Source organism: Butyrivibrio sp. AE2005 (assembly GCF_000686965.1).
GTDB lineage: Bacteria > Bacillota > Clostridia > Lachnospirales > Lachnospiraceae > Butyrivibrio > Butyrivibrio hungatei_A.
On sequence record NZ_KK366043.1, the window covers coordinates 1 to 57,671 of the forward strand.

At 39.7% G+C, this 57,671-nt stretch carries 55 protein-coding genes, 2 tRNA genes and 1 riboswitch (1 of these 58 running past the window's edge); of the genes, 46 read left to right on the top strand and 11 right to left on the bottom strand.

Translation table 11 applies throughout. The features are described from left to right. Window positions 1–21: 21 nt before the first annotated feature. From DL92_RS0115785 to DL92_RS0115875, 18 genes are all read left to right on the top strand, one after another. A tRNA-Glu gene (locus tag DL92_RS0115785) sits at window positions 22–93 on the top strand. Between the two features lie 27 nt (window positions 94–120). Continuing rightward, a tRNA-Cys gene (locus DL92_RS0115790) sits at window positions 121–191 on the top strand. A gap of 78 nt (window positions 192–269) precedes the next feature. After that, window positions 270–1,178, top strand: coding sequence for a S1 RNA-binding domain-containing protein (locus tag DL92_RS0115795; RefSeq protein ID WP_026668265.1), 909 nt, complete (start codon window positions 270–272; stop codon window positions 1,176–1,178). Window positions 1,179–1,206: 28 nt separating this feature from the next. After that, a complete protein-coding gene (locus tag DL92_RS0115800; protein ID WP_026656497.1) occupies window positions 1,207–1,923 on the top strand; it encodes an NAD-dependent protein deacylase in 717 nt (238 codons plus the stop codon). Next, window positions 1,923–2,096 carry a DUF951 domain-containing protein gene (locus DL92_RS20870; protein WP_074461860.1) on the top strand — a complete coding sequence of 58 codons (174 nt, stop codon included), beginning with the start codon at window positions 1,923–1,925 and terminating at the stop codon, window positions 2,094–2,096. The genes DL92_RS0115800 and DL92_RS20870 overlap by 1 nt, the downstream gene beginning before the upstream one ends. A gap of 107 nt (window positions 2,097–2,203) precedes the next feature. Further along, window positions 2,204–2,491, top strand: a complete 288-nt coding sequence (gene rpsF, locus DL92_RS0115810) for a 30S ribosomal protein S6 (protein ID WP_026514351.1) — start codon at window positions 2,204–2,206, stop codon at window positions 2,489–2,491. An 18-nt stretch (window positions 2,492–2,509) separates the two neighbouring features. Further along, on the top strand, window positions 2,510–2,965 hold the full coding sequence (locus DL92_RS0115815; protein ID WP_026656499.1) for a single-stranded DNA-binding protein: 456 nt from the start codon (window positions 2,510–2,512) through the stop codon (window positions 2,963–2,965). Between the two features lie 19 nt (window positions 2,966–2,984). After that, complete coding sequence (gene rpsR, locus DL92_RS0115820; RefSeq protein WP_026489979.1) at window positions 2,985–3,248, top strand: 30S ribosomal protein S18; 264 nt, start codon at window positions 2,985–2,987, stop codon at window positions 3,246–3,248. Window positions 3,249–3,413: 165 nt separating this feature from the next. Then, the gene (locus DL92_RS19730; protein ID WP_197027273.1) at window positions 3,414–4,301 is read left to right on the top strand and encodes an ABC transporter ATP-binding protein; all 888 of its coding nucleotides are present in this window, start codon (window positions 3,414–3,416) and stop codon (window positions 4,299–4,301) included. Next, entirely contained in the window at window positions 4,267–5,064 is a 798-nt protein-coding gene (locus DL92_RS0115830; protein ID WP_026668266.1) for an ABC transporter permease, read from the top strand. Before DL92_RS19730 ends, DL92_RS0115830 begins: the two co-directional genes overlap by 35 nt. After that, on the top strand, window positions 5,045–5,794 hold the full coding sequence (locus DL92_RS0115835) for a LytR/AlgR family response regulator transcription factor (protein ID WP_026668267.1): 750 nt from the start codon (window positions 5,045–5,047) through the stop codon (window positions 5,792–5,794). Before DL92_RS0115830 ends, DL92_RS0115835 begins: the two co-directional genes overlap by 20 nt. Continuing rightward, the gene (locus DL92_RS0115840; RefSeq protein WP_026668268.1) at window positions 5,791–7,068 is read left to right on the top strand and encodes a sensor histidine kinase; all 1,278 of its coding nucleotides are present in this window, start codon (window positions 5,791–5,793) and stop codon (window positions 7,066–7,068) included. The genes DL92_RS0115835 and DL92_RS0115840 overlap by 4 nt, the downstream gene beginning before the upstream one ends. A gap of 108 nt (window positions 7,069–7,176) precedes the next feature. Beyond that, window positions 7,177–7,260: riboswitch (cyclic di-GMP riboswitch) on the top strand. 122 nt (window positions 7,261–7,382) lie between these two features. Continuing rightward, on the top strand, window positions 7,383–8,687 hold the full coding sequence (locus DL92_RS0115845; protein WP_026668269.1) for a protein kinase family protein: 1,305 nt from the start codon (window positions 7,383–7,385) through the stop codon (window positions 8,685–8,687). Then, window positions 8,680–9,591 carry a serine/threonine protein kinase gene (locus DL92_RS0115850; protein WP_026668270.1) on the top strand — a complete coding sequence of 304 codons (912 nt, stop codon included), beginning with the start codon at window positions 8,680–8,682 and terminating at the stop codon, window positions 9,589–9,591. The genes DL92_RS0115845 and DL92_RS0115850 overlap by 8 nt, the downstream gene beginning before the upstream one ends. Window positions 9,592–9,701: 110 nt before the next feature. After that, on the top strand, window positions 9,702–12,827 hold the full coding sequence (locus DL92_RS0115860; RefSeq protein ID WP_026668271.1) for a DEAD/DEAH box helicase: 3,126 nt from the start codon (window positions 9,702–9,704) through the stop codon (window positions 12,825–12,827). Further along, on the top strand, window positions 12,820–13,794 hold the full coding sequence (locus DL92_RS0115865) for a hypothetical protein (RefSeq protein ID WP_026656507.1): 975 nt from the start codon (window positions 12,820–12,822) through the stop codon (window positions 13,792–13,794). Before DL92_RS0115860 ends, DL92_RS0115865 begins: the two co-directional genes overlap by 8 nt. Continuing rightward, window positions 13,787–14,371, top strand: a complete 585-nt coding sequence (locus DL92_RS0115870) for a hypothetical protein (protein WP_026668272.1) — start codon at window positions 13,787–13,789, stop codon at window positions 14,369–14,371. The genes DL92_RS0115865 and DL92_RS0115870 overlap by 8 nt, the downstream gene beginning before the upstream one ends. Beyond that, window positions 14,355–14,747, top strand: coding sequence for a hypothetical protein (locus tag DL92_RS0115875; protein WP_026656509.1), 393 nt, complete (start codon window positions 14,355–14,357; stop codon window positions 14,745–14,747). The genes DL92_RS0115870 and DL92_RS0115875 overlap by 17 nt, the downstream gene beginning before the upstream one ends. 67 nt (window positions 14,748–14,814) lie before the next feature. Here the strand turns inward: DL92_RS0115875 and DL92_RS0115880 are convergent, their stop codons facing one another. Further along, window positions 14,815–15,459 (bottom strand): DUF4867 family protein, encoded by a 645-nt coding sequence (locus DL92_RS0115880; protein ID WP_026656510.1) that lies wholly within the window; start codon window positions 15,457–15,459, stop codon window positions 14,815–14,817. Window positions 15,460–15,642: 183 nt separating this feature from the next. Between DL92_RS0115880 and DL92_RS0115885 the strand changes: the two genes are divergently transcribed. From DL92_RS0115885 to dnaB, 12 genes are all read left to right on the top strand, one after another. Next, window positions 15,643–16,284 carry an HAD-IA family hydrolase gene (locus DL92_RS0115885; protein ID WP_034469542.1) on the top strand — a complete coding sequence of 214 codons (642 nt, stop codon included), beginning with the start codon at window positions 15,643–15,645 and terminating at the stop codon, window positions 16,282–16,284. A gap of 68 nt (window positions 16,285–16,352) precedes the next feature. After that, complete coding sequence (locus DL92_RS0115890) at window positions 16,353–16,526, top strand: hypothetical protein (protein WP_026668274.1); 174 nt, start codon at window positions 16,353–16,355, stop codon at window positions 16,524–16,526. A 151-nt stretch (window positions 16,527–16,677) separates the two neighbouring features. Beyond that, the gene (locus DL92_RS0115895; protein WP_026656513.1) at window positions 16,678–16,893 is read left to right on the top strand and encodes a hypothetical protein; all 216 of its coding nucleotides are present in this window, start codon (window positions 16,678–16,680) and stop codon (window positions 16,891–16,893) included. 189 nt (window positions 16,894–17,082) lie between these two features. Next, the gene (locus DL92_RS21165; RefSeq protein WP_155841205.1) at window positions 17,083–17,382 is read left to right on the top strand and encodes a hypothetical protein; all 300 of its coding nucleotides are present in this window, start codon (window positions 17,083–17,085) and stop codon (window positions 17,380–17,382) included. A 239-nt stretch (window positions 17,383–17,621) separates the two neighbouring features. Continuing rightward, window positions 17,622–19,046, top strand: coding sequence for an MBOAT family O-acyltransferase (locus tag DL92_RS19735; protein ID WP_026668276.1), 1,425 nt, complete (start codon window positions 17,622–17,624; stop codon window positions 19,044–19,046). Window positions 19,047–19,081: 35 nt separating this feature from the next. Continuing rightward, window positions 19,082–20,089, top strand: coding sequence for a hypothetical protein (locus tag DL92_RS0115910; RefSeq protein WP_026656517.1), 1,008 nt, complete (start codon window positions 19,082–19,084; stop codon window positions 20,087–20,089). A 16-nt stretch (window positions 20,090–20,105) separates the two neighbouring features. Continuing rightward, window positions 20,106–21,332 carry a M48 family metallopeptidase gene (locus DL92_RS0115915; protein WP_026668277.1) on the top strand — a complete coding sequence of 409 codons (1,227 nt, stop codon included), beginning with the start codon at window positions 20,106–20,108 and terminating at the stop codon, window positions 21,330–21,332. Window positions 21,333–21,393: 61 nt separating this feature from the next. After that, window positions 21,394–21,579, top strand: a complete 186-nt coding sequence (locus tag DL92_RS0115920) for a hypothetical protein (RefSeq protein ID WP_155833805.1) — start codon at window positions 21,394–21,396, stop codon at window positions 21,577–21,579. A 420-nt stretch (window positions 21,580–21,999) separates the two neighbouring features. After that, window positions 22,000–24,366: a phosphoketolase family protein gene (locus tag DL92_RS0115925; RefSeq protein ID WP_026656520.1), complete on the top strand. Its 2,367-nt coding sequence runs from the start codon at window positions 22,000–22,002 to the stop codon at window positions 24,364–24,366. A 125-nt stretch (window positions 24,367–24,491) separates the two neighbouring features. Continuing rightward, window positions 24,492–26,549, top strand: a complete 2,058-nt coding sequence (locus DL92_RS0115930; RefSeq protein ID WP_026656521.1) for a DHH family phosphoesterase — start codon at window positions 24,492–24,494, stop codon at window positions 26,547–26,549. Then, window positions 26,550–26,996, top strand: coding sequence for a 50S ribosomal protein L9 (rplI, locus tag DL92_RS0115935; protein ID WP_026656522.1), 447 nt, complete (start codon window positions 26,550–26,552; stop codon window positions 26,994–26,996). Between the two features lie 3 nt (window positions 26,997–26,999). Next, entirely contained in the window at window positions 27,000–28,343 is a 1,344-nt protein-coding gene (gene dnaB / locus DL92_RS0115940) for a replicative DNA helicase (protein ID WP_026656524.1), read from the top strand. A 116-nt stretch (window positions 28,344–28,459) separates the two neighbouring features. Here the strand turns inward: dnaB and DL92_RS0115945 are convergent, their stop codons facing one another. Then, on the bottom strand, window positions 28,460–28,630 hold the full coding sequence (locus DL92_RS0115945) for a DUF362 domain-containing protein (RefSeq protein WP_026656525.1): 171 nt from the start codon (window positions 28,628–28,630) through the stop codon (window positions 28,460–28,462). 423 nt (window positions 28,631–29,053) lie between these two features. Between DL92_RS0115945 and nifJ the strand changes: the two genes are divergently transcribed. Next, on the top strand, window positions 29,054–32,584 hold the full coding sequence (gene nifJ / locus DL92_RS0115950; RefSeq protein ID WP_026668279.1) for a pyruvate:ferredoxin (flavodoxin) oxidoreductase: 3,531 nt from the start codon (window positions 29,054–29,056) through the stop codon (window positions 32,582–32,584). A gap of 79 nt (window positions 32,585–32,663) precedes the next feature. Here the strand turns inward: nifJ and DL92_RS0115955 are convergent, their stop codons facing one another. After that, window positions 32,664–33,461 (bottom strand): adaptor protein MecA, encoded by a 798-nt coding sequence (locus DL92_RS0115955; RefSeq protein ID WP_026656527.1) that lies wholly within the window; start codon window positions 33,459–33,461, stop codon window positions 32,664–32,666. Between the two features lie 675 nt (window positions 33,462–34,136). Between DL92_RS0115955 and DL92_RS0115960 the strand changes: the two genes are divergently transcribed. From DL92_RS0115960 to DL92_RS0115985, 6 genes are all read left to right on the top strand, one after another. Continuing rightward, entirely contained in the window at window positions 34,137–35,954 is a 1,818-nt protein-coding gene (locus DL92_RS0115960) for a glycosyl hydrolase family 18 protein (protein ID WP_051199181.1), read from the top strand. Window position 35,955: 1 nt separating this feature from the next. After that, window positions 35,956–37,014 carry an L-threonylcarbamoyladenylate synthase gene (locus DL92_RS0115965; RefSeq protein WP_026656528.1) on the top strand — a complete coding sequence of 353 codons (1,059 nt, stop codon included), beginning with the start codon at window positions 35,956–35,958 and terminating at the stop codon, window positions 37,012–37,014. Between the two features lie 87 nt (window positions 37,015–37,101). Then, window positions 37,102–37,530, top strand: coding sequence for a ribose 5-phosphate isomerase B (rpiB, locus tag DL92_RS0115970; protein ID WP_026656529.1), 429 nt, complete (start codon window positions 37,102–37,104; stop codon window positions 37,528–37,530). A 33-nt stretch (window positions 37,531–37,563) separates the two neighbouring features. Then, complete coding sequence (gene upp / locus DL92_RS0115975) at window positions 37,564–38,193, top strand: uracil phosphoribosyltransferase (protein WP_026656531.1); 630 nt, start codon at window positions 37,564–37,566, stop codon at window positions 38,191–38,193. 9 nt (window positions 38,194–38,202) lie between these two features. After that, on the top strand, window positions 38,203–38,685 hold the full coding sequence (locus DL92_RS0115980; RefSeq protein WP_026656532.1) for a deoxycytidylate deaminase: 483 nt from the start codon (window positions 38,203–38,205) through the stop codon (window positions 38,683–38,685). A 13-nt stretch (window positions 38,686–38,698) separates the two neighbouring features. After that, complete coding sequence (locus tag DL92_RS0115985; protein ID WP_242845877.1) at window positions 38,699–39,895, top strand: cell wall hydrolase; 1,197 nt, start codon at window positions 38,699–38,701, stop codon at window positions 39,893–39,895. Here the strand turns inward: DL92_RS0115985 and DL92_RS0115990 are convergent. Next, window positions 39,889–40,380, bottom strand: a complete 492-nt coding sequence (locus DL92_RS0115990) for a ribonuclease FAU-1 family protein (protein WP_026656534.1) — start codon at window positions 40,378–40,380, stop codon at window positions 39,889–39,891. The genes DL92_RS0115985 and DL92_RS0115990 overlap by 7 nt on opposite strands. Before the next feature lie 67 nt (window positions 40,381–40,447). On the opposite strand from DL92_RS0115990, the gene DL92_RS0115995 reads away from it, so the two are divergent. Further along, a complete protein-coding gene (locus DL92_RS0115995; protein WP_026656535.1) occupies window positions 40,448–43,171 on the top strand; it encodes a hypothetical protein in 2,724 nt (907 codons plus the stop codon). Between the two features lie 68 nt (window positions 43,172–43,239). Further along, window positions 43,240–43,974, top strand: a complete 735-nt coding sequence (locus tag DL92_RS0116000) for a DNA/RNA non-specific endonuclease (protein WP_034462149.1) — start codon at window positions 43,240–43,242, stop codon at window positions 43,972–43,974. 109 nt (window positions 43,975–44,083) lie between these two features. On the opposite strand, the gene DL92_RS0116005 is transcribed toward DL92_RS0116000, so the two are convergent. Beyond that, window positions 44,084–44,713, bottom strand: coding sequence for a lactate utilization protein (locus DL92_RS0116005; protein ID WP_026656537.1), 630 nt, complete (start codon window positions 44,711–44,713; stop codon window positions 44,084–44,086). Window positions 44,714–44,856: 143 nt separating this feature from the next. Here DL92_RS0116005 and DL92_RS0116010 point away from each other — a divergent pair, with 143 nt between their 5' ends. Then, a complete protein-coding gene (locus DL92_RS0116010) occupies window positions 44,857–45,510 on the top strand; it encodes an HAD family hydrolase (RefSeq protein ID WP_026656539.1) in 654 nt (217 codons plus the stop codon). A 36-nt stretch (window positions 45,511–45,546) separates the two neighbouring features. Here the strand turns inward: DL92_RS0116010 and DL92_RS0116015 are convergent, their stop codons facing one another. The 4 genes from DL92_RS0116015 to murC form a co-directional block, all read right to left on the bottom strand. Further along, window positions 45,547–46,761 carry a ribose-phosphate pyrophosphokinase gene (locus tag DL92_RS0116015; protein WP_026656540.1) on the bottom strand — a complete coding sequence of 405 codons (1,215 nt, stop codon included), beginning with the start codon at window positions 46,759–46,761 and terminating at the stop codon, window positions 45,547–45,549. Further along, on the bottom strand, window positions 46,761–47,744 hold the full coding sequence (locus DL92_RS0116020) for an ATP-binding protein (RefSeq protein ID WP_026656541.1): 984 nt from the start codon (window positions 47,742–47,744) through the stop codon (window positions 46,761–46,763). Before DL92_RS0116020 ends, DL92_RS0116015 begins: the two co-directional genes overlap by 1 nt. Window positions 47,745–47,903: 159 nt before the next feature. Continuing rightward, the gene (locus DL92_RS0116025; protein ID WP_051625394.1) at window positions 47,904–48,995 is read right to left on the bottom strand and encodes a DnaD domain protein; all 1,092 of its coding nucleotides are present in this window, start codon (window positions 48,993–48,995) and stop codon (window positions 47,904–47,906) included. A gap of 287 nt (window positions 48,996–49,282) precedes the next feature. After that, on the bottom strand, window positions 49,283–50,677 hold the full coding sequence (gene murC, locus DL92_RS0116030) for a UDP-N-acetylmuramate--L-alanine ligase (protein WP_026656543.1): 1,395 nt from the start codon (window positions 50,675–50,677) through the stop codon (window positions 49,283–49,285). 249 nt (window positions 50,678–50,926) lie between these two features. On the opposite strand from murC, the gene DL92_RS0116035 reads away from it, so the two are divergent. The 3 genes from DL92_RS0116035 to spoVG are packed head-to-tail and all read left to right on the top strand — an operon-like array spanning window position 50,927 to window position 53,649. After that, complete coding sequence (locus DL92_RS0116035; RefSeq protein WP_026656544.1) at window positions 50,927–52,195, top strand: glucose-1-phosphate adenylyltransferase; 1,269 nt, start codon at window positions 50,927–50,929, stop codon at window positions 52,193–52,195. Between the two features lies 1 nt (window position 52,196). After that, window positions 52,197–53,315, top strand: coding sequence for a glucose-1-phosphate adenylyltransferase subunit GlgD (gene glgD / locus DL92_RS0116040; RefSeq protein ID WP_026656545.1), 1,119 nt, complete (start codon window positions 52,197–52,199; stop codon window positions 53,313–53,315). 55 nt (window positions 53,316–53,370) lie between these two features. Continuing rightward, on the top strand, window positions 53,371–53,649 hold the full coding sequence (gene spoVG, locus DL92_RS0116045; protein WP_026514385.1) for a septation regulator SpoVG: 279 nt from the start codon (window positions 53,371–53,373) through the stop codon (window positions 53,647–53,649). Between the two features lie 80 nt (window positions 53,650–53,729). On the opposite strand, the gene DL92_RS0116050 is transcribed toward spoVG, so the two are convergent. Beyond that, on the bottom strand, window positions 53,730–54,284 hold the full coding sequence (locus DL92_RS0116050) for a hypothetical protein (RefSeq protein ID WP_026668283.1): 555 nt from the start codon (window positions 54,282–54,284) through the stop codon (window positions 53,730–53,732). A gap of 161 nt (window positions 54,285–54,445) precedes the next feature. Then, a complete protein-coding gene (locus DL92_RS0116055; protein ID WP_026668284.1) occupies window positions 54,446–54,727 on the bottom strand; it encodes a hypothetical protein in 282 nt (93 codons plus the stop codon). A gap of 200 nt (window positions 54,728–54,927) precedes the next feature. Between DL92_RS0116055 and DL92_RS20520 the strand changes: the two genes are divergently transcribed. The 3 genes from DL92_RS20520 to mfd all read left to right on the top strand — a co-directional run. Continuing rightward, a complete protein-coding gene (locus DL92_RS20520; protein WP_051625395.1) occupies window positions 54,928–56,040 on the top strand; it encodes an Ig-like domain-containing protein in 1,113 nt (370 codons plus the stop codon). 194 nt (window positions 56,041–56,234) lie between these two features. After that, on the top strand, window positions 56,235–56,804 hold the full coding sequence (gene pth / locus DL92_RS0116065; RefSeq protein WP_026656548.1) for an aminoacyl-tRNA hydrolase: 570 nt from the start codon (window positions 56,235–56,237) through the stop codon (window positions 56,802–56,804). After that, on the top strand, window positions 56,805–57,671 hold the 5' end (the start) of the coding sequence (gene mfd, locus DL92_RS0116070; RefSeq protein WP_026656549.1) for a transcription-repair coupling factor. The gene runs 2,688 nt beyond the window's last position; only the first 867 of its 3,555 coding nucleotides appear in the window; the start codon lies at window positions 56,805–56,807; its stop codon lies beyond the right edge, outside the window.

A 57,671-nucleotide genomic window follows, 5' to 3' on the forward strand; every position in this document is an offset into this window, starting at 1 on the left:
TGTAACTACGGTCTGTAATATGGCTCCGTGGTCAAGCGGTCAAGACATCGCCCTTTCACGGCGGTAACACGAGTTCGATTCTCGTCGGAGTCACTAAGATTCATTATCAATTACATATTTGGTGACATAGCCAAGCGGTAAGGCATAGGTCTGCAACACCTTGAGCGGCGGTTCAAATCCGCCTGTCACCTCTAAAAACTGTGAGTATTAAATATTCACAGTTTTTTTGTGCTATAATCTTTTTATCTGATTTATTTGGAGGTTAGTTTATGGCAGAAGAAACGATGAAAGATTTTAGCAAGGAGATTGAGAGCTCCTTCAGAAAGATAAAGGAAGGAGATATAATTGACGGAACTGTTATCGGTGTAAATGATACAGAAGTAATTTTGGATATAAAATATTATACTCAGGGAATAATAAGGCTTGAGGAGCTTAGTGATGATCCCAAGTTTTCTATACATAGAGATATAAATGTCGGAGATGAAGTATCTGCTACTGTTATTTCAACAGACGACGGAGAAGGAAATATTCTTTTGTCCAAGAGAAGAGCAAATGAAGTTCTTGCATGGGATAAGCTTAATGCATTACTTGAATCCGGGGAGTATGTTGATGTTAAGATATCTGAAGCTGTTAAAGGCGGAGCAGTGGCTTTCCTTGAAGGAATAAGAGGATTTATTCCGGCATCTAAGCTTGATCTTTCTTTTGTGGAAGAAGACAAACTTGCTGATTATGTTGGAAAGACCGCTAAGGTTAGAGTAATTACTTCTGATGAAGAGAATGGAAAACTTGTTCTTTCAGCTAAAGATTATCTCAAAGAACAGGCTGATCTTAAGAGAAAAGAAATGGTCTCTAACGTAGAAGTTGGCCTTGTTACTGAGGGAACAGTTGAGAGTTTGCAGAATTACGGTGCATTTGTTGATTTGGGTAACGGTCTTAGCGGACTTGTTCATATTTCTCAGATCTGTAACAACAGAATTGCACATCCTTCAGCTGTTCTTAAAGTCGGACAGAAGGTAAAAGTCAAAGTTATTTCAATTAAAGACGGAAAGCTTAGTCTTAGTATGAAAGCGCTTGAAGATATAGCTGCGACTGAGATTACAGAAGAAAAGATTGAATATCCAAGTGACGGAGATGCAACAACATCTTTGGCTGCGCTTCTTAAGAAAGCAGGTTTTTGATCATACATAAATAATGAAGGGGGATAATATGGACGAAGCTGTAAAAGAGTTAAAAGAAATAGTTGACGGTTCGAATAATATTGTCTTTTTTGGTGGTGCGGGAGTATCGACAGAGAGCGGTGTTCCTGATTTCAGGAGCGAAGACGGTCTTTATCATCAGCAGTACAAGTACCCTCCGGAGCAGATTTTAAGTCATACATTTTATATGAGAATGCCTGAAGAGTTCTTTAGATTCTATAAGGATAAACTTCTCATTACTGGGGTTAAGCCCAATAAAGCGCATCTTAAGCTTGCCGAACTTGAAAAGCAAGGTAAACTCCGTGCTGTTATTACACAGAATATTGACGGCCTTCACCAGGCTGCCGGCAGTAAAGAAGTTCTTGAACTTCACGGAAGCGTACATAGAAATTATTGCGAAAAATGCGGTAAGTTCTATGATTTTGACTACATGGCCAATGCGGAAGGAGTTCCCGTATGCAGTTGTGGCGGCAGGATAAAGCCTGATGTGGTCTTGTATGAAGAAGGCCTTGATATGGGGATAATGCAGAAAGCTGTTGAGTATATCAGTAATGCTGATGTCCTTATAATTGGTGGAACTTCACTGGCTGTTTATCCGGCGGCAGGACTTATTGACTATTACAGGGGAAATAAGCTTGTTCTTATCAACAAGTCGGCTACACCGAGGGACAGACAGGCTGATCTGGTAGTACAGGGTGCAATAGGGGAGATTTTGGATCAGATTTAATGGATATTCAGGTTGGAAATATAATAAAACTTAAGAAACAACATCCTTGCGGTAGTTTTGAATGGGAAGTTTTGCGTGTAGGTGCGGACTTTCGAATCAAATGCCTTGGTTGCGGTCATCAGGTAATGATTTCCAGGAAAACACTGGAAAAGAGCATTAAAGGGATACGATAAAATGCTTGCATTTGGAACATATATATGATAGCATATTATTCTGTGATAAATTCCTTGCTGCTTGACTGATACAAGTAGCCAGAGACCAAAAGGAGGTAACAAATAGCATGAACAAATACGAATTAGCCGTTGTTGTTAGTGCAAAGATCGAAGACGATGCCAGAACAGCAGTCATCGAGAAGGTTAAGAAGACTATCGAGAAGCATGGTGGTCAGATTACCAATATTGATGAGTGGGGAAAGAAGAAGCTTGCTTATGAAATCGAGAAGATGACAGAAGGCTTCTACTATTTCATCCAGTTCGATGGCGAAGCAACAACTCCTGCAGAGATTGAAGCTCGCATGCGTATTATGGACGGTGTCATCAGATATTTATGCGTTAAGAACGAGGCTTAAATAGAAGAGGACGAAAATATGAACAAAGTTATACTAATGGGACGTTTAACAAGAGACCCCGACGTAAGATATTCACAGGGCAATGAGCCTATGGCTGTAGCAAGATATACACTTGCTGTGGATAGAAGATTTGCAAGAAGAGATCAACAGGATGCTCAGACAGCTGACTTCATCGGTATCGTAGCTTTTGGAAGAGCCGGCGAGTTTGCTGAGAAATATCTTAAGAAGGGCACTAAGGTTATCGTAACAGGACGTATCCAGACAGGTAGTTATACCAATAAGGATGGCGTTAAGGTATACACAACTGATGTAGTTGCAGAGGATCAGGAATTCGCTGAATCCAAGAATGCAGCATCCTCCAACGGAGGATCATTTGGAGGCGTTGCTCCCCAAGGAGAGCCCGCACCTTCTGCAGCCGGCGACGGCTTCATGAATATTCCCGACGGAATTGACGAGGAGCTGCCGTTCAATTAATTGAAGGAGGAATATTATAATGGCTTTCACAAAGTCTGATAAATCCGATGCTCCTATGAGGAGAAAGGGCGGAATGCACAGAAGAAAGAAAGTTTGTGTATTTTGCGGAAAAGATAACGTAATTGATTATAAGGATACAGCTAAGCTTAAGAAGTTCGTTTCTGAGAGCGGCAAGATTCTTCCCAGAAGAATCACTGGAAACTGCGCTAAGCACCAGAGAGAGCTCACTTCAGCAATCAAGAGAGCAAGACACCTTGCACTTATGCCTTACGTAGCTGAGTAATCAGTATATAAGTAAATTATTGAAGACACTTTTTAGAAGAGATTCTAAGAAGTGTCTTTTTTACCATTTATTACTCGGTTCTATACCAAAAATTACAATACAGAATAAAAGCTGATTTCTAATGATAGTATTCTTATATAAATTTTCAGAGGTGAGAATATGTCTTTGTTAGAGATCAGAAATTTAAAGAAAGATTATGGCGGATTCAAAGCGCTCAAAGGTGTAAGTTTTAAAGTTAATGCAGGGGAGATAGTTGCTCTTTTAGGAAAAAACGGAGCAGGGAAAACTACTCTTTTAAACAGTATTGCAGGGAATGTTTTTCCTACAGGGGGAGATATAGTTTATAAAGGCGATACGCTACTTAAAGACAATTCAAGGCTTAATGAATTCGGAATACTGATTGAGCCTACTTTTATTCCCTATATGAATGCATATGAGAATTTGGATATATTAATCAAAACATTGGGGGGAAAAGTTCCGAAAGCAAAAATAGATAATCTGTTGAATGCGGTTGGATTAGAAAAGAAATCAAAAGAAAAGACAAAAGCATTTTCTTTTGGAATGAAACAAAGGTTGGGGCTGGCGCAAGCTCTTTTAAACAATCCGGAGTTTCTTATACTGGATGAACCGTTTGTGGGATTGGATCCAATAGGGAAAAATATATTTAAAAGAATCCTTCTGGAAAAAGCGCACGATGAAAAAGTGGGAATATTGTTTTCAAGTCACGACTTGGAAGATGTTGAAGAAATATGTGATCGGGTGGTCTTAATAGATAACGGTGAAAAGAAATTTGATGGCGTGATGGAATACAGCAAAAAATATGTTGTTCAATGTGACCGAGCTTTGAACTCGGAAGAAGTTGAAAAGTCAGGGGTAAAAGTTGATAAAGACAATATATTGATTGAACATGTCGAAGATTTAAAACAGGTTCTTGATAAACTTGATGAATTAAGTATTGACGTTTTGGATTTAGAAATAGAACGCAAATCTTTATATGATCTGTTTGAGGAGAATGGCTATGAAAATATCGATATTGCATATCATAAAAATTGAATTGTTAAAATTTTTAAAGCGTAATGATATCTTGGCGGTTGCTGTAATTGTAGCCATTGGATTTATTTATGCGATCGGTATGAGAAACGAAATGTATGAAGGAGTAAAAAATCAGAATGCTTTATTTTGGATAACATTGCAACTTGTAACAACAACAGTTCTTTTTATTGGCCCGGTTGTGACAGCTTTTTTGGGAACTCAAATGTTATCAGGTGAAATTGACAATAAAAGTATTTCTTTGTTCACTGTGAGAATAAGGAACAGGAGAAATTTGTTTATAGGTAAAAGCTTAGCGTTACAAGTTATTACTGCGGTTTTCTTTGTGATTACAATTATTGTAATGCTGGCTATTTATTTTGGAATCGCGAATAACGGCAGCATTTATACATCAGGAAAAATATTTGGAAATAATGTAGCAGATTTATTATGTCTTTTGCTTTTGATATATATGTATACGTTTTTCTTTATTCCACAGCTTGCATTGTGTATTGGGACAAGATATAAACCGATTATAACGATAGTGATTTCTTTTGTTGCATCTTTGGTTTGCAATCACGTGCTGACGTATTCATTTGTAAAATATATTAATCCGATGAATTATATTTATCAGTTATCAGAAGATGTTTTGGAGACTACAGAAGTGTTAAGTATCAGCAGTACAGGGAGGGGGAAATGTGTGCTGATTCAATTGCTTTTATGTATGCTATACTATGTAGTGTTTATGGTGCTTGGAACAAAATCATTTGAGGGTAGAGAATTCTGAGAGAAGCGGTGACTGGATGCAGATTGCAATATGTGATGACAACAAAGATAATCTCGCGTTAATGGAAGATGTTATTGAGAACATCAGAATCAGAGATGTTGAGGTCGATTGCTTTGAGACCGGTGAAAGTCTTTTAGATTATCTGAATAAAAATCCTAATGTATTCTACCAAATATACCTGCTTGATATAGAAATGCCCGGAGTTAATGGGCTTGAAGCTGCAAAGAAGATAAGGGCTATAGACCAAAGAGCTGTTATTATCTTCGTTACGGCATACTCGGATTATGTCTTTAGCTCGTTTGAAGTACAGCCGTTCAGATTTGTAAATAAGCCTATAGATACGCATAAGCTTGAAGATGTAATACAAGCAGCGGTAAATTATATTTATTCCAGTCAAAAATATATATTCATTTCTGTTGATAAAGCCAAAATACAGTTACGCTGTGAGAGCATAATGTATTTTGAGGGGAATAAGCGAAAAATAAATGTCTATACAACAGATGAAAACTATTCTTTTTATTCAAAAATGTCCGATCTTGAGAAAATGGTGGACAACAATTGGTTTGTAAGAATCCATGCTTCATACATTGTTAATATGGATTATGTTAAAGTTATTTATTCCGATGAGATTATTTTGAATAACGGCGTCAGGTTGCCTATCAGTAAGAAATACCACAAAAGTGTTAAACTAGAGCATATGAGATATTTGAAATGGAGAATTGGACTATGAATCATGCGAAGATTAACATCTTTCTCTATTTTCTTCTGAATTTATTTGATATTTGGATTGTCTTGCATTACTACGATAGGGTATTAGAGGCAATAAAGAAATATGATCTGATAAAAAAGGTGATGAGCGTTCTGTTCGTCATTTTATTTTCTGTTTTTATAAAATATGACCTTAAATATTGCAATCTTGTTTCGCTTTCTTTCTGGAGCTGCCTGTTTTTATGTGCATACAAAGGCGAAAAGAAAGTGAAATTTGCATATGCTACTGTACTCATAGTTTTTGCCGGATTTGCGCAAACGTTGATGTATTTAATTGAGGGTAGTTCTTTAAATTCCGGATATGTTCTATTTATTCCACATTTATGCTTTTATATTGTTGTTGAAATAGTGGCAAGGTATCAAACTATAAAAAACAGAAAAGTTGATATGCGTGTTCTGCTGAAGCTTTTATCGGTTCCGATCATTAGTTTCATTGCATTTACGTGCATTGCCATGCTAAGCGAAAGCCTGAGTATTAGCTCAAATCAAGAAAGGATACCCCTATTGGTACCATTAGCAGTTCTTGTCTTGTATGTGAATATTATGATCATTCATTTGTATGACTTGATCAGTGAATCCTATGAGGTTAGAAGACAGAACGAAGAGTATGAAAAGATAACCAATTGGCAGCGTTCGTATTATGAAGAGTTGTCTGAAAACCAAAAACTCATAAGTACAATAAAGCACGACATGCAGAATAATATGCAGTTGATTTCAGGCTTTTTGAAAGAAAAAAAGTATGACAAAGCGCAGAATCATTTACAGGAACTTATAGATGAACAATCTGCTATAAATAGTTTTGTTAACACTGGGAATGAAGCTATTGATACAGTTCTGAACATAAAATTTTCTGCAGCCGAACAAAACGGAATTACAGTTAAGAAAGATATAAATATCCCGGCCGGTTTACCAATCTCATATCATGATTGCATAAAAATATTTGGAAATCTTTTTGATAATTCAATCAATGCTTTGAAGAGCCTTGATTCAGGGGATAAGATATTAAGCTGTTTTATGTTCTATAGCGCGAATGCTCTGATCGTACAAGTTTCAAATCCGTACACAAAGAAAGATGATACATGTGATAAAGATGAATTTTTGCATGGACTTGGATTGGGTATAGTTAAGTCAGCTGTTGAAAGTTATGAAGGGACTTTCGAGATATGTGATGATGGGAAAAATTTTACTGTTAATATTGTTTTATATATAAATAACGCACATCGGCAAAAAGTCTAAAAATTGCCGATGTGCGTTAATAATTTGACGCAAATTAAATTGTAGTTAAATTTCAAAACAATCAGAAAATTATGAACAATTACTTGCATATTGTGTATTTATGTGATAGTATTTCGGTGGCAAAACTAGAGTGATCTAGTGACGCAAAGCTATAGGGCCTATGTTGAACAGGGTAGGTAGCCAGTTGCTTTTTTGGTAGCGATGCGGAAGTATCGCTTTTTTTGTACCTTAAAAATAGAGCATTATAGGTGGCCCCTGTAATGCTATTTCTTTTTTACCGGAAAATTTCAGTACGTGGTGGAGGAAATAAGCTGATGTTTTTTGATTTTTTGATCAAGGTGAGAATGCCCAATAATAAGACTCAGGAATTTGGTGCGTGGAAAGAGCTTCACAGTATATGTTATGCAGTTGAGTCAAATGCGCGCATGGATCCGGACTCATGCATTATAAATATCAGACAGGCACTTGAAGTCTTGTTTTCCGGTCTTTGTCTTGATGCGGGATTTACGGATCTTCCGGATTCGTTGTCAGGAATAATGGGGAAAAGTAAAGGTATAAGAGGGCTTTGGTATGGTGAATGTAATATAAATTCATTTTATCAGCTCAAGAATCAGGCAAATGAAATTGTACATATTTCAAAGGAAGTATCCGGCATAAGGAAATATGAAATAAAGGGTAAACATGCAGACGTGACAATGGCTTGTAAGCTTACAATGCTGTTTTATAAGTCTGTTGCAAGCTTGTTCAAAATTGATAAAAAGCGAATGAAACCAATGGAAGCGGATATGCTTCCGTTTGGGGAATATGAAGTTATAAAAAAGATTCCGAAAAAGCCCTACGAATCTATAGAGGGCAATTTCAAATATATTGCCAGAAAGAATAACAATAATATTTCTACATATGTATATGTAAGACCCTTTTTAAACACTGATGAAAAAACAGCATTTAGTGACAGGGATATGGAAGCTCAGCAGTTCTTTAAGAATATGAGGGGCTCGAACAATATTATTGCGGGTGAAGAGTTAAGAACAAGCGCGTATTGCAATCTTAAATATCTGGTATATAACATACGTGAAAATACTAAGACACTCGATGAGATTGCAAAAGAAATTAAACCGTATGAACTTCTGGATATCATAGAGCAGGTTGCAAATGGACTGAGCAGGCTGGCTTCTTCTAAAATAAATATTCATCACAGGGATATAAGACCCACATGTATTTTTGTATCTTCTTTTGAAGACGGATATGAAGCGAAGATTGGATGCTTTGAAACAGCAAAAATTGATTATAAAGAAAAGAGCATGGAGACAGTCGGAGCGTGGGTTGCGCAGAGACAAAAGAATAATGTATATACGCATCCTAGAATGCTTCTTGAATCAGAACACGATAACAAAGAATGGGAAGCTGGGGATGTATATTCACTTGTAATGGTTTTGTTAGCATGCCTTGATACATCAATTGAAAAAGGCGGTGCGGTGGATTGTTCTGTTTTATATGATTACTACTCTGACGACTTTGTTGATGAGATAGAAGGAATAGTAAGAGCTGCCTCGCTTTCACAGATACCGGGCATGAGAGAATTTGACAGGATTCTTTTAGAGGAAATGGATAATGAATAAGATTGAGTTTGCAAACGCAAAAAGCTTTCGAATCGAGCAGACAGTACATACAAACGAGGAAGCCGGAACAAGCGTGTATATAGCCATAGATAATGATCTTAATAGAAGAGTTATCTTGAAGGTTATGCGTTTTGAGGATAAAGAACAAAAGAGGATAATACTTGAGGAAATCAGCAATCAAGTAGCACTTGAGCAGCATTCGGATTTTGCGCCTAAAATCTATAATTATTTCGTAGATAATAAAGAGTCAAAGATAATAATCGAGATGCAGCATGTTGAAGGAAAGAGTCTTAGAGCAATATTGGAGAGCAGGCATAACCTTAGAAAAGATAAAGTGTGGTATGACAAAGCATATAATCTTTTGTTGGATATTGCTAAGGCTGTCTCATATATTCACGGATTGAGGGGATTTGTACATAAGGATCTCAAGCCTGAAAACATTATTGTGGTAAGCAAGAGAAATTCTGTTTACATTTTGGATTATGGTATAAGTGGACTTGCTCTGGCGGATAAGGGCACAGGTACTGCAAGGTATATGGCACCTGAGCAGATTTCGGGAGCAAACAATAACTTTGTATATCAGGCAACAGATGTATATGCACTTGGTCAGATAGCATTGGAATTGTTTGGGATAGAACCGGTTGAATACGGAGTTGATGTTTTGCCCGACAGATCGGGTAGTTCATGGTTGACATTTAAAGACATATCAAGCATAGGAGGAGGTTTTTATCCCGGACTTTTTAAGGTGATAAGCAAAGCATTATCTTTAAATCCCAAAGATAGATATATGGATTCAAGAGCCTTCTACGAAGCGCTTAACAGAGAAAGGAAATCAGGACATGGACTTGACAGGATTTCATATCGTGAAAATCAAAGAGCCACATTCAAAAGAAAGAATAGCTGATATTATGGATGAATTTGATATTAAAATTCTGGGAGCTTCAGAAGAAAAACTAAAAACGTTTCCTCTTCACATTAACGTACCGGATGAGGCAGAACTAATGAGGAATCCTTATGCAGAATAATATATTGAATCTTCGCCCTATTAACTATTTTACCTTAAAAGAAGAACTTTGCTTCTTTATGGGAGGTAGAGTAGCTGCGGATAGACCTGAGGATAGGGATGGAATAATTGATGAGATCGTGAACGCGGATTGTGTGACAGTATGTAATCATATTGTGCGTGATGATCGTAATTACTATGTCTTTATGACTGCAAATTATAAATTTAATGCAATCCGTTCGGATGATAATAATTTCTCTATTACAAGTATTTTTTCCGGAAGAGAGTTTCAGGCTCAAAAGAAATACCTCTATAATCATGGAACTTTTTTGATTGTTGCCGAAGGTCGAACCGCGATAGTTGCGGATGGCTATAAGAATACATTAAATGAAGAAACTTCCGAGGATTGGGGAATGACCCCGGAAGCTTTGACAGAGCTATGCGATGGTATCGATGCGTATTTTTTTAGTACCGAAAGAAGTGAAGAACTTAAGGTTGATAACAAATTCGCAAGAGAGATTATTCAACCGATAAAGAATTTTACAAAGTATGAAGATCAGGTAGAACAGCTTGATGCATACAAGGATAATTACGTTAACTACGATTATTGTGAGTTTGTTAAAGGTAAGGCAAAAAAGAAAACGTATAAATTCTTTTCATCTTCATTCGATCCCGATAGTGAGCTTTATTGTTCGGAAAGCAGAGTTGCAATCGAGACAAATGAAGAAATAAACGAGGATTTCCGAAGGAAGATAAAAGGAATAATCATCGACCGTATTGATGAAGAAAATGGCACGAGCTTTATTGTCGAATTCATTGAGCAGTTTGACGATAGTATTCTGGTGAAAAATAACGGTCATATGTTTTTGCAGATAAATGATGTCCAGAAGCGTGTAAGAGAAAGAGTAATTCAAAGTATTGAAAACGGAACCGTAGATTCCGGATATATGTATAAGCTTTTTGGAAGAAAAGGTCATCCTTCTGCAGAAGAAGATGAGGCTCCGGGATGGGATGAGTTTAAAGCAGAACTACTCAGCAAAGAGCAGAAGCCAAACACTTCACAGATGCTGGCTATTGAGAGAGGAATCAAGACAAAAGATATACAGCTTGTATTGGGACCTCCGGGAACAGGAAAGACCACTGTAATAGTCAATTGGGTAAAATATTTTGTTAAGCATGGAAAAAGAGTGCTGGTATCATCTCAGAATAATTCAGCCGTAGATAATGTATTGGAGCGAGTCGGAAGAGATGAAAATGCCAGGATAATCAGAATAGGCAACATAGACAAGATTCAGGATAACTGCAAGCAGTATGCACCTGAACAACAAGTTGGAAAGACAGCTGAGGATTATATAGAAAAACTCAAGATGAGCCAAAGCGGAATATTAAAAGACATGTCAGGCATCAAGGAGACGCTGGCTTATGTCGAGTCTGTCTATGATGATTATAAACTTTTTGCAGATTGTCGTCAGACTACCTGGGACAGCGCACTCGTACAAAAAGAAAAACTTAAGCAGTTATCAGATTTGCATAATGAAAAGTGCAACGCTCTTATAAATTATAGAAGTATATATGAGCTAAGAATCCGTAAAGATATTGCATATTTTGCCTTAAAGAAAAAAACAGGTTTTCTGAGTTTCCTTCTTAAACCGATTATTTTTTTGCTTGATAAAACAACAAAATATCTGAATAAGAAGCTTAAGGAGAAAGCGGACAGATACATAGAAAGTATAAAAGAGTACAACAGAAGTGCAGATGAATTCAAAGCTTTAATAACCGATGCTAAATATGTTTCTGCCAAAAAAACATATGGGGAAATACTTCAAAAATGTAGTGGTTACAAGTTTGATATGAAAAATGAAGGGCCTTTTCCGATAGAACCTTTATCTGCAGACTATCTTTTGAGCGATAATGTTGATCCTGTTACAGAGATTGATAATTATAGAAGAAAACTGACTGATATATATGCAAGACTTGTTATCGTGAAGAAGACATTGGACGATTGGGGAAAGTCGATTGAAACTCATAGAACAGAGATTGTTACAGATCTTTTGGTGGAAAACTCAAATGTTGTCGGTGCTACTTGTATAGGAATCAATACAAGACCAAAGTTCAGAAAGTTAAACTTTGATGTTTCCATCATTGACGAAAGTGGTCAGATACAGATTCATAACGCTATAGTGCCGATGACCAGAGCGCCCAAAACACTTATGCTTGGAGACCATTTGCAGATACCTCCGGCAGCAAATGATGCTGTTGTAAAACTTTGCAGAGATAACGAGGTTCCCGAGAAGCAGATTGAATTATTGAATAAGAGTTTCTTTGAATATCTTTTTACAAGATTTGAGAAGGAGGATGAAAACACTCCCAATCTGACAAGGTTGGATGAGCAGTTCAGAATGCCGGGTAATATTTCGGATGTCATATCTGATTGGTTCTATAAAGGAAATTATCATGCGCACTATGATATGGGTAGATGGAATCCTATCATTTCAGGTACGACTACTCCTCTTATAACGATTTCAACAAGCAGGGAAAAGAATCGTTTTGAGACAGCTGAGCAAGGCGGTGGATATTCCAATGATCTTGAGGCAAAGATGGCAGCGAAGATTGTCGCATCACTTGCAGGTAGTGCGTTTAAGGCCGATAAGTCGGGAGTGAGCACGCCTCAGATTGGTATTATCTCTGCGTACGGTAAGCAGGTAAGGCTTATAAGGCAGAAGATAACGGAAGAGAATCTTGGTTTTTCACCGGATCAAGTATATAGTATAGCAGCATCACTTGATAGCTTTCAGGGACAGGAACGACCGCTTATCATATATAGTTGCACGCGTAGCGCCGACGCAAAGCGTGTTCCGCCTTCAAGGGCTAGGGTTGGCTTCCTGAAAGAACTTAGAAGATTGAATGTTGCATTTACACGATGCCAGATTCAGTTGGTGATAATAGGTGATTTTGATTATCTGACTACGTGTGAATATGAAAAGATTGATGAGGAAACAGGCGAGCCGGTTCCAAATCAAAGCGAAAAGAAATATTCGGAGTTTATGACAAAGGTGCTGGATCAAGCTAAGAGTAATAAAGGCGAATTTTACTATGCCGATGAGTTTTATGAGAGGACAGGAATAAGCAATGTCTGAAATTTCACTAACCAATAATGATGATCTGAAATTATTTAGAACATGTTGCCCTGAGATGTTTGAGGAAAACGATGTTGATATTTTTCGTAAATTTTTTTGCCCAATCTCAATAATTGAGGCGGATGTAAAAGAATATATCGTAGATGAATATGATAGTGTTGAACTGCTTGCGCTAAGGCTATATTCCGCAGGTATACGGGATATCAACATTATCAATGAACTTACCGGTATAGATATACATATGCTGGATAAGGTATTAAAAACTGAAATTTATACATACGGGCACATTAATCCAAATACCGGTGAACTGACGGAAGCCGGCAAGCAGACTTTGGAAGACAATAAAGATATAGAAAAATTGTTTCAGCATGCGCTTTATGATGTGAAACGTGAAATTCAGGCAGATTCACTTACCGGAACAATTATTAGAGCTGAAGCTGAGCAGCCCAAAGAAAAAATGGTAACGTTCAGTGACAGAATTAATCCTAATATCCTTCCTTTAGAAGCAGTAGTAATTGATTCTGAGCTTGAAAAAGAAATAACAGAACGACTTCAGATGTACATTAAGGAAGGGTATTTGACGGACGGAAATACCATAAATGAAATTGGTAATCTGAGATCAAAAGAAATCAGATATAGAGCAGCGTTCTTTGTTAAAATGAGAAAATTTGAATATCCATTTATTGCGATATCGTATTTCGAAAAAAAAGAAGAGAAGTGGGAAAAATGTATTATACCCATTGCTATAGCGAAATCTGATTCCATTAAGTTTGATTATCCAAAGAGGAACAAGGAGTATCTTGTAAGAGAAGACCGGTACTTTGAATATCTGCTCGAGAAAAAAGAATTGTTTGATAATGAAGTTAAGCTTACTGAGGATGCAATCAGAGAGATTATTTTGAGTAATGACTATAACGATTCAAATGATTCTATCATTGATGAAAGCAGGGACGTAGTCAATGGATGATAATAATTTTTGGAAATGTAAGTGTGGTCGTGAAAATAGCATAATAGACAGATATTGTGTGTACTGTTCAGAAGAAATTCCTCAAGAATATATTGATAAAATTGCAAAAGAGGAAATTGCAGCAGTATGGCGAGATTTGCGTGACAGGGTAAATGAAAAATGGAAGAAAGGCGCAAAAGCTCGCTATGAGTTTTGCGTAAAGACATATAAGCCTGGAGTTGTTGGTTTTATACTGTCGGTTGCGACTATTACTCTTGTTGTGTTGAATGTACAATCTGGAGTTATAACAGCCCAGACGTTGTTAGAAAACATTTTCACCATATGTTTCGCGGCGATTTATAAAGCAGGAGATATTCTTTCTTTGATGCTTGAGATCATAGCGAAGCCATTGGATAGATTGTTTCATGGCTCGTTTGACCTTATTGTTATTCACAAAGAACAATTTGAGACCGTAAGTAAAACAAGCGCTGTATTGACCGAAAGGGTTGTAAGTATCTTAAAAGAGGTCAGTACGAATATTGAAAAACTAAATGCGTTGGAAAGGATAAAAGGGTTTATAAATGGGTTTATTAAATAGTATTTTTGCTTTTATTTGTGTAGTATTACAGCTGATGTCTCTTGCATTTGTCTGGCTGTTTGTGATAGAAATGCGAATGGGAGATGCATCCAGCCTTTTTGATGTCTATAAAAAGAATGGAGATTTTCTTTTCTGGTCTTCAGTAGTAATGGAAATAGTGTTGTGGCTTACGGTTCCCGGAATGCAAAGAGTTATATTGACAATGTTTATTATTTCTTTGATTGTGTGGTTGCTCTCGGCTGTTGGGCTTATGATCTTCTCGATTGGAAAAAAAGTTGATGGCTTAACAAAGCGTAATGCCATGTCGGCGGTAAAAGCATCTGTGATCAATACAATTACTTTTTGCATTATATCATGGTTATTTATGGTGAAATGATTAAGCATCAAAAAAGATGTTGAGGTGTTGCCTCAACATCTTTTTTCTAAATAAAGTAATATGAAAATTATTTAAGATCTCCTGCGATGTCGATGTTCTCGCCTGTGATTCCAACCCATGCGCCGTTTGCTGCTTCAGAAGCTTCTGCGTGAGCAAGGAGCCACTTGTTTGTTGCTGTGAGCATGCGGTCTTCCTGGTTGCGAGCTTCAAATTCAGGCTTACCAACGTTGGTGCCCTTAGGAAGTCCTACAAGAACCTGGAATCCTGAATCTTTGCTTGCCTGGCAGGGAGCATAGTGAAGAGCTGTAGCGTATACTTCGATCATTGTGCCTGCAGGGCAAAGGAAAGCTTTAACCTTGCTTGAATCAATCTTGTAGTCTACGATTTCTTCTCTTTTAGCAAGTAAAAGAATGAAATCTGTTGAACCAAGGTTGATCTCTGATGAACGGTGATACTCAAGACAGTTGAGCTTGGTGTTGTGTCCGTTGCACCATCCGAACTGCATATCGGAACCGCCAAAGAGGCTGTTTGTAATTGATGTTGCTGCAGCGAGAGACTGAAGTGCAGGCTCTTCGGCAACATAGTCTGTTCCCTCGGGAACGGGAGTGCTTGACTTAAGAGCTTCCACGATTGCCTTCTTCTCTTCTTCATAACCCTCGATGATCCTACCGTAATTTGTGAATTCAGGATCGTTTACATTATATATTTTCATAACCTTCTCCTTTCAAGAATTATTGATAATAATAATCATATTGCTATTTTACAGAGAAATCTTATCATTTGGTAGCGATTTCTTTTCAAAAGTTGCTTTTGTTATCAGATAAGCGATAAATCTTTACTTTTAAAGTGCCTGTGTGCTAAAGTGTGTAAAAGGTTTAGACAGGGGAGGAATTTGATGAAGTATAAAAATCTATTATTTGATCTTGACGGAACACTGACTGATTCATCTGAAGGAATCACAAAAAGTGCATTATATACATTTGAAAAGATGCAGATAACTCCGCCGGAAGAAAGTGAGCTTTATACATTTATCGGACCTCCGCTCGGATACAGCTTCGTAAAACACGGAGTTGAGGAAAAAGACAAGGACAAGGCGGTAGCAATATACAGAGAGCGCTACAATTCGATCGGAAAGTTTGAAAATGCGCCGTACCGCGGAATGATAGATCTTTTAAAGAAATTTAAAGACGAAGGATATAAATTATATGTTGCCACATCGAAGCCTGAAAAGACGGCGATAGAAGTCCTCGATCATTTTGATATGACGGGATATTTTGATGAGATTGCGGGGGCAACTGTAGACGGCAGCAGAGAAAAGAAGGACGATGTAATAAGATATCTTCTTGATAAGATAGGAGAAGACGAGTCGGATACAGTGATGATCGGTGACACTAATTATGATGTCCTCGGAGCTGCGGAACTTGGAATTCCTTGTATTGCGGTGACGTGGGGATTTGGTGATATTGATGATATGAAAAAATCCGGTGCAGTCGCAATTGTTAGCAGTATGGATGAACTATACGAGGCAGTGAGATAATGATAGCTGTTGGCGCGTTATACTATGATAGAGAAATTTCATATCGAATTTGAAAGGAGATAAGCCAGATGGAAACATGGTTTTATGTAGTTGAAAGTATTGACGGCGATTATGCGAATCTTCACAGAACTGATATCGAGTCGGATGATCTGAAGCTCGTTGCAAGAGCTCTTTTGCCCGATGGAATAGCGGAAGGAACTAAGCTTAAGTACGAACTTATGCAGTATTCGATAGTGGAGTGAGGATAAGTTGCTTTTAATTTGCAAAAAAAGAGAAATAGGAATGTATTTTTCGCCACAATGAATATATATTTTAATAGAAGGGCAGCATATAATATATTTATCAGCAAGCATTAGATGACAATTGCTTATGTTTGAAAGGATGGTGGAAAATATGTTGTCACTGCTTTTTATTATATTGTTCTTTATGATCTTCGGAAGGATGATCGGATTTGCTTTTAAAGCAACTTGGGGAATCTTCAAGGTCGTAACATTTTTGGTATTCTTGCCGCTTATTTTGGTAGGACTGGTAGTTGGCGGACTTCTTTCCATTGCTTTTCCGATACTGCTTGTGGTTGGAGTTGTAAACTTGTTTATGAGACTGACGTAAAATATGGAAAAACTTTTGTATATTAACGGGATATCACCGTATTTGTATGCTCTTGCGGTTTTTTTTCGACCAAGTGAAGAATTGAAAAGTACATTTTTGACATGTTTATGTATTTTCCTAGCGCAGCTGATAGTTACTATTGTTATCGGCATTACATGCAAGGATAAGAAAAAACTGGCGCGGATCACTATGATAAACAAGTTTATACAGATACCGTATTTTGTAATGTTTTTCGTGTTCTCGGCTTTGTTTGTTTTCTTTGGAACATTCTTTTTTGGAATCGGAGTGTTATTTTTGCCGGTTTTTGTATTGATAGATTTCGGGGTATTCCTGAGTACGTTGATACCTGAAGAACTTTGTACGCTGAAACTTATTATGCTAAGACGTATGTCGGGAATGAGAGCGTTAAGATATTTGGTTGGGAATGCGATTTACATTGTTGATATTATACTTTCGGTTAAAATATATGATGAATATAAGAAACTATGAGGTGGTTACTGACCGCCTCTTTTTCTTTGGAACAAAAATGGTCTATGAAAAAGAGATTGTTATTTTTTTAAAATGATACAGAAGAACCGCTAGATTAATGAAAATATAGCATTAGATGTAATATGGGCTTCCGTTTTTGCGATAACGGGAGCCTTTTTTCGTGAAAAAGTGCATGGATGACAGCATATTCGATAAATGGTAGAATAAAAAACACAAGTTAGTTGTTTGGAGGATTGTTTGTGGCATTTTCGTTGTACACTGCTGTCTTTTTGAGTATTGTGATAGCAGTTTTTTTTATGGTTCGAAAGGAAGCAAGACCGCTTGTGCTGCTTCTTTCGAGTATTTCGTATATAGATCATCTTAATGAAAGAGCTGTAGTTGTGCTTTTGGTGACAACTGCCATTGTCTACGCTTTTGGATTACTGATTCAGTTTTTTAAAGATAAGAATAGAAACAGGGTAGCAGGTGTCTGTCTTTTTGTGTGCTTATTTCTTCTGGTTTTTTCATTGTCTTTTCTGAAGTTTTCATCCAGAATTCCGAGATTTTCAAATTTGATCATTCCGATTGGTTTTTCCTACTATGCGTTCCAGGCAATAGGATATATTGTTGATATTTACAACGGTAAGATACGTGCGGAAAAGAATATCATGTTCTTTGCGCTATATATGAGCTTTTTTCCTAAATTTGTAAGTGGACCCATAGAAAGAGAAGAAGATTTCGTGGCACAGGTAAAAGAGCTTAAAAGTGTCAGATTTCTGGATGAGCAAAGAATGTCCGAGGCTTTTGGATACATATTGTACGGATATTTCTTGAAACTTGTGGTCGCAGATAATCTGGGCGCTTTGGTGACTAAGTTGTTTAACGGTTACAGAGACAGTGGCAGTTTATGGCTTATGCTCGGATCGTTGTCGTACACCATGCAGATTTACTGTGACTTTGCGGGATATTCGGCGTTAGCTGTGGGAGTATCAAGGATTTTTGGAATCAATCTCGTTCAGAATTTTACGGCACCATATTTGGCTGTGAATATTTCAGATTTTTGGCGCAGGTGGCACAGATCTCTTAGTATGTGGCTTAGAGATTATGTTTATATTCCGCTTGGTGGAAACAGGAGAGGAGTGCTCAGACAGTGCATAAATGTGTCGATTGTTTTTATTTTATGTGGCATATGGCACGGGAATGGGCTTAATTTCCTGGTGTGGGGAATGCTTCACGGTATATATTCCGTCATTGATGTTTTGATCAGAAGGAAAAAGAATAGCGACAAGGATAAAAGCATTTTATCAGTAGTTAAGGGGCGCATTATTACCTTTTGCTGCGTTTCTTTTGCGTGGATATTTTTTGGAGCCAGTGGCCTTAAGACTGCCATTGAATACTGTATTGCCATGTTTACTGCGGGAAATGCGGGAACTACTTTTATCGCGCAGTACAATGAATTGTGTAAAGAGACGGCTCGAACAAATTTCTTATTGGTGTTCATTTTGATCGTTATATTGATGGATGTAATAAGCTATAAGAAAAATAAGCCATTTCCCGTTGTGCTGCAGGATTATGCCTGTGGTGTAAGGTATCTTATATATTATCTTATAATAATTGCAATTATAGTATTTGGCCTTTACGGACCGGGCTATAGCGCAAGTAATTTTATGTATATGAATTTTTGAGTTTTGTTGTGTATTGAAGTGGGGTAACGCATTATATGTTAAAAAAGAGGGCTTTACAGATTTTTTTCATATGCCTGACAGTCTTTACTTTGTGGTATCTGGACGGCGTGTTTTGCATAAAATCGGAGCATGGGATAAATCAGGCAAGAGGGTTATATTATCAGCCCAGAAATACAATTGACGTGGTGATGATGGGCTCGAGTCATGTGCACTGCGATATAGATACGGGGCTTTTGTGGAATGAGTATGGTATAGCGTCGTACGATTACAGTGCTGCCGAGCAGCCGCTTTGGTGTACATATTATTATCTTAGAGAATTCTGTAAGTATCAGAAGCCGAAAGTTGTTGTACTTGACCTGTATTCTCCGGCAAGATTTAAGGACAATTATCAGTATACCTGGCTCAATCAGAATCTTAACGGAATGAGATTTTCATTTAATAAAATGGGGATGATCATTGACAGCGTTGAATCTCGCAAGATTAGCAGGATCTTTCCTGATTTTATAACATATCATGGAAGAGTTGATACACTTAAAGCGGAGGATTTTCTTTATCCGTTTACTGTAAGGAAGAAAATGCTGACTTTTAAAGGGTTTACGCCATATCTTAAGCGAGAGCCGCAAGAAGAGCCGGTCATTGATGAGACGGCAAGTGTAGGCGTGACCGTTAAGTCTGAGATATTCCTTACCAAGATTATTGAATATACGCTGGAAAATGATATCGAACTATTTCTTGTCGTGACTCCGTATATTACTTCTTCGGAGGATGAAAAAGTATATAATAGATTAGAAGAGATTGCCGAGTATTATGGAGTGCAGTTTAATAGTACAAATTATGACTACGGTGAGATCGGACTTGATTTTGAAAAAGATTTTAATGATGAATCACATTTAAATTACTGGGGAGCATATAAGTTTACCCATTATCTTGGCGAGGAACTTAAGAGGCGCTACGAGATTCCGGACAGAAGAGGCCAAAAGGGATACGAGTCGTGGCAAAGAAATTTTGAAGAGATTGCAGAGTATGTTAAAGAGAATACCTGACCCGGAGGAGTGAATAATGCTTAAGACAATAATTCTGATTTCTTTTTTCCTGAATAAGGGATTCGACGCAGTGATCAGATTTCTTAATGATAAGCATCAGAAGGGAGAACTTCCCGAGAATGTAAGAGATGTTTATGATGAAAAAGAGTATGCGAACTGGAAAAACTACAAGGCAGAGAGCGGAAAACTATATACCATATGGAATATAGCCGATATAGTCTTTTTGGCGATTCTTTTGATATCAAATGCATATGCATGGGGATTTAAGGTACTTGAAGACGGCAATGTCTATGTACAGTATTTGATCTTTATATTCGTGCTTACGGCATTGTCTGAATTAATTGATGTGCCTTTTAAGTATTATGATACTTTCGTTATAGAAGAGAAGTACGGCCTTAATAAGTCTACGAAGAAGACATTTTTTGTTGATATGATAAAGAATATCCTCGTTGGAGGTATAATGTCATTCCTTATCATAGCGCTCACAATGTTTATATTTGAGGCCTTTGGCAATATGGCAATTCTGGTCGGCACTGTTGCAATGATGGTTATTATGCTTATTCTGAATTTGATAATAGTTCCGCTTATGAGAATTTATAACAAATTTACTCCGTTGGAGGATGGAGAATTAAAGAGTAAGCTCCTGACACTTTGCGAGAAATATGGAATGCGCGTCAGGAAAATCGTAGTGAGGGATGCAAGCAGAAGAACTACGACTTCGAATGCTTTCTGTGCAGGATTTGGAAAATTAAAGACCATATCTTTGGATGACAATCTTGTCAATAATTTTACCGATGATGAGATTGTTGCCGTATTTGCACATGAATTTGCGCATGCAAAATATAAGCATACCGTTAAGTCACTTCCGTTTTCTATGGTAAGAATACTGCTGGTATTTATAGCATTGTGGATTGTGCTAAATATTCCCGGTTTTTATACAGCGTTTGGTTTTGACGGAATCAATTATTTCTTCGCAGAGATATTGGTAACATTTATAACCTGGCCTGTTTCAAACGGACTCAATATAATATCCAACTATCTTTCGAGAAGGCATGAGTATCAGGCGGATGCTTTTGCGGCAAAAGAAGGTTATGGACATGACCTTGTTTCCTCGCTTAAGAGGCTTCATAAAGAGGCATTGTCGGATATCAATCCACATCCTGTAAAGGTTGTGCTGGATTATTCGCATCCAACGCTGTCGCAGAGAATTACAGCGATTGAGGGCGTTCAAAGCAGGGGCTGAATAATTAAGGTTTTTTGTTGACGTATACCATTGTGTGATCGGGGAAAGGATGGTGACGGTTATGTTTTTTGGAAAGAAAGATAAGGACGTGCGGATTACGGACAAACAGTACAAAGATCTTGTGGGTAACATGAGTAAGAGCGAACGCAAAGAGTTCGATCGTAAGCAGAAACAGCTTCAAAGAGAGAAGGATGATGACTGGCTTTTGGGAATGTTGTTTTTGACAGATGATTCTGATGATATCTAAATAATCGAAAATATAGAAGTGTTGAAAATAAACGTGGTTGCGATTTGCGCAATCACGTTTATTAAATATCTATAAAATAACGAAAAAGCTCCCGAAAGTGTGATAAAATAAGGCGAATTCGTTACAGGGTTATATATAGCGGGAGCATTATTTGCGATTTCACGATTGCTATTTTATTAACGGAATGCATAACCATGCGGGTTACAAGGAACGGTAATGCGATATTTTTTTCACAATAGCAATAATTGATAAAGATTTAGCAATAATAATATAGTAAATGTTCTTCAAATAGCTTATCTTACAATAGAAATACCAACGACATGAGATTTTATAAAAGATATACAGAAGGTTGGGTATGGCACTTTGTATCGGCAATATATCATGTCGGTATGTAATTAATAATAAAGGGAGAGGAATAATATGAATCACATGGAAATTACTGATGAGTATTTAGGAAAAATGGACGCCTACTGGCGTGCAACTAATTATCTCGCAGCAGCACAGTTGTATCTTCTTGAGAACCCGCTTCTTCGTGAACCACTTAAGAAGGAGCATATCAAAAAGAAAATCGTAGGTCACTGGGGAACAGTACCCGGACAGAACTTTATCTATGTTCACCTTAACAGAGTAATCAACAAATATGATCAGGATATGATCCTTATCTCAGGTCCCGGTCACGGCGGAAACTTCTTCGTAGCCAACACATACCTTGAGGGATCATACAGTGAAGTATATCCTAACGTAAGCCGTGATATGGATGGCTTACAGAAACTTTGCAAGCAGTTCTCATTCCCCGGCGGTATCTCAAGCCACGTTGCTCCTGAGACTCCCGGTTCTATCCATGAGGGTGGTGAGCTTGGTTATTCTATCGCACACGCTTTTGGTGCAGTATTTGATAACCCTGATCTTATCGCTGCATGTGTAGTTGGTGACGGTGAAGCAGAGACAGGACCTCTTGCTACATCATGGCAGTCAAACAAATTCCTTAACCCCGTTTCTGATGGAGCAGTTCTTCCTATCCTTCATCTTAACGGATTTAAGATTTCTAATCCTACAATTCTTTCTCGCCTTTCACACGAGGAACTTGAGGCATTCTTCAAGGGTAACGGCTGGAAGCCTTACTTCGTTGAAGGAACAGATCCTAAGGAAATGCATCGTAAGATGGCTGAGACTCTTGATGTTGTTATGGATGAGATCAAGGCTATTCAGAAGAATGCAAGAACAACAGGTGATACAACAAGACCTGTATGGCCTATGATCGTTCTTCGTACTCCTAAGGGATGGACAGGACCTAAGTTCGTAGACGGAAACAAGATCGAGGGATCTTTCCAGGCACACCAGGTACCTGTAATGATGGATAAGCCTGAGCACCTTGATATCCTCAAGGAATGGCTCGAGAGCTACCATGCAGAGGAACTCTTTGATGAGAATGGACGTCTTATTCCTGAACTCGAGGAGCTCGCTCCTAAGGGAGACAGACGTATCGGTGCTAACCCTCATGCTAACGGTGGTAAGCTTCTTCACGACCTCAGACTTCCTGATTTCCGTGATTACGCTATCGATGTTCCCGCTCCCGGCGCTGTTGAGAAGCAGGATATGATTGAGCTTGGTGGATATATCAGAGACGTATTCAAGCTTAACGATGAGCACAAGAACTTCCGTATCTTTGGACCTGACGAGACAATGTCTAACCGTCTTAACAAGGTATTCGAAGTTACTAACCGTGATTGGAACAACCCTATCGACAACGATACAGACCAGTTCCTTGCATCAGACGGACGTGTAATGGATTCAATGCTTTCAGAGCATATGTGTGAAGGATGGCTCGAGGGATACCTTCTTACAGGTAGACACGGATTCTTTGCTAGTTACGAAGCATTCATCCGTATTATAGATTCAATGGCAGCTCAGCATGCTAAGTGGCTTAAGGTTTGCAACGGTCTTTCATGGAGACAGCCTATTGCATCTCTTAACCTCCTTCTTACATCAAACGTATGGCAGCAGGATCACAACGGATTCACACACCAGGATCCCGGATTCCTTGACCATATCTCAAATAAGAAGGCAGACGTTGTAAGACTTTACCTTCCACCCGATGCTAACTGCTTGCTCTCAACAATGGATCACTGCTTGAAGAGCAAGAACTACGTAAATGCTATTGTAGCAAGTAAGCATCCCAGACCACAGTGGCTTACAATGGAGCAGGCTGTTAAGCACTGCACACAGGGTATCGGCATTTGGGATTGGGCTTCAACAGATACAGGAGAAGAGCCTGATATCGTACTTGCATGCTGCGGTGATACACCTACACTTGAGGCTCTTGCTGCAGTTGATATTCTCCACAGAGAGATGCCTGAAGTTAAGGTTCGTTTCGTAAACGTTGTTGACCTTATGAAGATGGAGCCTAAGAACAAGCATCCTCACGGACTTTCAGACGTAGAGTACGATACAATCTTTACAAAGGATAAGCCTATTGTATTTGCATTCCATGGATATCCGACTCTTATCCATGAGCTTACATATACAAGAACAAACAGAAACATCCATGTTTACGGATATCATGAAGAAGGAACAATCACAACTCCTTTCGACATGAGAGTTCAGAACAAGATTGACCGTTTCGACCTTGTAATCGCTATGCTTAACAACATGCCTCAGTTCGGCAACAAGGGCGCATTCCTCATCCAGAAGATGAGAGATAAGCTCGTTGAGCATAAGACATACATTCACGACATCGGCGTAGATATGCCTGAAGTTGCTGAGTGGAAGTGGACAGGTGTGAAGTAATCAATCACATTCTTCTGTGTATTTCAAATGATAATGGAGGCGTCTGCGACGTATTGTCGCAGATGCCTTTTATGTTATAATAAAGATTGGAATGTCCAAAGAATTGCAGAAGAGGACCTAATAATATGGCTACTAAAAACAGAATTAAACTAAAAGGAAAATTAGTGACATATCTCAAAGTATTGGCATACTTGGGAGTACTGTTGCTTTTTGTAAATATTGCGGTATTTATTGTGGACGACTCTGCGGGTCTGATTCTTTTGATATTTACAGGATTTTATTTTGTTTCGGTCATGTACCTTAATTTCTACAACAAACCCATAATAATGAATGAGCTTATCAGCTTTGCGACACAGTATGGACAGATTCAGAAAAGGTTATTAAAAGACCTTGATCTTGCGCATGCCATTCTTGATGATTCGGGTAAGGTTGTTTGGGCAAATACAGCATTTGAAAAAGCGGTTCATATGGAGAAGGGACTTTATAAGAAAACTATCTTTTCCATTTTTCCGGGGGTTTCGGCGGATAAGTTTCCGGTTGATAATGAGGAAGTATCTTATAAGGTAGACTATGAGAGCAGCAACTTCACTATCAAGTTTAAGAGAATATCTCTTCATGAGATGGCGGTAAACAGTGACATAATAGATTCCAAGAGTTATGAGGGAAGCCTTATAGCCGTTTATCTGTATGATGAGACTGCACTCAGGCTCGCTATTCAGGAAGTTGATAATCAGTCGCTGGCAGCAGGACTTATCTACATAGATAACTATGAAGAGGCTTTGAACAGCGTAGAAGAGGTAAGAAGATCTCTTTTGACCGCTCTCATAGACAGAAAGATCAATAAATACATTGCATCAAGCAATGGAATATCCAAAAAGATAGAAAAAGACAAATATTTTGTTGTCATGCCTAAGAAGTCCTGCGAGACTCTTATCAAGCAACGATTTGATATTCTTGAAGACGTTAAGACAGTAAATATCGGAAATGAGATGGCTGTAACACTTAGTATCGGACTTGGCCTTGACGGTCTTTCATATGCGCAGAACTACGAGTTTGCGCGCAATGCCATAGACCTTGCTCTTGGTCGAGGTGGCGATCAGGCTGTTGTAAAGAGCGCGGACAGCACGTCTTATTACGGCGGAAAGAGCCAGACCATTGAAAAGAGTACTCGAGTTAAGGCGAGAGTTAAAGCTCACGCGCTTCGCGAGATTATTTCGGGAAAAGATACCGTTATCGTAATGGGACACAGAATGGGCGATGTGGACAGCTTTGGCGCATCTGTCGGTATTTACAGGATTGCAAGAACTCTGGAAAAGAAATGTCACATAGTTTTGAACGACGTGACAGCATCAATGCAGCCACTTGTTGACTTGTTTAAGAGTAATCCCGATTATGAAGACGATATGATAATCAACAATCAGCAGGCGATTGATATTGCCGGAAACAATACCGTTTTGGTAGTTGTTGATGTTAATAAACCGAGCATTACAGAGTGTCCGGAACTTTTGAGATTTTGTAAGACTATAGTTGTTCTCGATCATCACAGAGCGGGAACAGAAGTTATAGAGAATGCGACGCTTTCATATGTTGAGCCTTATGCATCATCTGCGTGTGAGATGGTTTCCGAGATTCTTCAGTACATCGGAGAGAACGTCAAGATTCACAACGAAGAAGCTGACAGCCTGTATTCGGGAATGATGGTAGATACCAATAACTTTATGAACAAGACGGGTGTCAGAACATTTGAAGCTGCTGCTTTTCTTAGAAGAAACGGAGCGGATGTTACAAGAGTAAGAAAACTGTTCCGTGAAGATGCAAATGAGTACAAGGCTAAGGCTGATGCAGTCAGTCAGGCAGAGATATATCGTGACAGATATGCTATCTCTGTTATGAAGAGCGATGATATACAGAGTCCTACAATAGTAGGCGCACAGGCAGCAAATGAGCTCCTTAACATCAAGGGTGTGAGAGCAAGTTTTGTATGCACTGATTATCAGAACAAAGTGTATGTAAGTGCCAGATCCATAGACGAAGTCAATGTTCAGGTCATTATGGAGAGACTCGGCGGCGGTGGCCATATGAGCTCTGCGGGATGCCAGATAGAAGGAATGCCGATAGAAGAGGCAGTTGATGTAGTTAAGGATGTAATTGATAAAATGATTGAAGAAGGAGAATTGTCATAAATGCAGGTTATATTACTTGAAGACGTAAAGAGTTTGGGTAAAAAAGGTGAGATCGTAAAAGTCAGCGATGGCTATGCAAAGAACTTTGTGATTCCCAAAAAACTCGGTGTAGAGGCTACACAGAAAAATCTTAACGAACTTAAGAATCAGCAGAAAAGAGATTCAATTTTGGCGCAGCAGCGTCTTGATGAAGCCAAAGCTTATGGCGAAAAGATAAGCAAAGAGACAGTACAGCTCACAATGAAAGCAGGAGAGGGCGGAAGAGTATTCGGATCCGTTTCCACAAAGGAAATAGTAACAGCTGCAAAAGCTCAGTTTGGATTTGATATTGATAAAAAGAAACTTCAGATGCCGGAACCTATAAAGTCATTTGGAACTTATGAGATTCCGGTCAAACTCCATCCTCAGGTTACTACTGTGTTAAAAGTGAGTGTAAAGGAACAATAAGAAATGGCAGAGGAAACTCTATTAAAGCGTGTCGCGCCCAACAGTCTGGAAGCAGAGCAATCTGTTGTCGGGGCGATGCTTATGGATAAAGAAGCAATAGAAATTGCGTCCGAGATTGTCAATCCGGACGATTTTTATAACAGACAGCTCGGGACGGTTTTTGAGACAATGGTAGAGCTCAACCGTGAAGGAAGTGCTGTCGATTTTGTCACGCTTCAAAACAGGCTCAGGGAAAAGAATGTTCCGCCGCAGGTCAGCAGTGCCGAATATATCGGAGAACTTGTTTCGGCGGTACCGACATCTGCGAATGTAAAGTATTATGCGCAGATTGTTGCGGATAAATCCACTCTCAGAAAATTGATCCGTGTAAGCGAAGAGACAATAAATACCTGTTATTCAAACTCTGAGAATATGGAAGGGATACTTAATGATGTTGAAAAGAGCGTCTTCCAGATCACACAGAAGAGAAATACAGGTGAGTTTGTTTCTATCGATCAGGTAGTAATGAACGCACTGAACCGTATCGAGCAGGCAAGTAAGATGAAAGGAAACGTTACAGGTCTTTCTACAGGTTTCCTTGATCTTGATTACAGCACAGCAGGATTTCAGCCTTCAGACCTGATACTTATCGCGGCCAGACCTTCAATGGGAAAAACCGCTTTTGTACTTAATATAGCAGAGCATATGGCTTTCCATGACAACAAATGTGTTGCGATATTCTCACTGGAAATGTCAAAGGAACAGCTTGTAAACAGACTACTTGCGATGGAGTCTCATGTTGATTCACAGCATATCAGAACAGGTAATATGTCTGATATGGACTGGGAGAATCTCATCGAAAGTGCAGATGTTGTAGGCTCTTCCAAACTCATTATTGATGATACTCCCGGTATCTCGATTCAGGAACTTCGTTCAAAGTGCAGAAAGTATAAGATGGATCATGGCCTTAATATAATCATGATCGATTACTTGCAGCTTATGACAGGAGGATCCGGAAGAGGCTCCGAGTCACGTCAGCAGGAAATTTCGGATATTTCAAGATCACTTAAGGCCCTTGCCAGAGAGCTTAACGTGCCCGTTGTTGCGCTCTCACAGCTTTCCCGTGCGGTTGAGCAAAGACCCGATCATAGGCCCATGCTTTCAGACCTTCGAGAATCCGGAGCTATCGAGCAGGATGCCGACATGGTAATGTTCATTTATAGAGATGATTACTATAACAAAGACACTGAGAAAAAAGGTGTTGCGGACATTATCATTGCAAAGCAGAGAAATGGCCCGATCGGAACGGTTGATCTTCTTTGGCTTCCCGAATTTACCAAGTTTGCGAACTTGGAGAAGGGGCATTGAGGCAGAAAAGATAGTGAGGCAAGCTCATAGGGCTAAAGCCAATCATTCGAAAATAAAAAAGAGCATTTTTCCAAGTAAACTTGGAAGAATGCTCTTTCATATTTTCTTGCTTGGCGTTAGCCCTGTGTGATAGCACCTACAGGACACTGAGCAGCACAAGATCCGCAGTCGATGCATGTATTTGCGTCGATAACGAACTGTGAGTCACCCTGTGAAATTGCAGAAACAGGACACTGAGCAGCGCATGAGCCACAGCTGATGCAGCCATCATTAATAACGTATGCCATAATAATCTCCTTCCATCATTAAATGCCATAAATTAAAGTAGTGTAGCAAAAAACGATTGGTATTTGCCATTACCAACCTTTGATACGTCTATATCATATAATAAGTAAAGCGTTTAAGCAATACAGTAAACGAAAACTTTTATCAATCAATAACGTTATATAATTAACAATTAACAGATAATAACGTTTGGAATGTACCGAAAACGAGTTTGTTAAAAAGTCGTCAAACCCTTGCTATCATTGACATCCAAGGTAATTTAATGATAGTATTGTTAATGGCAGAATACGAGTGAAAATTAGTCCGTCGCACTGTTTTCGGAGATGAAAGCTTGCTGACGGAATTTTTGCACTATTCCTTTTTTTTTAACACAATTTAATAAAAGTGCCAAAAATAATCCAAAATATAAGGTAGGAGGAAACAAAATGGCTAGAAACATGAAAACCATGGATGGCAACGAGGCAGCTGCATACGCTTCATATGCTTTTACAGAAGTTGCTGCCATGTACCCTATCACACCTTCATCTGTTATGCCTGAGCATGTAGATGAATGGGCAACAGCCGGAAAGAAAAATATTTTCGGTCGTACGGTTCAGATTACAGAAATGCAGTCTGAGGCCGGTGCAGCAGGAGCTGTGCACGGATCACTGGTAGTAGGTGCTCTTACATCTACATATACCGCATCTCAGGGACTTCTTCTTATGATTCCCGACATTTATAAGGTAGCAGGTGAAAGACTCCCCGGAGTATTCAACGTATCAGCACGATGTGTTGCTTCACATGCGCTCAACATTTTTGGTGATCATTCTGACGTTTATGCTTGCCGTCAGACAGGTGCCGCAATGCTCTGCGATTCAAGTGTACAGGAAGTTATGGACTTAACACCTGTTGCTTACTGCGCAGCTATTGAAGGACGCATTCCTTTCATTAATTTCTTTGACGGATTCCGTACATCGCACGAGATCCAGAAGATCGAAGTGTGGGATTACAAGGATCTTGACGAGATGGTAAATCACGAGGCAATTGATGCATTCAAGGCAAACGCTTTGAATCCCAATCATCCTTGCCAGATGGGCTCTGCTCAGAATCCTGACATTTTCTTCCAGACAAGAGAAGCTTGTAACACAGGCTATAATGAACTTCCTGACATCGTTCAGAAGTATATGGATAAAGTTAATGCCAAGATTGGTACAGACTATAAGCTCTTTAACTACTATGGAGATCCTAATGCAGAAGTGGTTATCGTTGCTATGGGTTCTGTAAACGATACAATCGAGGAGACAATCGATTACCTTGAGAAACAGGGCAAGAAGGTCGGTGTTGTAAAAGTCAGACTTTACAGACCTTTCTCAGCAAAAGCTCTTGTAGCAGCTATTCCTGATTCTGTTAAGAGAATCCAGGTTCTCGACAGAACAAAAGAGCCCGGATCATATCGCGAGCCTCTTGCTCTTGATGTTATCGCAGCTCTTAAGGGAACAAAGTTTGAGAGCGTTCCTGTATTCTGCGGACGTTACGGACTTGGTTCAAAAGATACAACACCTGCACAGATTGTTGCAGTATTTGAGAATACAGAAAAAGAAGAGTTCACGATCGGTATCGAAGATGATGTGACAAACCTTTCACTCAAGGTTGGTGCTCCTCTCGTTACAACTCCCGAGGGAACAACAAACTGTAAGTTCTGGGGACTTGGTGCTGACGGTACTGTTGGTGCAAACAAGAACTCTATCAAGATTATCGGTGACAACACTGACATGTATGCTCAGGCATACTTTGATTATGACTCTAAGAAGTCAGGTGGTGTTACAATGTCTCACCTTAGATTTGGTAAGACTCCTATCAAGTCAACATACCTTATCAAGAAGGCAGACTTCGTAGCATGCCACAATCCTTCATATATCCGCAAGTTCAACATGGTTCAGGAAATTGTGGACGGAGGATCATTCCTTCTTAACTGCCCTTGGACAGTAGAACAGCTCGAGACTGAGATTCCCGGACAGGTTAAGAAGTTCATGTACGATCATAAGATCAACTTCTATATCATGAACGGTTCTAAGATCGGTGTTGAAGTTGGAATGGGACCTACAAGAATTAACACAATTCTTCAGTCGGCATTCTTCAACATTACAAAGATCATTCCTGAAGATGATGCAATTAAGTTCATGAAAGATGCAGCACAGAAGACATACGGCCGTAAGGGTGAAGATGTCGTTAAGAAGAACTGGGCAGCTATCGATGCCGGAGCAGATCCGAAGAACCTTATCAAGGTTGAGATTCCTGAGTCTTGGAAAGATGCCAAGGATGAAGGCCTTGACTTCAAGAAGGCTGAGGGAAGCAGAAAGGATGTTATCGACTTCGTTAATAATATCCAGACTAAGGTTAATGCTCAGGAAGGTAACAACCTCAAAGTTTCAGATTGTCTTCCTTATGTTGACGGTGCTACACCTTCAGGATCGGCTGCATACGAGAAGAGAGGCATCGCAGTTAATGTTCCTAAGTGGGATGCTACAAAGTGCGTAGAGTGTGGTTTCTGTTCAATTGTATGTCCTCACGCAGCAATCCGTACAGTTGCTCTTACAGACGACGAAGTTGCTAAGGCACCTGAAGGACTTCAGACTAAGGATGTTAATGGTGTACCCGGATACAAGTTCTCAATCGTTATTTCGGCTCTTGACTGTACAGGATGCGGATCTTGCGCAAATGTATGTCTTGGAAATAAGGCAGGCGAGACACTTAAGATGGGTGCTATCGCAGAGAATAAGGATGAGCAGAAGTACTTCGACTACGCTGTAACTCTTCCTGAGAAGAAAGATGTAGTTGAGAAGCTCAAAGCTACAACAATCAGAGGATCTCAGTTCAAGCAGCCTCTCCTTGAGTTCTCGGGAGCATGCGCAGGTTGTGGTGAGACACCTTATGTTAAACTTGTTACTCAGCTCTTTGGTGACAGAATGTACGTTGCAAATGCTACAGGATGTACATCAATCTGGGGTAACTCTTCACCTTCAACACCTTATACCGTAAATGCGGAAGGTCATGGACCTGCATGGGATAACTCATTGTTCGAGGATAACGCAGAGTTTGGTATGGGTATGGTACTTGCTCAGAACGCACTTCGTGATGCAATCAAAGAGCAGGTTGAGACTGTAGTAGCCGATGGCGGAAAAGCTAAGGATGCAGCTCAGAAGTGGCTTGATACATTCAGTAACGGTGCTGAGAATACAGCAGCTACAAATGAACTTATCGCAGCTCTTGAAGGCGACAATTCAGATGCAGCTAAATACATCAAGAAGAATAAAGACTTCGCAGCTAAGAAGTCACAGTGGATCTTCGGTGGTGACGGATGGGCATTCGATATCGGATTTGGTGGTCTCGACCACGTACTTGCTTCCGGTAAGGATGTAAACGTTCTCGTTGTTAACACTGAGGTTTACTCAAATACAGGCGGACAGTCATCTAAAGCTACTCCTACAGGTGCTGTTGCGCAGTTCGCTGCAGGTGGAAAAGAGATCAAGCAGAAGGATCTTGCTTCTATCGCTATGAGCTATGGATATGTTTACGTTGCTCAGATTGCTATGGGTGCTGATATGAACCAGACAATCAAGGCAATCTCAGAGGCTGAGGCTTATCCCGGACCTTCACTTATCATCGCATATGCTCCTTGTATCAACCAGGGTCTTAAGGCCGGCATGAACAAGGTTATGGATGAAGAGAAGAAGGCTGTTGCTACAGGATATTGGGATATGTTCAGATTCAATCCTCAGGCGGATAAGAAGTTCACTCTTGATAGCAAGCCTGCTACAGAAGACTTCCAGAGCTTCCTTGACGGAGAGGTAAGATACCTTTCACTTAAGCTCAAGAATCCTGAGAGAGCAGCAGAGCTCAATGCAAAAGCAGCTGAGCATGCTAAGGAGCACAGAGCATATCTTGAAAAACTTGTTTCTCTGTACGGAGATGAGTAATTCATAAGATAATAAGAAAGCCGGAGAAAATGAGAGATCATTTTCTCCGGCAATTTTATTTAGTAAAAAAATTAGTCTGTCAAATTCTTGAAAGAGTCTGTACTGCGTTACCCTTTAAGACAATTGAGAAGTGCTCCGATAAATATTGTTCCTCGGCACTGCTTCCGATTTCGGCTGTTCCGTATTCTGTTAATAAGGAACAGATATTTTTGAAGAGATTATCTTCAAGATCACCCTGATGAAGGATCAGGTAAAACTTACCCTTTGTTTCATCTTTATATAATGTGTTTTCACCATTAAATTTTTTGCTTACAATAACCGCGAATTTGCTTGCTTCATGCAAAGAATCAAAGGAAAAAATCTGTATGCCTCTTCTGGTCGGTTGGCCTTTTTTTCTGACGCTTGAAGTCTTTTCCTTAAGTTTTTTTACATCTGATGAAGTGCTTCCTGCATTATAGTCCTGATACTCATTCAAGTTGCTGTGCTGCAGTCTTTTAAAGAGGGACGAAACGTCTGCTTCCTCATTTTCGTCGTAATCTGCTTCGCCGTAATCCTCATATTCCTCATCATCTACGTCTTCTTCGTGAATAGAGGGGGCAAAATTGGAAAATCTTGTATCCAATTCCTCAGGATCATCTACTTTAGTGATTACAAGAACGATACATTCGGAATTGATCGGGATAGCCTCTATCATAAGCGGGGTATCTTCTGCATCAAAACCAAATGCAATATTTGCTTGCTGCATCATATCTTGGAAAAGTTCTTTTGCTTTGTCGGTACCATACGCAAGTTCTGTTATCTTAAGGTCGCGTTTCGCAAGGTCATCTCTGGTAAGCGTGCATCTAATCTGGTGATCGTTGACTTTTTCTATCTTCATGATGCGTTACCTCCTGACTTTGGAATACATAGATACTAATTTATTGAGTTTTCTATGTCAATAGATGTATCGACATATTTTAAAAATAAATTCGCATCTACATAAAATCTTAAGAAATTTCGACGGTAAATCTTAAGATTTATCTGTTATGATGGATTTTGTGAGATGCCTTTCGAGGATATAAATCCGGGAAGGAGGCGATTGAGGAATAATTTATCTACTAGTCTATGGTTCTGCGAATCTTCGCAGAATGTCTTACAGATAGTTTCAAAAATTAATCCCAAACAATTTTTACATCACAACAATCACAACAGATTGAGCATAAACAAAAGATATTGTTTACAATATCATTATACCATATATTTGCGCTGCATTTGAGCGTAGAGACAAGGGTTTGCGAAGTGGTATCTCATACATATTAATATACGTCAAATCATATTTGGAACGAAAAAATGGTTTAGCAGGGAATTGTCACAAAGTAAAGACCTTTTGGCTCTCGTTTCGGATAGAATGTCCCCAAAACAGCAATAAAAACATCAAATGAAATTTTTATAAAGAGGCACCCCGCCATAACATATACAATAAATAGTTAAATATATTGCTTTAGGGGACATTCATAATGACGTATAGTTAATAGTCTGTTATAATAGAGGGCGATTGTAAAGGAGCTAGATAATGACAAGAAGAAATACAAGACGAAGACCAAGCCCCAATTCCAGAAGGAGATCCGGGTCTGGATCAAGATCCAGAAGAGGATCTCGCAGAAGACCAAGAAGGAGATTCAATCCGGCGGTTTTTATAATCGCCCTTATTTTAATTTTAGGAGCAGTTTTCGTAGTTCAAAGTGGCGAAGATTTAGAGTCACTTGCTCATATGTTTTCATATAGTAATAAAAAAGCAGATCTCAAAGCCTATTTTGACATAAAGGGCAAAGATGATGTAGCAATCGTACTTGGTGATGAGTACATAGAGAAAAGAGCAAAGCTCTGGGACGGCGAGTATTACGTAGATCTTGAAGTTATTCGAAACAACATTAATCCTAAATTCTACTACAGTAAAGAAGACGGTACGCTGAAGTATACAACTCCGGATACCATCATTACATCGAATATAGGTGAGAATACCTGGACCGATTCAAAAGGCGGTTCGGGTGAAGAGAAGTTTGTTATTTCCAAAGAGGGAGATGATACCCTCTATGTTGCGCTTGATTATGTAAAACAATACAGTAATTTCGCATATGAAGCGTTTACTGAGCCCAATCACATTCAACTGACTGCGAAATGGGATGAACAGGCTGTTGCTACTATTGCAAGAAAGACTGACCTTAGAATAAAGGGCGGTCCTAAGAGTGATGTCATCAGAAAACTGAATAAAGGCGAGGATGTAGTACTTCTTGAAGAGTTTGAAAATTGGGTCAAGGTAAAGAGTGCCGATTCATTTATCGGTTATATTGAAAAAAAGAAACTTAAGGATCCCAGAAAGGTTACTCCTGATCCGGTTACAGACTATCAGGAGCCTGAATATACAAGAATTAAAAAGGATCAGTTGATAAATCTCGGATTCCATTGTATCGGATCTGAAGCCGGAAATGCGACACTTACGGATTGTCTTGCCAATACAAAGGGACTTAACGTAATTGCACCACAGTGGCTCTATATTGCAGAGGCCGATGGTACCGTAGGAAGTATCGGTTCTGCTGATTATGTCAAGCAAGCTCATGAAGCCGGAATGGATGTATGGGTAGTCTTTGATGACATGAGAAATAAGGAAAACTTTAAGCTTATGGACCTTCTTCCTTATGCAGAGAAGAGAGCAAAGATTATAAAGGAAGCTTTGGCTCAGGTTACTCTTTTGGGAGCGGATGGCTTAAACCTTGACTTTGAGAGTATTTTACAAGAAGAGAAATCTCAGCCGTTTATCGAGTTTGTAAGAGAAATGTCAATCGCGTGTAGATCACAGGGAATAGTTTTTTCTATAGATAACTATTATCCTATCTACAATAAGTTTATGAACATAAAAGAACAGGGAATAGTTGCCGATTATATCGTATTGATGGGATATGATGAGCATACGGACGGAAGTGCTGAGCCGGGACCTGTTGCGTCCATTGGCTTTGTTGAGCAGGGTATTGACCTGGTACTTCAGGATGTGGATCCTTCGAAGGTAATTAATGCAGTACCTTTCTATTGCCGTGCTTGGAAGGAAGGAGACGGAAAATATAACAGTGTTGTTCAGCATATGAATAATGTGCAGGATTTCCTTTCAACAAACGGAATATCTGTTTCATGGGATGAAGAAACAGGCCAGAATTACGGCGAAGGAACTTCAAAAGACGGCACTAATTATAAAATCTGGGTGGAAGATACCCAGTCTCTGGCAAAGAAGCTGGAAGCAATGAAAGCAAGAAATCTTGCAGGAGTCGCAGAGTGGGCAATCGGATTTGAAACAAGTGATGCCTGGGATGTAATCGCAAGTTATACAGAGGGACAGTAAGTTGGAAACTGAGCTGGTAGTAATAGATGAGAATAATATCAATGCCGAGGCTGAGAATGCGATAAGGCACGCCGGAGAGATCATTAAACGCGGCGGACTTGTGGCATTTCCGACTGAGACAGTATATGGTCTGGGCGGAGATGCCCTTAACCCCGAATCTTCAAAAAAGATATATGCGGCTAAGGGAAGACCATCTGACAATCCGCTTATAGTCCATGTTGCAGATATAAAAGATCTTGAACTTATAACAGAGGGAGTCTCGGAAGCGGCAAGAAAGCTTGCTGACGCGTATTGGCCGGGCCCTCTTACCATGATAATGAATAAAAGCGACAAGGTACCGCTTGAAACAACAGGTGGTCTTGGTACGGTGGCTATCAGAATGCCGAACAACAAGATCGCGCTTGAGCTTATTAAGGCTTCAGGCGGATATATTGCGGCACCGAGCGCAAATACGTCGGGACGCCCAAGTCCTACGGTTGCAAGATACTGTGTAGAAGACCTTGATGGCAAGATAGATATGATAATCGACGGCGGACAAGTAGGAATAGGACTTGAGTCTACGATTGTCGACCTTACATCCGATGTTCCAATGATCTTAAGACCGGGATATATAACTGCGGATATGATAGAGAAGGTACTTGGCAAGGTCAGCATAGATAAGACTATCATAGACAGTTCTTCGACACTTAAGCCCAAGGCGCCGGGAATGAAGTACAAACACTACGCACCAAAGGGAACTCTTACTATAGTAAGCGGACCTCAGGACAAGGTTGTCGAATATATAAACGGCGAGACCGATAAGGCAAAGAAAGAAGGCAAGAGGACCGGAGTAATAGGAACCGATTCAACGACTTCTTTATACAACGCTGATGCAGTAAAGAGCCTTGGAAAAAGAGAAGATGAAAATACAATAGCGCATGAACTTTTCAAGGCACTCAGAGAATTTGACGATGAAGGCGTAGATGTTATGTTTTCTGAATCATTTGATGACAGCGGAATAGGACAGGCAATTATGAACAGGCTCTTAAAAGCCGCAGGACATAATGTGGTATCCTTATAAAGGATTTGTATTATAATATGATATAGAGCCACGGGAACAGCCTATGATCGGGCAGTTCTCATATCATTACGAAAAGAGGAAACAGGCATGATAGCACTTGGAAGTGATCACGGCGGATTTGACCTTAAAGAGGTTGTAAAAGAGCATTTGCAGAAAAGAGGATTCGAGGTAAAGGATTTTGGTACTTATAACAAAGAATCCTGCGATTATCCCGAATTTGGAAGAGCGGCAGCAGAGGCTGTGGCGAGCGGAGAGTGCGAAAAAGGCATTGTAATCTGCACTACCGGAATTGGTATTTCAATTGTGGCAAATAAAGTCAAAGGCGTTAGATGTGCACTTTGCTCAGAGACAACATCAGCCAGACTTACAAGAGAACACAATGATGCTAATATGCTTGCAATGGGAGGTGGACTCGTAGGAGATCTGCTTGCTCTTGAGATAGTTGATACATTCCTTGATACGGAATTTTCTAATATGGAGAAACACAGTCGCAGAATTTCCAAAATTGAGGAATAACTTATGGGGGACTCTTTAAGCTAGGAGGACAGCATGGGAAAAGTAGTAATCATGGATCATCCTTTGATTCAGCATAAAATAGGTTATATCAGAAGAATTGATACGGGAACAAAAGACTTCAGACAGACAATAAGCGAGATTGCAATGCTTATCTGTTATGAAGCAACAAGAGAACTTCAGTTACACGATGTTGAGATTGAAACACCTATATGCAAGACAACCGTTAAGGAACTAAAGGGCAGGAAACTCTGCGTAGTTCCTATTTTGCGTGCAGGTCTTGGAATGGTGGACGGAATGCTTGCACTTATTCCTGCAGCTAAGGTTGGACATATCGGACTTTACAGAGATCCCGAGACACTTAAGCCTGTAGAGTATTATTGCAAGATGCCTGCAGATGTTTCAGAGAGAGAAATATTTGTGGTAGACCCTATGCTTGCGACAGGCGGATCTTCTGTTGCAGCTATAAATATGCTTAAAGAAAAGGGATGTAAACACATTCATTTCATGTGTATAATCGCAGCTCCCGAGGGACTTAAAGCGATGCAGGAAGCACATCCCGATGTAGACATATATGTAGGCTCTTTGGATGAAAAGTTAAATGAACACGGCTATATAGTTCCCGGACTCGGAGATGCCGGTGACAGAATTTTCGGAACCAAATAAGGAGCAGACATGAAGAGAGAAGACTATATATCATGGGATGAGTATTTCATGGGAGTTGCCAAGCTTGCGGCTATGAGGTCAAAAGATCCGAATACGCAGGTTGGCAGTTGCATAGTCAGTGAGGATAACAACATTCTTTCCATGGGGTACAACGGATTTCCCAAGGGGTGTTCGGATGAGGATTTTCCCTGGGAACGTGACGGAGAAGATGAACTTTCTACGAAGTATCCTTTCGTTACGCACAGTGAGCTTAACGCCATTTTGAACTACAGAGGCGGAAGCCTTGTCGGCGCTAAGATTTATGTATCTCTTTTCCCTTGTAATGAGTGCGCGAAAGCAATCATTCAGGCCGGGATAAAGACGGTTGTATATGACAGCGACAAATACGAATCTTCCGCAACAACGCGTGCTTCAAAGAAAATGTTTGATGCAGCGGGTGTAAGATATTATAAATATGAGCGAAGCGGAAGAGATATAAAAATTACTATTTGATCAAGAATGGTATATGAGAAAAGTCGGGGTTAGGGGTAAATCAACTAAAAAGTTCGGAATGCTCTTTTCTCTTATGGCATCGATAATGGCAGCTATCTTGCTGGGCCTGTCGATGTCTCCTATTTCGTATGCCACGGAATCTACCAAGAAACAGCTTCAGGATGCAAAAGACAGAAAAGCCCAATCAGAAAATGAATTAGATACCAAGAAAAAAGATATTGAAGAGATGAACGAGGAAAAGTCATCTTTGCAAGGTCAGCTTAATACGCTCAATACACAGCTTAGCGAAGTAAGTAACAATCTTGAACAGATTGAGGAACAGATAGGAAGCAAAGAAAATGAGATTGAGAATACGCTGGCAGAACTTGACGTTGCAAAGCAGGATCAGGAGAACCAGTATGTTTCCATGAAAAAGCGTATTCAGTTTATCTATGAGAAGCAGAACTTCATGGTAATGGAGATGGTTTTCGGCTTCAGTAATTTTTCGGATTTTCTCAATCAGAATCAGTATATTGAGCAGCTTACTTCTTATGACAGAAGGAAACTTACGGAATATATTCAGATAAAAGAGCTGATTGAGGAAAAAGAGGAAACTCTTGAGAGCGAGAAAGAGCAGCTTGATATGTATCATGCCAAACAACAGGCTGAACAAAGCAGAGTTGCGGGACTCGTGAGCCAGACTTCGGGAACAATTCAGCAGTATGCAAATGATATATCTGACGCGGAAGCAAAGGCTGAGGAGATTGAAGCACAGATAAAAGCGCAGGAAGAAGATATAAAGCAGCTCGAAGCAAAACTTGCGGAAGAGATGCGACTTTCCAAATTGGCAGCGGCATCTACATGGAGAGATATTTCGGAAGTAACGTTTGCCGAAGGGGACAGGTATCTGCTTGCAAACCTCATATATTGTGAAGCAGGAGCAGAGCCTTATGAGGGAAAGGTCGCAGTAGGTGCGGTCGTGATAAACAGGGTGCTTAGTTCTGTTTATCCGGATACAGTTGTTGGTGTGATTTACCAGAATAGGCAGTTTTCGCCTGTTGCGAGCGGAAGACTTGCTCTTGCACTTGCTGAAGGGCGTGCTACCGCATCATGTTTTCAGGCAGCGGATGAGGCCATGAAAGGCTATTCGAATGTCGGAAACTGCGTATATTTCAGAACTCCTATTCCCGGTCTTTCGGGACGTAATATCGGAGGACATGTATTTTACTGATCTTGCCCGGATATGATTTCTTCTATGGGCGCTGTCAGTGAAGATATGCCATTTTCGTAGATTTCGTTAAGGAGTCTGTTCAGAGAGAGCAGGCTTTTTTTGAGCAAAGACTCGTTGATTAGTTTTTTTTCAAAAGCTTCGGATAATTCATCAAGATCGTCAATCTTCATCTTGCCGTCGGGAAAGATTATGACATCGGCAAGAAGATCGATCACGGTAAGTGTATTGGACTTTGTATCGCGGTCATAGGTTATGATGTCAAAGTACCAGCGCGAAAGAGTGTTGTCGGCTTTGAGAAATTTGCTGATTTTGTAGCCCTCTTTGAAGTAGTAGCAGGAATAGCCGTTGCATATATCAGATCTTTTTTTGAGAGCTTTCCATTTGGTGATCATGACAGAGTCGTCAAGCTTAAGAATCTCGTCATCCTTAAGTTCAACGCATTCATCCGGTATGAAACGTTTTCGATATAGAACAGGATAATTCATATTTTTCCTTTCCATATTGATGATTATATTATGAAAATATTACTATTATTAAATTTGAAAGTCAATTATGCGTGATAATACTATCAAAAAAACAACTATTAAAATTGCATATTTTTTCGGCATTCTGATCATTTCAATATTTGTGATCAGCAAGTTGTCTAACATCGATAAGGCTGATATGACCGCTAAGATGTCTCCGGCATCGCTTCCTGTCATAACCATGCGGAGCGGCGATAAAGAGGTTAATCCTCTTCACGGGTATCTGTCGGAGGTTAACGCCAACTATGTAAGGGGAACGGTTTGGCCGATAAATGCGGACCGTACCATGTCTTTTAAAATCAATACTTTCGGTCAGAAGATATCGAATGTGGGATTTGAGCTTAGAAATATCGGTAAAGACAATAGACTTATTGCCGATGAGGATCAGACTGAATTCAAAGAGCATGATAATACCATTGATTGTAAGATTCAGCTTGCGCCTGTTGCGGACCTTATTTTGGCCGGAAGAGAGTATATGCTTGTTATAAAGGTTGAGGTCAATAATTCTGTGGCAAAGTACTATACGAGGATTGTCTGGACGGAAGAAGATGAGACGAGATACAACATCGACAACGAGATAGACTTTATAACAGGCTTTTCTGAAGCTACGTTCGACAGGGAAAAAGCAAAAGCTGAATATGCGAAGTACCTTGAGACAGATAAAGATAAAGAGAAGAATGATACTTTTTCCAGAGTTAATCTGCACAGCAGCTTCGATCAAGTGACGTGGGGAACTCTTCTTGATAAGAGTACTGTGGATACCAAGAGCAAGAATAATAACGGTCTGGGAAAAGATAAGGATAAAGAAGAGGAAACGGTTGATGTCAGGATAACCGATCATACCAAACCTCAGATATATGTAAATGATATCCAGAGTGATGTCGGAACTTATAAGCTTCAGTACAGAGTGACCACTCAGGAAGGTAATGACAACAGATTATATAATGTCACGGAAGTTTATAGGGTAAAGTGGACAAAGAAGAGGCCGTTCATTTTGAATTTCGAAAGAAAAATGAACTGTATTTTTGATACGTCTTCTTATTCTGTCGGTAAGAATTCAATTACGCTGGGAATCTGTGAACCGGATTTTGAATTTAAGGAAAGCGGCGGAGTAAGCGAAGGTGGAAGTGTATTTGCATTTGTAAGTGAGAACAGGCTTTTTTCCTATAACAATGTAGATGGTCGTCTTGCATATATTTTTGGATTCTATGACAAAGAGAATGACGACATAAGAGCGAACTGGGATAACAACAAGGTAAAGATTCTTAATGTGGATGAAGACGGCGATGTGCGTTTTGTTGTTGCCGGATACATGAACAGAGGTATACATGAAGGAAGAGTCGGTATAGCGGTGTATAACTACAGTGCTTCATTAAATGCTGTTGAAGAGCAGGTATTTATTGAATGCGGACAGGCTGCGGAAATCCTTGAAGATTGCGTGGATACACTTGCTTATGTAAATGACAGTAACATACTTTATATAATGCTCGATCAGAATATCTATGAGGTTAATCTCACAGACAGAACTTATAATCTTGCCGTTGAAGATATAGGTGCAGGATCGTATAAGATTTCGGAATCAGAGGGAACAATTGCATGGCAGGGAGATGATCTGACCAAATTTGATGTAATGAATCTTGATACGAAAGTAAAAGAAGAGATAACAGCTGAAAATGGCGAAAAGGTAATCCTTATGGGATTTAGGGGTGAAGATTTTGTCTATGGATTCGTAAGGGCCGGAGATGTAGCTAAGGATCAGCTGGGCAATCCTTTATATCTGATGTATAGAATACAGGTTCATAATATGGCGGCACTGCAGGAAGGCAGCAAGCCTTTGGATGACAGGGAGGTGCCGAGTGAATACGGTTATGTAACGGGTATTAAGAAAATCGGTAAGCAGATTAATTTCTATTCCGTGAAAAAGAATGAAAACGGCGAATATGAGAGTACTGATGAACTTGGAATGGAGAATGATTATGTCTTCAAGTATACTCAGGAGGACAAAGAGGTCAGAAACAAAGTAACTCAGGTTGCGGTTGATGAGTATGAGAAGATTGTTCAGATCAGCACCAAAAATGAAATAAAGTCTAAGCAGATAAGAGTTCTTACACCTAATCAGATTTTGTTTGAAGAGAGCAGAAACGTTGAGGTGGAACTTAAACGAGATGCGGGAAAAAATCCTTTTTATTATGTATATGATATGAAAGGAAAGGCAAAAGTTTACACCGATTCTGCGAAGGCTGTTAAGGATGCTGAGCTTAAGTTCGGAGCGGTTGTCGGAGATACCAATAATTATATTTGGAGAAAGGGCGACAGGCTTTCATATAACCGTATCGGTTCGCTTACAGAGAAGATAGAGAACTATGAGGGTATTACAACAAAGAATCCCACAGCGGTTTGTATCGATCTTATTTTGTATCACTATGGCGGAAGAAATGTGGATGTCGAATCTTCGCTTGCAAGCGGAAACAGTGTTGAAGACATTTTGAGGTCGCAGTTTACCGATGCAAATATAGTTAAGCTTGACGGATGTGCGCTTGATACAGTTTTGTACTACATAAGTAAGGGCCTTCCCGTAATGGCATTTTTGAATAATGATGATGCCGTAATGCTTCTTGGATATGACAATCAGAATATTGATTATCTGGATCCGAGAGCGGGAAGAATTCAGAAGCTTGGCATGACTGATGCGAAAGATTGGTTTGCTAAAAACGGAAATCATTTCATTTCTTATGTACCTAATGAAAAATAAGCAAAGTTTTCTGAAAAAACATACTTAGGACACAGGATTTTCACTTTAGTGTAGCAGAATAGCTTAATATGGCTAGGAAAAAGAAGAAAAAAACAAAACTGACTGCACACTACAAAAAAATCATGGCGTTGCTTTCACTACTTTGCGCGGTTTATTTTTCCGTTTTTTATCCGGAATTATTACCTGATACAAGTGTTACAAGTAGTGTAAGCGCAGAAACTGATTATTCAGGAAACGCCTCTGTAGAGGTAAATGGTAATAAACCTACATTTACCGAGGATGAGATTGTTGATCAATCGTTTGAAAGATATGGTGAACAGGATGCTCTTGGAAGGTGTACAACAGCAGTCGCCTGTGTTGGACAGGATATTATGCCGACCGAGAAGCGCGAATCTATTGCAAGGATAAAGCCTACAGGCTGGAAGCAAAATAAGTATCCGGGAGTTGTAAAATCAAAGCCTCCGTACTTATATAACAGATGCCACCTTATCGGATTTCAGCTGACCGGAGAGAATGACAATGACAAGAACTTCGTGACGGGAACAAGATACTTGAACGTGGATGGGATGCTTCCGTATGAAAATATGGTTGCGTCATATGTAAAGGAGAGTGGTAATCACGTAATGTATCGCGTTACACCTGTATTTGAAGGCGATAACCTTTTATGCAGCGGAGTGAATATCGAGGCACTGTCTGTTGAGGACGGCGGAGCAGGAATATGCTTTAATGTGTTTTGCTATAATGTTCAGCCCGGAGTAGTGCTAAATTATGCCGACGGCAGCAATTGGCTTGAAGAGATTTAAGATAATACTGATTGAATCAGGGTTTTAGAATTATAAAGTATATAAAGAAGGAAGATATAATAAAAAAGTTGGAGAATACCTCCAACTTTTTTATTTCATATTACTAAGATCAGAATCCAAGAGTGTCATTTACAAGGATAACGTGGATTCTCTCTGCGTGTCTGGAAAAGCGTGTTACGAGGAACTGGCAACAAATTGTGTCAGGTGATTTGCAGTCCATGCATGAACCTGTTTTGCAGCATGGAGTGTTTAGCCCAAAGCGCTGAGCGTTTATAGGCGCTGCAACGTTTCTTGCTCTTTTAAGGGCGCTGTCAACGTCCGGGCATACTTTGTTCATGCCAACGATAAATACAACCTTTTTGGGACCCTGAGCGATTGCAGAGACACGGTTTGCGTTTCCGTCAATGTTGACAAGGACGCCGTCTTCCGTAATCGCATTTGCGCTTGAGAGAAAGACATCTGCATCGTAGGCAGCAAGCATGGCTGCGCGCTTATCTTCATATGCATCTCTGTCGATAAAGTTATAGTTGCCTTCTTTTAATGTCTGTACAAGACCAATCTCGTGAGCGCTCATTGCGCCGCCCATAGTTACGCTTGAACCGGTGGGAATCAGAACCATTGCGAGTTTAAGTGCTTCTTCTTTGGAAGATGCAAAATATCCACTCATATTTCTTGATTCAAGACCCTTTATCACTTTCTGTGCAAGCAGGGTATTTCTTTTCGTAATGTTTTCGTTTATTGCCATAGAAACCTCCTTAGTCGAATGATTAAGAAATCATATAGGTAATTATATTACAAAGTATTGTGGGATAGGAATATAAATAATACGAAGTCATGGTATTATAGGATAGTGGAAAAAGCAGATAGAGTGAGGGTATAGATTTGGATAAAAAAGCAGAAGCAGTGATCTTTGATCTCGACGGGACTTTGACTGATACGGAGAAGTATTATCAGATTGCGTGGCCAAAGGCACTTGCACATTTCGGATATACCATGGAAAAAGAGAAGGCGCTTGAACTTAGGTCTCTTGGGAGGCCTTTTGCACCTGCGAAATTCAAAGAGTGGTACGGCGAAGACTTTAACTATATGAAAGTAAGAGAGTACAGAAAAGGTCTTGTCGAAGAGATGATACGCGAGAGCGGAATACCACTTAAGTTTGGGGCAAAAGAGATACTTACCTGGCTTCGTGAAAACGGAATACTTACATGTATTGCCACAGCCAATGATTATGAGAGGACTGAGCGTTATCTTAAAAAGATAGGACTATTTGAATACTTTGATAAGATAATATGTGCAAACATGGTAGAAAAAGGAAAGCCCGCGCCTGATATATATGCATATGCGTGTGAGCAACTTGGACTTTCACCGGACAGAACATTTGCTGTTGAAGATTCACCAAACGGCGTGATGAGCGCATACCGCGCAGGTTGCAATGTTATCATGATTCCCGATCTGACGCAGCCTGATGAAGAATTGCAGAAGGTACTATATAAGAAGATTGATTCTTTGATCAATATAAAAGAACTGTTTAGTTGAGTGGATTCCATTCAACTAAACAGTTCGTATTTTTTATCAGATTTTTTTCTCTGCTTCAAGTGAAGCCTTAAGCTCGCCGCTGTTGTATCTTTCAATAATACTGTTGATTCTCTCAACAGGATTGAGAAGATCGCTGATAGAAGCGTCGTGGTTAAGAGTATCGATAAGGTAAGCAATATACTTACTCATATCACAGCTTATGTACCATTCACGAGAGAGAAGCTCAGGTGTCTGATAAATAAGGTTTGTTGTGAAGACTTTATCTATGATACCGTTCTTGTATGCTTCATCAAATACATCCAGTCCGCCTGTGAAAAGACCAAATGTTGAGAAAGCATAGATTCTTGCAGCTTTACGCTCTTTAAGAGCCTTGGCAACATCAAGAAGACTTTCGCCTGAGGAGATCATATCGTCGACAATGATAACAGATTTGCCTTCAACACTTGTTCCAAGGAACTCGTGAGAAACGATAGGATTTCTTCCGTTTACAACCTGTGTATAGTCACGACGCTTGTAGAACATTCCCACATCGAGACCGAGCACACTTGCAAGATAGATTGCACGGCTCATTCCGCCTTCATCCGGGCTTATTACCATCATGTTGTCTGAATCAATCTTGAGATCCCAGACATTTCTAAGAAGTGCTTTGATAAACTGATATGTTGTTCTAACGGTCTCAAAACCGTTAAGAGGAATAGCATTCTGTACTCTCGGATCGTGAGCATCAAATGTAATGATGTTGTCTACGCCCATGCTTACAAGTTCCTGAAGGGCAATAGCACAGTCCAAAGATTCTCTTGAATTTCTCTTATGCTGTCTTGATTCATAAAGGAAAGGCATGATAACGGTTATTCTTCTGGCTTTTCCTCCTACAGCAGCGATAATTCTCTTAAGATCCTGATAATGATCATCAGGAGACATGTGATTTTCTCTGCCAAACATTGAGTATGTCTGTGAATAGTTACAAACATCTACAAGAAGAAAGAGGTCATCTCCACGAACGGAAGTTTTAATAACACCTTTTGCTTCACCTGTTCCGAATCTCGGTACCTCTGCTTCAAGGATATAAGATGGTCTTTCATAACCTGTAAAGGCCAAGCTTCCTTTGTGTTCGTTTTCTCTTTCGGCTCTCCATTTTACGAGATAGTAATCAACCTTTTCAGCCAAGGTCTTAACACCTTTTAATGGAATGATTCCCAATGATCCAACGGGAATTGTTTCCAGATTACGTTTCTCTTCTTTTTTAGGCATTACTGAAAATCCTCACTTTCTTTTATGGCAATCTTTTTGATTTTCCTGATGTCAGGACCTGAGAGCTTTAGCAGTTTATAGTTGCTTGCAACTCTTGAAAAAATACGGTCCGAATATATAATCTGTACTTCTTCCAAAGACAGATTAGTGTTAATGATTGTTGACTTCTTGCGAAGATCTCGTTCATTTAAGCATGAAAAAAGCTCGGAAGACACGAAACTGTTTGTGCGCTCCGTACCGAGATCATCTATTATAAGAAGTTCACAGTTATAGATATCATCATATATTCCGCGAAGTTCTTGTTTGTTCTTGTAGTCAAATGAATTTTCTGCCAGAAGTTCAAACAAGCCCGATGAGCTGAAATATATCACGGAGTGTCCCTTTTTTAGCAGCTCATTGGCAACACAAGTAGACAGGAATGATTTGCCAACACCCACTGTACCATAAATGAAAAGATTTTGGTAGTCAGAGTTAAAAGAGTTTACAAAAAGTTCAGCGGTCTTTAGCGCACCGCGGAATCTCTGCAGATCGTCGCCCTGATAATATTTTTCATTTACAAGTTTAAAGTTGGCAGTCTTTGCCATTTCTTTGAGATTTGATCTGTCGTAGAGCTTTTCAATTATCTTTTGCTTGAAACAGTGACATTTTTCATTACCGATATAACCTGTATCTTTGCAATAAGGGCAGGAGTAGCCCATATCGAGATAATCATCGGAAAATCCGGATTCGGTAAGAAGCAATTTTTTTTGACGGGCGAGTTCTGCCAGTTGGTGCCTTAACACCGAGCGGTCAAGCCTTTCGCCTGAAAGAAGTCTTTTTCCGAAATCAACGCTTATGGTAGAGGATTTGTCCTCCAGTTCCCTGTATCCGGGGATGGTTTCGTAGACGGAGCGCTTTCGCTCCTCGAGTTCCTGTCTGTGAAGAGAGCGCATCTCTTCATAAGTGTGCATTATTTCATCGAATTGCGCGTTGGTCAATGCCATATGTTTATACCTTTCAAAATGCAAATCGCTACACTATTCGTTTCGCTTACATACTTATGCCCTGTACGTGTTTCAGGGAAGGCTTGTGCCGCCACCGAGCCAAAGTACAGGGCCGAGTATGTATGTACCCGTATCTGATTCCCCAATCAAATATGAGCATCAGTTGTCCAAAAGCTGCTTCTCAAGCTCAGCAAAATTATATGTATTTTGCTGGAACTGATTAAAGCGGTTCTGGACTCCGCTTGGGCGAATATATGATTCGTCGGAGCGGATTTTGGTATTAATGGATGCCACGGAAGCCTTCGATCTCTTTTTGCGGAGATCTTCAGTGAAGTCAGCATCAAGTCTGGCAATATCCTCCCTTGAAGAAACATTGTTGGCATGCCAGTTTCGAAGAATTGAGTCACAATATTTGAGACGATTCTTCTGTGTCGCCATAACAGTACGGTCGCAGGCTTCCATAATGATATCCATTGAAAAACCCAACTCCCTACGCCACGATTTAATGAAGTTTCCTTCTTTTTCCGTGGGACTATTTTCCATACCGAGTGCCTTCATGATCTCGATTATCTCGTGATCATGTTTGAAATTCTCCACGCGAGCCTGTTTTGGCGTTTTGATGCCTTGCTGAGTCCAGTTTATTGCGACTTTTTCCACATACCTGAAATCAGCCTTATGATTATCGACGCAATATTGCATCAGATAGTCCAAAAGATCATCAGAAAACTTAAGTTCATCCTTTATGTAGAACAGAGTCATAAGCTCTGTCGATGTAAGAGGTCTTTTAAAATACTGTTCTGCAGGGAACACGATATTCGCAGCGGAAGACTGTTTGAAAGCACTGAGTTCAGCGGCAGAATAGTTAGGTTTTGCCTTAATTGTGCTTTCGGGTTTGGAAGCGGGAACAGTTCTCATAATTGGTTCGCTCTTGCGTGGAGCGACCGGTTTCTGAGAAGTAATATCTTCCATATGTATTCCTATAAGTGTATCCGAGTTGTCGTATTCAAGACTGATAAGACCCTTTTTCTCCCAGTACTTGAGAGCACGCACTACGTCCTTCTCGGTATGGTTGAATTTATCTGCCAACGCAGAAACGCTTGTAGGCAGATTGGCCTTCATCATGCGCAACAAATAAAGGTAGATCTTTATCTGCGCATCGTTAGCATCCTGCATGTATTCATCTATAAAGATATTTGAAACACTGGTAGAATCCTCCCCCACCTTAGTACTGATAGTTACTCGCCCCATCATCTCTCTAATCACCTGCTTTACTTTTTCATCACATGTAGGATTATAGCATGGTAATTTTTAATATGATATGGGAAAAGTGACGAAGAGAAGCGGAATCTGAGCGTTTTGCAAAAAGTGGAAATCTTTGTGGATAATGTGGATAACGTGGATTATTATTAAAAAAATCTAAAAAAACAGCCAAACTCTCAAAAAGACCGGGAAAATAGGTCTTGTTGAAAAGTCTGACTGTTATCCACGAAGAATGTATTTTATAAATTGAACCAAAAAAGTGGAAAAGTGGAAAAGTATTACTTACCAAGTAGCTCGTTGCCGATTTTTACTACATCTCCGGCACCCATGGTTATCAACAAATCTCCTTTAGTGCAATTTTGCAAAAGAAATTTTTCGACTTCTGAAAAGCCATCTAAAGTAGGAAAATACGTGCAATCATGGCCGAGTTCAACAATCTTGTCACAGAGGGTACGTGAGCTGATGCCCAATGTATCTGTCTCTCTTGCAGCATAGATGTCAACAAGTACTACTTTATCGGCAAATGAAAGTGCTTCGGCAAATTCATCAAGAAGAGCCTTGGTTCTTGTATATGTGTGTGGCTGGAATACGCACCATATCTTGTTGTGTGGATAATTCTGCGCTGCAGTGAGCGTAGCCTTTATCTCTGTGGGATGGTGGGCGTAGTCATCAATGATGGTAACGCCGTGTATTTCTCCCTTGTGCTCGAAACGGCGGCTTGTGCCTCCGAATAATGAAAGAGCTTTTGTTGCCACATCGGAATCTATTCCGAGAATATTGCTTACAGCGATTGAAGCAAGCGCATTGTACACATTGTGAAGTCCCGGTACCGCGAGCTTGACATCAAGCACTTTTCCGCCGGGGATATGAGCCTTAAATGAAGGATTTCCGTGCTCATCATATTCTATATCAGAAGGATAGTAGTCAAAATCTTCTTTTGAACCGTATGTTATTATTTCACAGCCCAGTCCTTCTGTGATCGCGCCAACGTTCTCGATGTCACCGTTTATTACGAGTGTTCCGTCATCGGGAAGAAGATGTGCGAATTTGGAAAAAGAGTTTCTTATATCATCAAGATCCTTGAAGAAATCAAGGTGATCCGCATCTATATTGGAAATAACACTGATCTTAGGGAAGAAGCTGAGGAAACTGTTAGTGTACTCACAAGCTTCGGTAACAAAGAAATCAGATTTTCCTACGCGGATATTTCCGCCTATGTCGCTGAATACGCCACCGATTGAAAGTGTGGGATCTGTATCTGCTTCAAGAAGAATCTTTGAAAGCATTGAAGTAGTCGTAGTTTTCCCGTGAGTTCCGCTGATCGCGATGGGAATCTTATACTCCTTCATTATCTGACCGAGAAGTTCGGCTCTTGTCAAAATGGGAATATTTGCTGCCTTTGCAGCCATGAACTCCGGATTGTCGGGATGGATGGCAGCTGTATGTACAACAACGTCAATAGGGCTCGCATCTGTGATATTCTGAGCACACTGACCGTACATAATGTTAACTCCAAGGTCGGAAAGAGCTTTTGTCATTGGAGATTCTTTTGAATCCGAACCTGAAACTTTGAATCCTTTCTCTATTAATATATGAGCAAGACCGCTCATTGAGATACCGCCTATCCCCATAAAATAAACGTGCGATGGCTTACTGAAATCAATTGTGTACATAAAAAACCCTCATTTCATAGAATACGTTTTATAACGTAATCTATATTGTAACACGATTTTTTACAAAGTCAAAAACGGAAACCTGATTGAGTGAAAATATATTCTATATTTAGAGTATTTATGTTTTTTAAATAATATGTTTATGATATACTCATATATAAGAGGTAACATTTTTTTCTGTAATACAGGACAGTGAGTTTGGTGTATCAAAAACCGGCAGCTATAGCCGGATCCGCAACGAGGTGGAACATGATAAAAAAAGAGATGATCGCCATGCTGCTGGCGGGGGGCCAGGGAAGCAGATTAGGAGTGTTGACAGCAAAGATGGCAAAGCCGGCTGTCTCTTTTGGTGGAAAGTATCGAATTATCGATTTTCCGCTTAGTAACTGTATCAATTCTGGAGTGGACACTGTGGGTGTTCTTACACAGTATCGTCCGCTTAGGCTTAATTCTCACATTGGAATAGGTATACCGTGGGATCTTGATCGAAATTTCGGAGGAGTCACGGTTCTTCCTCCTTATGAAAAAAGCTCCAACAGTGAATGGTATACCGGTACTGCCAATGCTATTTACCAAAACTTTGAGTATATGGAAAATTATAATCCGGATTATGTACTGATCCTTTCGGGAGATCATATATATAAGATGGATTATGAGACTATGCTTGACTTTCACAAATCAAGCGGAGCGGATGTAACCATTGCGGTTATGCCGGTTCCGATGGAGGAAGCAAGCAGGTTCGGAATAATGATCGCAGATGAAAATAAGAAGATCGTGGATTTCGAGGAAAAACCTGAGCATCCAAGAAGCAATCTCGCATCAATGGGTATATACATTTTTTCCTGGGAAGCTTTAAAAGATTCTCTTATTAATAATAAGGATCAGTCGGGACTAGATTTTGGTAAGCATATTATTCCTTATTGCAAGGAACAGGGATTGTCATTATATGCATACGAGTTTGACGGCTATTGGAAAGATGTGGGAACTCTTACATCATACTGGCAGGCAAACATGGAGCTTATAGACATTGTCCCCGAATTCAACCTCTATGAGGAATACTGGAAGATATACACTTCCAGCGGGGTTCAACCGCCTCAGTATCTGGGACCCGAAAGCGCCGTTGAGAGAAGTATCATCGGCGAAGGCTGTGAGATTTACGGAAAGGTGTACAGCTCAGTTATCAGCCCCGGAGTAAAGATCGGGAAAGGTACTGTGGTCAGCAATTCAATAATAATGAATGAGACCGTTATCGGTGAGGGTTGCAACATAGAAAAAGGAATCATCGCCGAGAAGGTTACTATAGGAAACAACGTAAGAATCGGAGCTTTTGAGGAAAAAGAAAACGACTCGAAGCCCAATATCTATTGTGAAGGTCTCTGCACTATCGGAGAGAAGTCGGTTATTCCCGACAATGTGACGATTGGAAAGAATACGGTTATCTCGGGTGTGACTGCTGAAAAGGATTACAGCGATGGTAAACTTGACAGCGGCAAGACACTAGATAAGGCAGGTGATTGATATGAGGGCGATTGGCATAATTTTAGCGGGCGGCAGCAGTAGCAGGATGCAGGAATTATCCCAGAAGAGAGCAGTTTGCGCAATGCCTGTGGCAGGTTTTTACAGAAGTATCGATTTTGCCCTGAGTAATATGACAAACTCTCATATTCAGACGGTTGCCGTATTTACTCAGTACAATGCGGGAAGCTTAAATGCACACTTGAGTTCATCCAAGTGGTGGGACTTTGGTAGAAAGCAGGGCGGCTTGTATGTATTTACCCCGGCGGTAAAAGCATCCGGAAACTTATGGTACAGGGGAACGGCTGATGCGATTGCGCAGAATCTTGATTTCCTCAGAGCGTGCCATGAACCGTATGTGATCATTACTTCCGGTGACTGCGTTTACAAGATGGACTACGGAAAACTCCTCGAATACCATATCCAGAAACAGGCCGATATAACGGTTGTGTGTAAGGATATGCCGGCAAACACGGATACCGAGAGATTCGGAACTGTGAGAATGAATGAAGAGAGCCGGATAGAGGAATTTGAAGAAAAGCCTGTAATATCGCGGTCGAATACGATATCCTGCGGAATATACGTGGTCAGACGAAGGCAACTCATTGAACTTATTGAGAAGGCTGATAAAGAAGGGCGATATGATTTTGTGCGTGACATTCTTGTCAGATACAAAGATATGAAGCGCATTTACGGATACAAGATAAAAGAGTACTGGAACAACATCGCTTCCGTTGAAGATTACTTCCGGACGAATATGGATTTCCTGAAAGCGGAGATAAGACAGTATTTCTTTAGAGAATATCCGGGAATCTACACGAAAGTCGTAGACCTTCCACCCGCCAAGTACAACGTAGGAGTTAATGTAAAAAACAGCATTATCTCCAGCGGATGCATCATAAACGGAACAATAGAAGATTCCGTAATATTTAAAGGTGCTTTTATAGGAAACAATTGTTACATTAAGAATGCTATCATCTTAAATGATGTTTACATCGGCGACAATACACATATTGAGAACTGTATCGTTGAAAGTCACGGCACGATCCAGGCAAACTCTTACTACAAGGAAGATGACGGCATTAAAATAGTTATTGAAAATAACGAAAGATACATGATCTAAGTAAACCATTACTGCAGACTTCATGAAATTTATTTGACCAAGAGGGGGTTATATGATGAAGATAACAGACGTCAGAGTAAGAAAAGTTACAAAACAAGGAAAAATGCGCGCAATCGTATCGGTTACATTTGAGAATGAATTTGTTGTTCATGACATCAAGGTAATCGAAGGCGAGAGAGGCTTGTTCATTGCAATGCCCAGCAAGAAGTCTACGGACGGCGAGTATCGTGACATCGCACATCCGATCAACTCAGATATGAGAAAGGTTCTTCAGGATACAATCCTGGAAGCTTATGATAAAGCAGCCGCAGAAGACAGCGAGGGGGAAGCGTGACATAACGGCTGAATAGAATATTGAGTAAAAATGAGGCTTGCGGATTGAATGACCATTCCGCAAGCCTTTCTATGTAAGCTTTAGCTATTCATATAATCAAGATAGTTGTCAATTCCTATGATGGTCCAAGATATACCGGGATTATCATAATGGAATTCAGTTACGTTATATTCGGGACCTTCATTTAGAACAGTGCCGTTATATGTTACTTTTATTTCAGGATGGCAACGTTTCTCATCATCAGGAGAATATGTAAGAGTTACTTCAAAGCCTTCTGAATTGACAGTAGTAATATGTGAGCCTGTTTCTTCATCAAAATCGTAGCTGACGGTATAACCGGTTCCTTCTTCTAAATAATCACTGTTGTTATTTACAGTGAATTCATGTTTTTCATCATCAACATAATATCTGATAAATATAGCTTTGTAATCAGAATTACTACTCGTATCGTTTGAATCGATTTCGGGAGTTGTACTGCTAAAAGTGGTTTCGCAAGTGGTATTAAATGCACTGTCTTCAGAAGCGCTTAGAGTAATGTCTGCCGCTTCAGCGGCTTTTACAGGTTTGGAAAAAAATACCAGAGATGATACCAAGGATAAGGCAAAGATGCCCAACAATGAGTGACTTTTTTTCATGCGATTTTTCCTCCAATATGTGTATTGTTGGTATTGTGAATACAATAAGTTAAGAATAACACATATATCTGAAAATTCAATATAATTTAGACGTATTAATGTGTGTGATATATAATGAGGCTTGTGAAATGGAGTAATATCCTTCCGCAAGCCTTTTTTAATTAAGCTTCATTTCTGTTATTTAAACGCTGATTGTTCACGCACATTGCCGCACACGCCAACGGGCATGCACTTGTAATTCCGTATGCCCCCATAAATATAAGAGCAATATACATCAGTACCATAATTACAGCTATTATGAATCCGGCATATTCATAAACATCATCAATATGCTCTTCTTTGTCGGCTCTCTTAGCAACAAGTCTTTTTGCTGCCTTGTACATAGACCATAAACATACTGTAGCCAAAAAAATGTGTAGCGAGACAATCATCACGTTTCCCATAGTATTTCCCCAGCTCCTTATTTAATTTTTTGTAATAAACCTCTGTATGATATAATAACACATTTTGTTTTGATTTATTATTCAATTTACTTATTTTGTATACTTGTTCGTCAAAAATATGTTGAATTTTCGAAAATGCATGCTATTCTTAATATATTGTGCTTACAATAACGAAAAAATGTACATTGGAGGAAAAACGTATGAAAAAGAGTCATTCATTGTTTATTTGCTTTGCACTGTTTTTATTATCATTGGTATTGTGTTGTAAACCGATAAAGGCTGCCGAGCCGACAGTAATTAATCTTAGTGAGCTTAATGAGGGAGAAAAATTAGAAATTAAGGAAGATAGTGTTCTTAATCTTGATACTGACAAAAGTCTTTTTTATATTGGCATAAACGGTCATGAATTAACTATATCCGGAAACGGAACGCTTGAGCTAAGAGGTGTTAAGTTATTTGATTCAGGAAAAATGATCCTTAATAGCGGAACGATAAAATATAGTAGTTCGGTAGCTGGTGATATTAATCTTGAAGTAAATGGCGGCTCTATTATACTTCCAGAGAATATAGGAATATATTATAAGAATATCACAATTAATGGTGGCTATATTTCCGGACATCATATCAGTACTCATTTTGACAGTGATTCAAGTATTAGAATAAATGGTGGTCACTTGGAACTTAAGGATTATATTGATAGTCCCAATTTATACATCGATGACAACATGTTTGTTGTAGAACCTTGGAATAAAGCGCCTGAACAGCTGAGGTATCCTCTTGATAATTCTTTGTACATGGAAATAAGGGCAGAGATGCATGGCGTAAAATTGATACCTAAATCCGAAGTAAAGTTTTTGTCCGGAATTTCATTTAGCGAAAATTCATTTACACTCAATCAATATGAACACAAGCAACTTGCTGTGAATTTTTTTCCGGAGAATGCTTCGAACAAAAATATTACATGGAGTAGCAGCGATAGTGCTGTGGCGTTGGTTCATCCGGATGGATTTGTTAGTGCGTTCAAACCGGGGAGTGCTGTAATTACTGCAACATCAGAAGATGGGGCATTTACTGCTTCTTGTGAAATAATTGTTTCGGATCCAGGCAGTCCGGATGGATTGGTAATAGAGGTTTCAAGTCTATTGAATACACAGCCAAATCAAACAGATATCAATGTTACATATAAAGGTTATAAACTGAAAGCTGGAATTGATTTTGTCATAAAAATAGAAAACGATGAGAACACCGGCTTATCGACAACTAAAATCATAGGACTTGACGAATGCGTTCACAATATTGATAAAATAAGATAACTTATTAGAATCTAGGCTGCATCTGAGAAACAAAACTCCGGTGCAGCCTTATTTTCTGCGTTGATAGTTGGACTATAAGCAACTTTCAAAGTATACTTTGAATAGGCTTTATACATTGTAATATCAAGGGAGATGTAGTAGTGTTAGGATTAATAAAGAAATTATTTGCGAAAAAAGAAGAGGGTTTTGGCAATATGTATGTGATAGCGGGACTTGGAAATCCCGAAAAGAAATATTTCGGAACAAGACACAATGTGGGATTTGAAACAATAGACGCATTGTCGGATAAATATAATATTGGTCTCACGGAGACAAAGTTCAAGGCTGTGTATGGAAAAGGAAAGATAGGTGATCAGAAGGTTATTCTTGTAAAGCCTATTACATATATGAACTTAAGCGGAGAAGCGATAAGGCCTATCTGTGACTATTTCAAGGTTGATACCAAGACAGAACTCATCGTGATCTCGGACGACGTTGAGCTCGATGTGGGTATGATCAGGGTTAGACCTAAGGGAAGCGCCGGCGGACACAACGGGCTTAAGAATATTATTGCGCAGCTTGGACACGACGAGTTTAGCAGAGTTCGTGTCGGAGTTGGCAAGAAGCCCAAGGAATACGATATGGTGAACTGGGTTCTCGGCCATTTCGAGGGCGAGGATGCTACCGGAATCAAGGACGGAATAGGACGAGCTGTCGATGCGGTCTGCGAGATAATGGAGAACGGCGTTGACAGTGCCATGAACAAATTTAACGGTAAAAAATAAATGAGAGCGATAACAACTCCTTTAAACGAATTAAAAGAATTCGAAGAACTGAATAACTATCTTGAGAAGCCCTTTGCCTGTGCGGAAGTGACGGGATGCGTAGACTCCCAGAAACTCCACTTTATAAGCAGTCTTGGGGCTGACTTTAAGTACAGAATAATCGTAACTTACAGTGATCTTAGGGCAAAAGAGATATATGAGGATTACAAGTTTTATGACAAGAATGTCACTGTGTATCCCGCTAAAGATCTTATCTTTTACCAGGCCGATGTGCACAGTAACGAGATTGTAAGACAGAGAATACGCTGCATGAGAAGGCTTCTTGAGGGAAGACCCGTTACTGTTGTTACGACATTTTCAGCGCTTATGGCGCCTCAGATAAAACCTGAAGTTATAAAAGAAAACATTCTATCCATAGACAGGCACGTTCCGATTGATGAAACCGAGATCGCAAAGCGTCTTGTTACAATGGGATATGTCAGAAATTATCAGGTAGAGGGACCCGGCGAGTTTTCTGTAAGAGGAGACATCGTCGATGTTTTTGACCTCACGGAAGAAAATCCTTTCAGAATAGAGCTTTGGGGAGATGAGATCCAGTCAATCAGAAGCTTTGACATTATGTCGCAGAGATCGCTTGAAAAGCTTGAATCCATCGACATTTACCCGGCATCAGAGATCATCCTTGATGAGAAAAAGCTCAGAGAAGGAATGGACAGGGTTAACGAAGATACCGAGAAAGTCTGCAAAACACTTCGCGCTGAATTCAAGACGGAAGAAGCTCACAGGATAAAAAAACAGACGGAAGAATTAAACGAGCAGCTCTTTGAACTCCACTCAGTAGTCAATCTCGAGAGTTACATCCGTTAT

Excerpts from the sequence above, each read along its gene's own strand:
- DL92_RS0115800 (WP_026656497.1), top strand. The coding sequence starts at position 1,207 with ATGGACGAAGCTGTAAAAGAGTTAAAAGAAATAGTTGACGGTTCGAAT.
- DL92_RS0116055 (WP_026668284.1), bottom strand. The coding sequence starts at position 54,727 with ATGGGAAACGTGATGATTGTCTCGCTACACATTTTTTTGGCTACAGTA.
- DL92_RS0116035 (WP_026656544.1), top strand. The coding sequence starts at position 50,927 with ATGATAAAAAAAGAGATGATCGCCATGCTGCTGGCGGGGGGCCAGGGA.
- DL92_RS21165 (WP_155841205.1), top strand. The coding sequence starts at position 17,083 with ATGATAAACAAGTTTATACAGATACCGTATTTTGTAATGTTTTTCGTG.
- DL92_RS0115920 (WP_155833805.1), top strand. The coding sequence starts at position 21,394 with ATGTTTTTTGGAAAGAAAGATAAGGACGTGCGGATTACGGACAAACAG.
- DL92_RS0115875 (WP_026656509.1), top strand. The coding sequence starts at position 14,355 with ATGGGTTTATTAAATAGTATTTTTGCTTTTATTTGTGTAGTATTACAG.
- DL92_RS0115955 (WP_026656527.1), bottom strand. The coding sequence starts at position 33,461 with ATGAAGATAGAAAAAGTCAACGATCACCAGATTAGATGCACGCTTACC.
- DL92_RS0115910 (WP_026656517.1), top strand. The coding sequence starts at position 19,082 with ATGTTAAAAAAGAGGGCTTTACAGATTTTTTTCATATGCCTGACAGTC.
- upp (WP_026656531.1), top strand. The coding sequence starts at position 37,564 with ATGGGAAAAGTAGTAATCATGGATCATCCTTTGATTCAGCATAAAATA.
- spoVG (WP_026514385.1), top strand. The coding sequence starts at position 53,371 with ATGAAGATAACAGACGTCAGAGTAAGAAAAGTTACAAAACAAGGAAAA.
- DL92_RS0116050 (WP_026668283.1), bottom strand. The coding sequence starts at position 54,284 with ATGAAAAAAAGTCACTCATTGTTGGGCATCTTTGCCTTATCCTTGGTA.
- DL92_RS20520 (WP_051625395.1), top strand. The coding sequence starts at position 54,928 with ATGAAAAAGAGTCATTCATTGTTTATTTGCTTTGCACTGTTTTTATTA.
- DL92_RS0115830 (WP_026668266.1), top strand. The coding sequence starts at position 4,267 with ATGAAAATATCGATATTGCATATCATAAAAATTGAATTGTTAAAATTT.
- glgD (WP_026656545.1), top strand. The coding sequence starts at position 52,197 with ATGAGGGCGATTGGCATAATTTTAGCGGGCGGCAGCAGTAGCAGGATG.
- rpsF (WP_026514351.1), top strand. The coding sequence starts at position 2,204 with ATGAACAAATACGAATTAGCCGTTGTTGTTAGTGCAAAGATCGAAGAC.
- DL92_RS0115860 (WP_026668271.1), top strand. The coding sequence starts at position 9,702 with ATGCAGAATAATATATTGAATCTTCGCCCTATTAACTATTTTACCTTA.
- DL92_RS0115815 (WP_026656499.1), top strand. The coding sequence starts at position 2,510 with ATGAACAAAGTTATACTAATGGGACGTTTAACAAGAGACCCCGACGTA.
- DL92_RS0115880 (WP_026656510.1), bottom strand. The coding sequence starts at position 15,459 with ATGAAAATATATAATGTAAACGATCCTGAATTCACAAATTACGGTAGG.
- pth (WP_026656548.1), top strand. The coding sequence starts at position 56,235 with ATGTATGTGATAGCGGGACTTGGAAATCCCGAAAAGAAATATTTCGGA.
- DL92_RS0115795 (WP_026668265.1), top strand. The coding sequence starts at position 270 with ATGGCAGAAGAAACGATGAAAGATTTTAGCAAGGAGATTGAGAGCTCC.
- DL92_RS0115990 (WP_026656534.1), bottom strand. The coding sequence starts at position 40,380 with ATGAATTATCCTGTTCTATATCGAAAACGTTTCATACCGGATGAATGC.
- DL92_RS0115890 (WP_026668274.1), top strand. The coding sequence starts at position 16,353 with ATGGAAACATGGTTTTATGTAGTTGAAAGTATTGACGGCGATTATGCG.
- rpsR (WP_026489979.1), top strand. The coding sequence starts at position 2,985 with ATGGCTTTCACAAAGTCTGATAAATCCGATGCTCCTATGAGGAGAAAG.
- rplI (WP_026656522.1), top strand. The coding sequence starts at position 26,550 with ATGCAGGTTATATTACTTGAAGACGTAAAGAGTTTGGGTAAAAAAGGT.
- DL92_RS0115845 (WP_026668269.1), top strand. The coding sequence starts at position 7,383 with ATGTTTTTTGATTTTTTGATCAAGGTGAGAATGCCCAATAATAAGACT.
- DL92_RS0115915 (WP_026668277.1), top strand. The coding sequence starts at position 20,106 with ATGCTTAAGACAATAATTCTGATTTCTTTTTTCCTGAATAAGGGATTC.
- DL92_RS0115885 (WP_034469542.1), top strand. The coding sequence starts at position 15,643 with ATGAAGTATAAAAATCTATTATTTGATCTTGACGGAACACTGACTGAT.
- rpiB (WP_026656529.1), top strand. The coding sequence starts at position 37,102 with ATGATAGCACTTGGAAGTGATCACGGCGGATTTGACCTTAAAGAGGTT.
- nifJ (WP_026668279.1), top strand. The coding sequence starts at position 29,054 with ATGGCTAGAAACATGAAAACCATGGATGGCAACGAGGCAGCTGCATAC.
- DL92_RS0116015 (WP_026656540.1), bottom strand. The coding sequence starts at position 46,761 with ATGCCTAAAAAAGAAGAGAAACGTAATCTGGAAACAATTCCCGTTGGA.
- DL92_RS0115895 (WP_026656513.1), top strand. The coding sequence starts at position 16,678 with ATGTTGTCACTGCTTTTTATTATATTGTTCTTTATGATCTTCGGAAGG.
- DL92_RS0115870 (WP_026668272.1), top strand. The coding sequence starts at position 13,787 with ATGGATGATAATAATTTTTGGAAATGTAAGTGTGGTCGTGAAAATAGC.
- DL92_RS0115985 (WP_242845877.1), top strand. The coding sequence starts at position 38,699 with ATGAGAAAAGTCGGGGTTAGGGGTAAATCAACTAAAAAGTTCGGAATG.
- murC (WP_026656543.1), bottom strand. The coding sequence starts at position 50,677 with ATGTACACAATTGATTTCAGTAAGCCATCGCACGTTTATTTTATGGGG.
- DL92_RS0115945 (WP_026656525.1), bottom strand. The coding sequence starts at position 28,630 with ATGGCATACGTTATTAATGATGGCTGCATCAGCTGTGGCTCATGCGCT.
- DL92_RS0116020 (WP_026656541.1), bottom strand. The coding sequence starts at position 47,744 with ATGGCATTGACCAACGCGCAATTCGATGAAATAATGCACACTTATGAA.
- DL92_RS0115980 (WP_026656532.1), top strand. The coding sequence starts at position 38,203 with ATGAAGAGAGAAGACTATATATCATGGGATGAGTATTTCATGGGAGTT.
- DL92_RS0116000 (WP_034462149.1), top strand. The coding sequence starts at position 43,240 with ATGGCTAGGAAAAAGAAGAAAAAAACAAAACTGACTGCACACTACAAA.
- DL92_RS0116025 (WP_051625394.1), bottom strand. The coding sequence starts at position 48,995 with ATGATGGGGCGAGTAACTATCAGTACTAAGGTGGGGGAGGATTCTACC.
- DL92_RS0115840 (WP_026668268.1), top strand. The coding sequence starts at position 5,791 with ATGAATCATGCGAAGATTAACATCTTTCTCTATTTTCTTCTGAATTTA.
- dnaB (WP_026656524.1), top strand. The coding sequence starts at position 27,000 with ATGGCAGAGGAAACTCTATTAAAGCGTGTCGCGCCCAACAGTCTGGAA.
- DL92_RS0115865 (WP_026656507.1), top strand. The coding sequence starts at position 12,820 with ATGTCTGAAATTTCACTAACCAATAATGATGATCTGAAATTATTTAGA.
- DL92_RS0115930 (WP_026656521.1), top strand. The coding sequence starts at position 24,492 with ATGGCTACTAAAAACAGAATTAAACTAAAAGGAAAATTAGTGACATAT.
- DL92_RS0115925 (WP_026656520.1), top strand. The coding sequence starts at position 22,000 with ATGAATCACATGGAAATTACTGATGAGTATTTAGGAAAAATGGACGCC.
- DL92_RS0115960 (WP_051199181.1), top strand. The coding sequence starts at position 34,137 with ATGACAAGAAGAAATACAAGACGAAGACCAAGCCCCAATTCCAGAAGG.
- DL92_RS20870 (WP_074461860.1), top strand. The coding sequence starts at position 1,923 with ATGGATATTCAGGTTGGAAATATAATAAAACTTAAGAAACAACATCCT.
- DL92_RS0115850 (WP_026668270.1), top strand. The coding sequence starts at position 8,680 with ATGAATAAGATTGAGTTTGCAAACGCAAAAAGCTTTCGAATCGAGCAG.
- DL92_RS0115995 (WP_026656535.1), top strand. The coding sequence starts at position 40,448 with ATGCGTGATAATACTATCAAAAAAACAACTATTAAAATTGCATATTTT.